Here is a 51,780-nt window from a genome sequence, read left to right on the forward strand (position 1 = left end):
AGGGCAATTATGATTCGTGCAAAGATAATATTTTGCAGTCAAAGGAAGAAAGACTTCTTGAACCACTTCTATGGTTCTATACTTCTGTTTCTGACGTAAGCTGACCCGTACGGTTTTCGGGTTTTAGACGGACATATATACAGTTTACTTTAGGTTAGCATATATATAAGAGCTAACCAAGGTAAACTAAAGTGTTTTTGTCCTGTAGATACTGCACTTTGTGGACTCTTTTCTCCTTTGACTGCAAAAACCTCTTATAGCCTTATCTCCACCTATAACGTCACTTCACACTGCTGTACCATGCAGTCTGCCATGTACCACCCCATCGGGCTTTGATAAGAATTGTGTTGCAAAGGTACCTGTCATGGCGTTCATCCTGCAAGGTCGGTGCCTGTGGTTTGTCCGTGAAATCTCCACGCTCTGATTGTGGCAGAGGTAGTATTTGACGGCAAAACCTTGCATTGATGAGCCATAACACCTTTTGGGGCAACATAATTCTTTAATCAATCCCGATGGTAGTTGGTTCTACATAAGGGAAGAAAATAAAAATTTTATCTTATGGCTAACATTTGCGACACTCAGTACAAGGTGACAGGCTCACGCAAAGCCGTGGCAGACCTTTGGAACACACTCCAAGAGTTGGAGGTGAACAGTAATAATGTGTATCTGTATCTCTTGGCAGAACACTATGGCATTGACTACGAGAAGAAAGGCATCTCGGTGAGAGGACACATCTATTGGGCAGAGTATGAGGAGAACGTGGAAGACGATTATGCCCTCTTGTCCTTTGACACCGAAAGTGCTTGGTCTTCATGCGACTTGTTCTTTGAGGAGGTGAACAAGGCACTTGGCGATGAACTTTCAATCAGTTGGCGAGAGGTTGAGCCAGGTTGCGACATCTTCTATACGCACGATGAGAACGACTTCTTCCCCGAAGAGTGCTACGTCACTGCATACGGAGAACTCTTTGAGGATTGTGAGGGTGCTTACTCCACCTTTGGTGATGCTATCAAGTTGTGGTGTGAGAAGACTGGTGTCTCACAGGACGGAAGAAGCGAACAGAAGATGATTGACTTCATCAATGAATACGAGTATGAGGCAGAGGACACGAATTTCTGCATCAATCCAATCACATTCGGCTAACAAGGAGGAACGGATATGGCAACGATAGACATGGAGCAGTTGGACGGCGTTGTAGGGTGTTTCTGCACCTTGCTTTATCCCCGAAGAGGTCAGACAGAGGGAACGATTGTCGAGGACTTGGGTTGTGAGGTCATTGTCCAGCTCATCAACGGCAAGGAAGTGACGGAGTACAAGGATGATGTTGTCATCTGTGAATAATCAGGAGAGAGTCTGTTGGCTATGTGGCTTGCAGACTCTTTCTTCCTTTGACTGCAAAAACTCTTTTAGGACAATCCTCCAATGAGGTTATGGCTGTTGTAACTGAAATACCTTGGGAGCAAGTTGTGCGGTTTGCTCACTTGCTCCAGTCCTGTTATAGAAGCGATGCTTCGACACCTGTATAGCGATACGTCGCCAAAGTCCCTTCGCCGTTTTAAGCGTCTCTGTACCTTGTTATAGGAATGGTCATTTCGCCTTTTGGTTTTACTCGTCTGTCTTTTGCGACTCTTCCTTGTCGGACACAGAACTTGGTCTTAGCATGATGACAGTGCTATCGCCAATCCTCTGATGTCTGTCCTCTTTTGGCTTGATGCCTCTATTGCTAAGCTGACCCTTAGGCTTGTCGTTCATCGTGCATCAGTGTTCATGCTCCTCACTCTTCTGATGATACAGCTGTAAGGTCGGATTTCCCGCTTCGTTTCTCCAGGCATACAGCCATAGCAGTGCCCCTGTCTGTTGCATACGGATTGCCTCCTTGCTTACAACCTTTGTTCCATTGTTTGGCCCCGTCTTTTTCTGAATTGAGCTATTTGAAAGCCACTTATTTTTACCATGCAAAGGTAGCGTGATGCTGCGAAGGACTTCCTCCTTCTTGTGTGGCCGCTATCGCTGTGACCAATAAAATAGTGCGTAATCTTCCTTTTTCTCCCTTACCGCCAACGACAAAAAGAGTATTGCGAACGATTTTCATGGTGCTTCCCACATGGTGCCACATCCCTGCTTTTGAATGCATGTAAAAATTAAGTTTCACTTTTAAATTCAATTCAAAATGAAAAAGATCGAGAACAACTTCACAGTTTCAGGTTTCGTAGGTAAGGATGCAGAAATCCGTCAGTTCGCAAACGCCAGCGTAGCACGCTTCTCATTGGCAGTAGGCCGTCAGGAGAAGAACGGCGAGGAAACCAACCGCGTATCGGCTTTCATGAATATGGAGGCATGGCGCAAGAACGAGCACACCGAATCATTCGACAAGCTCACCAAGGGCACGTTGCTCACCGTCGAGGGTTTCTTCAAGCCAGAGGAGTGGACAGACAAGGATGGCGTGAAGCACTCCAGAATCATCATGGTTGCGACCAAGTTCTACGAGTGTCCCGACAAGGAGGAGACTCCTGCGGAAGAGCCGGCCAAGCCAGCAACCAAGAAAGGCAAGAAATAGCCTTTCCTCTCCATAACAAGGCGACCTTCGGGTCGCTTTTGTTTTGCTCAGGGACATCAATCTGCTGTTATAGCGTGTGATAATCTTCTCTAATAACAACCATGTGCATTTATTAACCATAACGGCAACGCCGTCTTCCTTTATTCTAACCACTTCGTCCCTCACCATTTGCGAAACGTCACCAAGATGGTTGGCATACAGATATTCCCGGCTGATGGCGACAAAGTCGCTATTAGCCAAGAAAGACAGTATGCCAAGGTCTGAACGCGAGAGGACTGCCATCTATGCCACAAGATGCCGAAGCCGAGGCTTCTGATAATTGTGTCCTTTACTGGCTATCCACTCGCCTTGATATTCAGACCGTCAATCTTGCGACAGCTTCACTACCCACCCACACCTGCTTTACTATTCTTCTTCTCTTTGACTGCAAAATATTTTCTGTTATAAGCGGTGGTTTCGTCCAAGTGCGTTGTATCGCTTCGCCCCACACCTTCAGAACGGCATTACTGTACGGACACCGCACGAATCCCATGTGACAGGCAGCCAACAATGTCACTATCAGAAACTGACACTTCTGATAACTGCCTTTATTGCTGTCTGGCTGTCCCATTATCGGGCTTCGGCAATGTCCGTGTAATGCCATTCTGCCCACCCATACCACCTTTACCACTAATCAACTGTTTTACAATTTCTCTTCTGCTATACAAGAGGCAGTTCTTGTCCACTCAGGCATATTGAATGTGGCAGACATGTCTGCTACGTCCAATCTGCCTCAGTGTCCTGCGGCAAGGACAAGGCACATTTGTCATGCTGACAGGAGTGCCCGATTTGTCCGTTGCGCAACTGTCTCTTCTTGCCTGATATACGTTACTATCTACTTCTAAATTATACTGCTTTGCCCCACGCCTTTGCGAAGCGTTACATGGTCTGTCGTCATACAGACATCCTTGGCTGATGGCAACACGTTGCTATTAGCCAAAGCTGACAGTATGCCGAAGTACCGACGCGAGAGAATTGTCTGTCCGTGCTACAAGCTATCAAGGCTGAAGCTTTGATGACTTGCATCCCGGTCAGCCAACACACTCGCTTTATGTCGGTACAGCAGACCTGCAAACACTTCACTGCCCACCCTTACTGTTTCAATCTTTCTTCTTACCTCTTTATATATAACACATCATTCCTCTTGCAGCCAATATCAATAATCTTCTTCCAATCAGCGCAGTGGTAGGCATATTTCCTGCAAAGTTAGCCGCGTCTGAGACAATCGTCAAATTCTGCTTGAGGTCTTGTGACTGTGAACAATCTTCCTTTTCCTCGGAAAAGAGTATTCTTCACACATAATTTGTCTTTATGTCTTTTCTTGCGGCTTGTGGGAGCAGAAAATATCCCTCCACAGGCTGAAAGGTCTCGAAAGGAGGGAAGAGAAAGAAACGGTTAAGCGAACGCAGAGGGAATTTATTCACTATGCTGAGCGTAAGTTTCTTCAACGTAGTTAAACAAGTCCAGCGACATGGGCGACAAACTTATTTGTATCACTAAAAATAGAAAGGCAATGAAGATTATCATCCTGCATGATGCTGACGCACGCATCGAGTATCTTGACGTAGCCGACCACCTTCTCGGCTCAGACATCGAGGAGTTCCTCACCAGACAGGGCTTCTCAGTGAACAACATCACATGGCTTGTCACATCGGCAGACCATATCCCAGTGGTTTACCACAAGTATGACATCGACTGCAAGACCGGCGAGGCAACCCACACCAAACGAGAGGCAGAACTGCAAGACCTCACTATCCACGGACAACTCCAGGCATTGCAGCACCGGGAGCAGGACGAGCTGAAAGCGGCTCTTCGCAAGTACGGCACGGAGGTGGACGGAGGCTTTGAGGTGCATTTCGAGGGAGAGCAGCCCATCGTGGCAGGTTATCTCTTTGACGAGCCTCGTGACATCGTCATAGACGCAGCACGTTTGGATGCCGACGGAAACTTGTCGCTTCTTGGAGAGGACAAGGAAGTGAGGGATGGACAATACGACATAGAGCCAAGCGACATATTTGGCGGTCAGTTGGACTATGTCACGTCGAGTATAGGTGCATGGATGAAGTAGGAGCATGTATGACCCAGTGCATCGTATATGACGAGACGACCAAGGAGAGCGAGACCTTTTGCTCATTGACCGCAGCCAAGAAGTGGATGCGAGAGCGCATCAAACAGAAGCATGAGGTAAGCGGACAGAAGTACAGAGTCTATTCCGACGGAGAGTTTGTTAATTGCGGCTCTATCAGTCTCACAGGCAGCAACAAGTCTTTTGTCGCCAATACAAGGCAGACGAAGAAAGGATATTAATAACAAGGTAACGGCAAGCCTAACCAACTTGCCACACATATATTGATATGGAAAAGCAAATATTGAGTTTTAATGACTTGCCATCAGCATTGTCATTAGTAATAAACAAGCTGGAGATTTTAGAAGAAAAGTTTTCCACACTAATGACTCAAATTCAGCCCGATAAGGGATTGGAATGGCTTAGTGTTTCCGAATTGAGTGAGTATCTCCCTACCCATCCAGTTGAACACACAATCTATTGTTGGACAAGCAATAAACAAATACCATTCCATAAGAAGGGGAAACGTATCATGTTCCTCAAATCTGAAATTGATGAGTGGATGCAAGATAACAAGAGTAGGTCACGAGCAGAAATTATGAATGAAGCAATAGCTTATGTTCAATCAACAAGAAAAGTCATTTAAATAACAAGGTAACGGCAAGTCTAACCAACTTGCCACTATAACATTTTCACATTATGATTTACACTCACACTATCGGACGCATCGGAGCAAAGGATTGCCGCGTCATCACAGGTACACACGGAACATTCATGGCTGTTGACATCGCAGTGGACGACTACAGTAAGGGCAAGCAAATCACCACTTGGGTAAGGGTGAAGAGCAGCAAGGAGAACCATATCCGTTTGGCTGAATACCTCACCAAGGGTCGTATGGTGCTTGTGGAAGGCACACTGACTTCTTCCATTTGGACAGACCGCAACGGAGAGAACCACATACAGCATAGCATCATAGCTGACTCCATCGCCTTTGTCAATGCAGGGAAGAAGGATGCAACCGACACACCTGCAACAAAGGCACGCAAGGCAGCCAAGGCAGAGGGCGAGGCTCCCGTACCGCCAGCCGATGCACCGCAGGACAAGAGCGAAGACCTTCCCTTCTGAGGGTAGTATCAACTGAGAGTAGTACGTACTAATCGTAGTAAATCCGCTTTTACTATGGTTAGTATGTACTATCAGTAGTAGAATAGTAAAGTAGTATTCACTAATAGTAGTATCATGTTATGACACAGATAATTGCAGTATTAAATCACAAGGGTGGTGTAGGGAAAAGTACGACCGCAGTAAGCCTTGCGGCAGCTCTGCAACTGAGTAAGAAGAACGTCTTGGCTATTGACATGGATGGACAAGCCAACCTCACGGAAGCCTTGGGATTGTCCATCGAGGAAGAACAGACAGTCTATGGCGCAATGTGTGGACAGTACACCTTGCCGTTGGTCAAGTTGCACAACGGCATCACCGTCTCACCCTCATGCCTTGACCTGTCTGCGGCTGAGTTAGAGCTTATCAGCGAGCCGGGACGGGAGCTTATCTTGAAGGGACTTATCACCAAAGCCATCGCCAAAGAGCATTTCGACTACATCATCATCGACTGTCCACCGTCATTGGGCTTGCTGACCTTGAATGCCCTCACCGCAGCCGACTACATCATCATCCCTGTTCAAGCGCAATACCTTGCCATGAGAGGTATGGCAAAGTTGATGGACATCATCCGCATCGTTCAGGAGCGGCTCAACTCCAACCTTAAAGTGGGCGGCATCGTCATCACCCAGTTCGATCGCCGCAAGACGTTGAACCGAAGCGTGAGGGAAATCGTCAATGACAGTTTTCACGAGAAGGTTTTCAAGACCGTCATCCGTGATAATGTGGCTTTGGCAGAAGCACCCATCAACGGCAAGACTATCTTTGAGTATAATCCCAAATCCAATGGTGCCAGTGATTATATGTCTTTGGCAAAAGAAGTGTTAAACTTAAAATAGCATAGCCATGAGCAAGAGCAGTATGTTGAAAGAGGGAATGAAAGGCGGTCTCAACGGACTCCTTTCTTCCACAAAGAAGCCGAGTAAGGAGCAGATAGTCACAGAAACTACACCAGCACCACCTGTGTCTGTTTCTGAGACTACCGAAGTGCCGGTGCATTGCAATTTCCTTATCAACAAGAGCATCCACACGAGGATGAAGTACCTCGCCATCAAGAAAGGGATGTCCTTGCGTGATATTGTCAATGAGGCAATGACAGAATACCTAAAGCGGCATGACACATGAGTGCCGCGCGGTATCATCGCCGAACAGACGATGATACCGCTATCTCTTCTATAAACAGACTTTACTATCCGTAGTATGGTAGTAAAAACTATTCGACTATTATACTATTCGTAGTCGATACTACTTTTAGAAAATACTATCCAACTCATTTTTAGGGCAATAGTTTTCTCTGCTTGTAGGACTGTCTCCATGCTGATAAAAGGCAATGTCGTTCCCTATTACAAGATTTTCTCTTTTTCCCTCATATCAACTATCGTCCTTCCCCATATACAGCTTCGCCCCACGCCATCCCGCCCGTTTCCTCTTTTACATAACAGATTTCTTTTCGCCTGCCTTGCCGCTGCGGATATTGTTTTGCAAAGGTAATGCTGGCGATTGTTCAAACACCAAATCGTCCATTGCATTTGACCGAAAAATCTTCCTCTGCGTGCAGAGCGTATTTTTCGCTCCCGATTTGGCTTTTTGATCGCCATCACTCTTGGAAAGCAAAAAATATCCCTTGGGCAGGCAGGAAAAGCCTCCGAAATAAGGGAAGAAAAAACATAAGAGCAATGGCACACAAGAATGACTATCAAATCCAAAAGCAGTTAGACAAGCCTCAGACTTGGTTCTGCAAATACTATCTCGCACGCATCCGCAATGTGGGTGAGAAGGAGATTGCCGACAGACAATTAGTGTTTGACTTCAAGGACGGAAGAGCCTACGAGGAAGTGGCGCAGCGCACCGCAGAGAATATGCTGACACTCTACGGCAAGGGTTGCGTGAACATCGTCTTCGCCCCCGTTCCAGCATCCACAAGCGAGAGCAACGAACTCCGCTACAAGGCTTTCTGCCACAGGGTGTGTGAATTGACAGGAGCGGAAAACGGCTACGAGCACGTGAGGGTATGCGGAGAGCGTAAGACCATCCACGATAACCGCAAGAACGAGGATGAAGTCCGCAAGGCGAATGTCGTTGAGTTTGATGAGCCGTTCTTCGACAACAAAATGGTGTTGGTCTTTGACGATGTGATAACCAAGGGTCTCAGCTATGCCAAGTATGCCAACCAACTCGAAAGGCTCGGGGCATGTGTTATTGGCGGTATGTTCCTCGCACGCACACATTATAAAGTAAGGTAAAGTATGACAAAGTACGACAAGGCAGTGTCCGTATGCTTCAGCGGACACCGCAGCGTACCTTTCGCCAAGCGGAGGGAGTTGAAGCAATGTCTCAAATCGGAGATAGCCAAGGCGTATGCCGACGGCTACCGGTATTTCTATTGTGGCATGGCAATGGGATTTGACCTGCTGGCGGCAGAAGCCGCCCTTTCGTTGCAATGCGAGTTGAAGGACTTGCAGGTGATAGCCGTTGTGCCGTTCCGTGGTCAGTCTGACCGGTGGAGCAAGGAAGAGCAAGCCAAGTATGATGCCATCCTGCGCATCGTGGATGACGTGGTCGTATTGAGCGAGCAATACTACAATGGCTGCCTTCTGAGGCGCAACGACTATATGGTCAACCGCAGTTCACGTCTCATAGCCTACTTCGATGGCAATCCCAAGGGCGGCACGTTCTACACCGTCAGAGAAGCCAAGAGGCAGGGATTGGACATAGTGAATCTTCATAATAGTGTATAACCCATAAAACAGAAAATGCTTATGGACGATATTGTTGCAATCATCGTTTGCTACTTCGTGTTCGGAGCTTTGGGCAATGTGCTCAGAGCTTTGTTCGGCGGAGAGAGACGAAACGACTTCCGCCGTGACCGCTAAGCGTCTTTAAACCAAGATACGCTGACAGCCATACGTCTGCACCTTACCCCAAAAAGATGCAGCGGATAATTGTGTCCGTAGGCAAGGATATTCAGATTCCTCACCTTAACATTTTGATAAAAATAAATATACTGCTGCCTATATTTCAAGACAGCAGTATAAACCTTACTCTGCAGGTGCCCATTTGCAACGCACAGGAGAGACGATTGCACCCTCTGCTTTCAGCTGCTTCATGGCTGCATCTACCTCTTTGCGGTCGAGACCGCTGAGTTCTGCGATTTTACCTGCGTTGAGAGGCTGACCAGCCTCTTTCATTGTTGCCAATACTTTTTCTTTTGCGTCCATTGTTTTGATGATTTGATGTTTTGTTTATAATCTTGTTATTAACTCTTGTATTTTGTCTTCCCTTATAATCTTCGGTTGTGCCTTACCTGCCAGAACGAGAATTTTCTTCCCGTTTCTGTAGATGTGCAGCTGTCTGCTTCGTACCACTGCTGTCAAGGTCTCATCATCCTGCATGGCTTGCCATATAGGATAATACACACCTTCTGGTTCAAACAACTTCTTCTGAAGGTGTGAGCACATGTTGGTTGTATCTATTGTCATATCGTTACGTCATATCATTAACATGATTCTGCCAGCTTCTTTTGTGAACATTTCAGGGAAACGGCAGATTGTTGCATACACCTGCTTGCTTGTCACAGGCTGACCGTCCTTTCTCAGGTGCAGCCTATGACGATTGATGGCATCGGCAATCTGGTCGGTTGTCATGCCGCCATTTCGCTTTACCATCACATATACTATGGCTTCTTCTATCTTCATCCTTTATTCATCTGTTTTTCAATCCATGCCATCAATACGGCAACAGCATATTCCTGTTCTTCCTTGGTCAGTGCCCTGCCTGCTGAGATGTGATGCCACTTGAAGAAGCATCCCCGGCAACAACAGCCAGTGGCATGTTGAGCCAGGAAAACAGGATGCCCACGCATGGGAGTCTGCTTGCCGTCGTTCGGTATGACAGCCGGAGCAAGTCTTTTTGCCACAAAGTCCTCTGCGTGTTTTCGTATCGTCGGCAATCCCTTTTCCATTACATACTCCCTGTCTTGCTTGGACAGATGGAACCGGCTGCGAAAATCAGACTTTGCCAATCTCTCAAAGAGATTCGTCAGGTCATACTCTTTCTTATCACCAGGAACGCTTTCTTGCGGCTCTTCCTCTTGGAACAACGATGGATATATGTATTTCTGTGACATCATTATCTGTTGCTTCTGATTTCTAATGTTATATCCATATATGACCGCTTGCCGTCTATATAGTCTGCATAGAGTATTTCTTCGCTTCTGCCTTTCAGAATATGGCACTTACCGCACAGCTCACAGTTGTGCAGACATCTCCATTCATTCAGAACGTAATCCAAACGTTCCTCTCGTGTAGATGATTCAATAGAGGGTGTGCTCATAATCAGTGTCTCCCACAGCGTGGTCAATCAGTGCCTGAAACTCTTCTTCCGTATAGTCTTCTTCCCAACCATACGTTACGTCCTTTATGCCCAAAGTAAACCCTAATGCCTCAGAATAGGATATGCCAATTTCAGCTGCAAGGTCTCTTGCCGCTTGAAAAATCTGCTCTTCTTTGCTTAAGGGCAGTTGTTTCGCTTTCTTATGTTTTTTCTTTGGTTTCCCCATTTGAGTATATTCGTTTAATAATCAGCGTTGATGGGCATCTTGAAATTCCTGTATTTCTTTCGGAGTTCCTCATTTTGCGCCTTCATTTCCTCATACATATCATTCAGTGCGTCAGGAAATCCCCATCCACAAGGGCTTGCCCAACGAAGGCATTGCTTGATTCGGGAATCATACTTGTCCCAAAGGTCATAAAGCACGATGTGGCGCAATGTCTTGTCGAAATTACTCTCAACAGAATCATAGAATTGCTCCCACATGTCTCCATAGTCATAAGTGAACTGACAGGCATTCTCCATATAGAACACCATCAATTCTGCGACTGAATCTTCCGAAGGCTTCAGTTTCTTGAAGTCGGACAATGCCTTGCGGCACACTGAGAAGCGTGTCTTTGGCTCTCTGTTTCTGCTCGGATAGAACTCTTCCCGTATGATGTGCTTATACTCTTCCAGCTTCTGGCCCTCATTCGGCTCTGCATAGAAGTCAAGATATTCCTTTGCCTCTTTCCGTGCAGAATAAAGTTCCAATACCATTTTTATTATTTCACTCTTGTCCATGGACATGAGGACAGACTTTAATTTAGATTTTGACATTTCTGCTCTTTTATCTTAAAAACGGGTCAATCGTTGCCAGCAACTCTGATTTCTGCATCACACCGCTCGTCCTCCACAACACTTCGCCGCGTCTGAACAGCATCAATGTGGGCACAGACTGTATGCCATACTGACTTGCAGTCACCCCATACTTGTCCACATCTACCTTGATGATGCGGATTCTGTCACCCAACACTTCCTTCACCTGCTCAAGGATGGGGTGCATCATCTTGCATGGCTGGCACCAGGTGGCGAAGAAATCGACCAAGACAAGTTGGTCACTTGATATAACGTCTTTGAATGTTTCCATTACGATTTTCTGTAAAATTATGCTATTTTCTTTCCTGTTATCTTACAATACTGCCCTGCAAATGTTAAAATCGAGAAGAATTCAATGAAAAACCTTCGTTATTTCAAAGAATATTCGTACCTTTGCAGCGCTCATCTATAGATAGAAGGAGTTTCGAGACCCGGTTGCCTTTGATGCAATTCGGGTCTTGCGTTTTATAGTGGTGTCTGCAATCTCTTTTTCATCTTCTTTTCCAAAGCCTTTAGTCCATACTCTTTGTTAAGATGGTATGCTGTCAACAGATAGAATCCGTTGCTACGTTGTTGTTCCAAGACAATAACATACTTTTCCACTTTATCATAGATGTATGTTTTCTTGACCTTACGCTTTTTGCCGTCCCTCTCTTCTATGGTAAATACATCCAGATTGTCTGGTGTCAATTCTCTCACATGGTGATTTATCCAATGAAGCCTTTGTGAACGAGCCATCTCGAATACTCGCTTTGGATAAGTCGTACCGTCTTCGTTCTCAACCATGATTTCTTCACAGGTAAGATGCTTGAACAATCTTGCCATGTCAATCTCGCCATCTGTCTTTATAGGATAGATGCGCCACCCTCTGAATGAGAATTGACAGTTATCTTCTATATCACGCTTGAATATTGCATGAAGATCATGCTCTCTTTCTCGTTCACTGAGATATGCCAGTTCCAGCAGCTCAGGGTATTTCTTGATAATATTCAAACTGCTCATTGGCTATTTCAGTGCGATAAAAAACAAATTAAACTTCTTTCTAAATTTGGGAGTTGTGGTGTTGAGACTGATATTACTGTGTTTTTTTATCTTTTCAATCAGCTTCATTTTGGCTCTCACCCTTCCTTCAACTTCTCCCTTTTCATATCTAAGGTTGTAGTTGATGGCTCCCATTAGAACATCTGCCAATTGGATGAAGACACTTTCGTGTGAACGTATAAACTGAAACCTGCCAATGGAAGAGTTGTATTCCATTATTTTTCTGAGCCTCTCCAGCTTATCGCTACTGCATGTGTCCTTGATATCCATATATATGTTATATGTATAATCCATGTCCATCTTGTGATGCAGCAATTGGTAGTACATGCGAAAGTAGAAATCATTAAACGTATAGTCTTCTCGTTTCTCGTCAATCTGACTCTTGTCAACAACCACAGCCCTAAATTCCATGTCATTCATAAAGAACCAGTCTATAAGCTCTGCATAGACTTTATACGTGGCCTCGTGGACATTTGTCCATTTCAGCTCATCACTATAGCCGTGCTTCTTCTTAATATCTTTTATGGCATCTTTTGCCATGCGGATTTGTGTGTATGCTATACTTGTACATCCCAAAAGCATGTAGGGATGACCGTCATGCACCATGTGGGTGCTTTCATCACAGTAGATGTTGAATGTCTTATTCATTGTATCTGTTTTTTGTTTATTCTTTATTCCTTTTCTTCAGCGGTCCACTATGAGGTCCACGGTTCAGCGTCACACCATGCTTGTTGAGTATGCGGAACACGGAACTTCGGCTTGTGAAGCCGCTGATGGCAAAGATGTCATCTATGCTGTGCCCCTCGTTGTACATGTTCACGATATTCTTCTCACGCTCCAGTTTCGACAGTGCCCTTTCCGACTTCTTGGGCGGCCGGATATTCTGTTGCAGATGGATGATGTGTGCCGATGCCTTGCGCAGCACGGCACACTCCTCAGAGAGTGACCCGAACATACGGATGACCTGTGAGGGCTTGGTGTCGGGGAAAAGTTCGTCAAACGTATCGATGCGGTCTTGGATGGAGATGATGCGAACCACCTTCACACGGCAGTATTCTATGAATGTAGCCAGTTCACGGGTGCCACGCAGTGCGTTACTGAACCTCGACACCACCAGCTCGTCGCCGCGCTCCAGACTCGATATGAGCTGCTTCCACATCGGGCGCAGCCTCTCGTGTTCGGACAGTTCCTCTATCACCTGAACACAGCCGTATTGCTGCATCCAAGCCTTGTCTTCTGCATACTCTTCGCCATTGGTGGCGATAAAGATGTAACCTACTTTTGCCATACTGTTGTACGCTATTAAATGAAATCAAGTGCAAAGGTACACTATTTTTCCGAGAAACAATCATACTTGAACGAAAAATCATACTTAAACACGATAATTTGCCATTTTCTTTTCACTTGATTTCATTGAAAATCATACTCGCAAGTATGATACACAAATAAGATTAAACTTACTGTCATTCTTGTAAATATATCGCTGAAACGCATTAACTTTGCACCGTCAATTTCAAAATCAGACTCAAAATAATGACAACAATGAAATATGAAACCCAACTTTTCGGAGGACAAACCAACCTCCATTGCATGAAGCAAATATTGCATAATGCAAAATCAAACTCGCATGGCTGTATCAGACTTGCCATTTGTATTGCCACTGCGTTTGCCGTAGTCATGCTGACAGCATGTTCAGACGGAAACGGCACGAAGTCGTTCCATTCGAGCGATGAAGCCATCAGAGAGTATCATGGCTTTCTGACCACTCTTCGACAGAACGGCAAGGTCTCAATTCAGACATTAGTTAAGATTGTCAACGAATGGCGCGTGTTGGACGATTCCGTGACATCGTGCATCTCACGTGACACTGTCAGGAAAGCCCACTCATACCCGTTCACGGTATATCATGAGTTGAACGACTCCATCCACATCGAGCTGTGCCGTATGGCGATGTCTAAGCAACGCACCTTTCACGACCTGCTCTATCTCAGAGAACAGACCTCTTCCCATGTTGGTGATGAGGAACTACAGCAAGCCGTGAAGGAAGCACAGCCATTCTTCGCTTCCTTGGATAGCCTGCCTATATATAATAAAGGTGGTAAACAGGCGGTACTGAAGCGTTACCTGCTGTTCCTGCAAAAATCCGCCAAGCAAGGCATTCACGGCAAGGAAGACCTGCTCGCTTTCATCAAGGAAGAGCATTTGTATTTCAAATCCTTCCTGCAATACCTGCCGGATTTTGCTGACGATGACATCGGTGACATCAGACGAAACACCGAACACTGCTGTCGGGAGATACTCCGTGCCGCCGACCGCAAGGATTTGTCCCACAAGGATGCAATGATATACCTCTCCATGCGCACCAACCACCGTCTGCTGCGCAACGCACAAGCGGCTATCGAGGATCTGAATAGTGGCAGGGTAAAGGACGAGCACACCATGCACGCCTACCTCCTGATGATGATGCAGCCGTTCATGACGATGGATGACCTTTCCGTGAGCGTGCTCTCCGACAAGGACAAGGCAGACCTCTACAAAATAGCCGATGCGCTCCCCAAGGAGATGGACGGTCTGGCCAAGAAACTGCACCTCGACAAGCAACGCCTGTCGGATATGCCCATGCTCATGATGAAGATTTATGTCACAAGATTATAAACACCCCAAACAGAGAATACGATTATGTTAGAACAGTTTTGCGATGATTTCCTTGCCGTCGTGCCTTTGCAGTTGCCAGAACTGCTGGACAAGCGCAAGATGGAGAAGCCTGTCAAGTATGACGATTACGTGCTTCTTACTTTCCAGTTGAACACCCCTTTCACGATAGAGGAGGTGATGGATATGCTCGAAGACGAGATGGAAATGATAATCCTCTATCACCACATTCCAAGCCGTCATACGGAGTTCGGACACAGCTGCTGTGCCTATTCCAACCCTTCTTTCGGACGGATGTTCAAGGTCAACGGCTCCACAGATGAGCGTGGCATGGTCAGCCAGATAAAAGTGACCATCTATGACTCGCTGGAGCACATGTCGGCAGATGTATGCCTCGACCTCAGTCTGCATTGCAAGAACGGGTTCTTCAAATACATGAAGCCCAAGGAGGAAGTCCTGCTCGACTTCATTTGAAAGTTACATTTGCCAGATGACAGTCCTGTTCTACCGCAACAACGCTCCATTCTGTTGTCCACAACAAAGGCCAAAGTCATGCCACAAGCTCCCGACCATCTGATGAAGGAAACGCTTTACATGAAGATTATCCATCTTCTCGACCGTCACCGCACATGGCTGGAGATTGAGAGCATCGCCACTGTCCGCAACCACACGATAGTCAGGAACGGCAGAATGACCGACATCCTCAGCCGTGTGCTTGTGGTCAAGGCCATCCACCATCATTTCCCCTACACGAGAGGGCAAGTGTGGCAGATAGCCGAGTACGACTTGGAACAGGCTATCAAGAGCCTTCGGACAACCGACGGAGCTTTCCGTCAGAGAATAATCAAGGGAGAACTGACACTGGAGGATGTGGAGCGTATCATATCCACTGCCACACACGGTGTCGTCCAGCCCGACCTGAGTCCACTTCCATTATTCACATGCTATACATATTATGACAAGTAAGATACTGTTTCTCATCCTGATGTCAGCGTTCTTCTTTGTGACGATGATTCTGCACAGAAGCCGCAGACAGTTTATGACACGGTTCTATCTGCGCATGACCGCGCTTGTGACAGCAAGGAAGCTCTACCGGTTGATGCTGCTCATCCTGCTGTACGTGTTCCACTTCCTCTACCTCTGTGTACACTATAACGACATAGGCGTAGTGGCTTCCACCATAGCGTTTGCCATATTCTTTGTCTTTATGGATGTGGAGAGGTGGCTACAGCGTCTGCACGAGGAGCGGACACCCTTCTGCATCGCCGCGTTGGCGGCAGTGGTGTTTGTCTTCACTCCTCATCTGTTCACGCTTGCTGTCACCATCTCCTTTGTCCTTCTGGCATCACTGTTCTATCCCTCGCGCATAGTCATATCGCTGTGGAAGAACAAGGCTGACCGCAAGATGCTCCTCGAAGACACAGAAATGCTCATCATATACTACTATTAAGTATCACCTGTATCATGCCGTTCCTTTTGTATAATGGAGCTGGCGACAAACAACAGTATTCACCAAACAGATTATTGAAATGAAGAAACAGAAACATAGAACGAGTTCCGGCAAGATGTCTGAACGGATGTCCCTGTTGGAGTTCTTGAAAGAGAGGTCCGGGATAAGGCTGTCGAAGCTCGAAGCCTACCTTGACCTTGTAGACAAGGCTTCTGTACAGTACATCCCCAAGGATCTGTGCAAGCAGGAGTTCAGCCTGTCCAACGGGCAGTTTGTAATCACCATTACCGAACTGGCAGGATGCTGGCATTGGCACCGCGCCACTGTCCGCACCTTCATCGAGCAGTTGGAGAAGATGAACCAGATTTCCGTCACCCGTCTCACGAAGAGCCAAATCATCACCATCCCGATGTTGGCTGAGACACCTGCCGTTTCTCCGATTGACGCAGCCTTGGATGTGTTCCGCCAGAAGATGTGTACCGCATTGGACGAATGGCGAAGCGGCAAGATGTCCGCATCGGCTTGCGCCTCGGAATGTGAACAACTCTACGAAGATGCAACAGAGGAAGTAGCCATTATCTTGCAGAAAGCCGACAATGGCAATTCAATTGGCAAGGTGCCATGCGGAAGAAACATTCCCGAATCTGTAGGACACGCCTTTTGTATGACTGCACTCACAGCTGTCTGCGAAGCCACCTTCCATCAGGTGCTTTCGCAGGAAACAGATAACGCCCTCGTTACCTCCCTTCTTCCCTTCTTTTACAAAGACCTGGGAGGAGACTGGCTCTCATTCATCGAGGCGGCAAAGGCAATATCAGAATTGGCATTGGATGGCAGCTCACCAGCCTTGCATCAGGAAAGCGCAGCCATCAAGTCACAGTTTCAGTCACTCTGCCGACCGTTCCTTGCCATTGTAGCCAACCAAGAGGGCTCCTGTCCATCAAAAGGCTGTATTAACCTCTAATAATCACCGTACAACGCTTCTTCTTTTCTACTGGCACAGTGTTTACACGTCTGCCATTGCTGTAAAATAATCGGGCTTGCCCGTTGGTCGGAAATGAGGGAATTTGGGTAGCCTAATACCCCTCTTGGTCTCCGACCATCGGGAGGCTGTCCTTACAAGCAGCAAGCTGGAGACAGGAGAGTTGTACACACATAAAAGGAAATAGGTTATGGCAACACCAAAACAGGTTATGGATTTCCGACCATCTAAGGGAATCACCACAGCACAGAGCAACGAGCACCAACGCCGTTGGACGGAAAAGGGTTGGGGATCCGCTGAATCAACAGGCAACTACGACCGCAGCCGTGAGCGGCTCAACTTCGAGGTTCGGGGCGGCAAGGTTTGTCCTATAGACAAGAGCCGAAGCATCCCGGAGCGCATGGCAGACATCCTGCGGAGCCGTGGAATCAAAGACCCCAACGAGGGACTGGCAGAGCCACGCTTCCGCACAGTGGTCAATTTCATCTTCGGAGGCTCACGAGAACGTATGACAGAATTGGCATTCGGTGACCAGAAGGTGAATCTCACTCACGGAGCGGACAATTCGCATCTAACCCGATGCAAGGACATTGAGGAATGGGCAAAGGATGTTTACCGCTTTGTTGCGGACAAATACGGTGAGGAGAACATCGTCGCTTTCATCTTACACTTGGACGAAACCAATCCGCACGTTCACTGCACCCTCTTGCCAATCAAGGACGGCAAGTTTGCATACAAACAGATATTCGCCGGAAAGGACAAGTACGAGTTTTCTGCCAGGATGAAAGCCCTGCACAGCGAATTTGCCGATGTCAACAAGCGTTGGGGCATGGAGCGCGGAACTTCCGTCTCAGAGACGGGAGCACGCCACCGCACCACCGAAGAATACCGCCGCCAGCTGTCAGAACAGTGCACCACCATTGAGCAGTCCGTCGCCACCCATCAGCGGACACTCGCCTCGCTCCAATCGGACATCCGTCTGGCAGAGCGGAGAGTAAAAGGACTCACCTCAATGGTCAACAACCTCTTGCAGGAGAAGGCTGAGAAGGAGGCGGCACTTGCTGAATTGCATCGGCAGATTCTTGCAGGTCACGACAATCCTGATGCTCTCCGTCAGCAAGTCCAAGAGCTGGAGCAGGAACTGTCCGCTATCCAGTCGAAACTGGACGACAAGCAGGAGAAGCTCTCAGAGGCTGACCGCAAGCTCGATGCCCTGCGTGAGGAGATGACCGCCATGAAGGAGCGCACGGAGGAGTTGCGGCAGGAGGCACACAGATATTCCGATACTATCCGACAAGGTGCGGACACCGTTCTCAGAAATGCCCTTCTCGAAAACATGGTCAGCGAGTTCTCCGAACGTGTGGCACGGCTTTCCAATGAGGGCAAGGACGTGTTTGACGGTTCCCTGCTTCAGGCCTTTGCGGAGAATGGAACGGAGGTGATGTACTGTGCCACGCTTCTATTCCTCGGCTACGTCGATGATGCCACCACCTTTGCCGAAGGTCATGGCGGTGGCGGCAGTTCGTCCGACCTCAAATGGGGACGTGACGATGACGAGGATGAACGCGCTTGGGCACGCCGTTGCATGATGAAAGCTGCACGCATGATGCGCCCCTCTTCCGGCAAAAGGAAGAAACGATAAGCGGCACTGTCACGTATCACCTGTTATAGTATTCACCAGATTAAATTGAACAACATGAGAAAAATACTTATTCTATCCCTTGGCTTCGCCCTTTCATTGGGTGCGCAAGCCAAAGACTATCACCGCACGGCGGACACCACCACCGTTGTATGCAGACTTTCGGCAGACGGTATGCTTCGTCCGCTTAAACCTTCCTACATGAAAGGGGCATTGGTAGCTTCGCCATGGACGGACAACTGGTTTGTCCAAGCGGCAGGAGGAACTACGGTCTTCCTCGGCAAACCGCTCGGATGCAACGACCTATTCGGTCGCATGAAACCGGCATTCTCCGTGTCGATCGGCAAATGGTTCACACCTTCCGTCGGCGGTCGTCTGAACTATGGCGGTATGCAGTTCAACGACTGCAACAACTCCTCGCAGGACTACCAGTACCTGCGTGCTGATTTCATGTGGAATGTCCTCGGCAACCTCTACAAGGACGATGTACACACTCTTGCCAGATGGAGTGTCATTCCATACGTGGGCGTGGGTATGCTGCACAACAAGGTGAATGCCCACAAGCCCTTTGCCATTTCCTACGGCATACAGGGGCAGTATCATCTCTCCCCACGCATTGCTGTTACGGCAGAGATAGGCAACATGACCACCATGCAGGATTTTGACGGCTATGGCAAGGCACACCGCCTTGGCGACCATCTGCTGTCCGCATCCCTCGGCCTCTCTGTCCGCATCGGCAAGACTGGCTGGAAGCGAGTGATAGACGCTCGCCCGTACATCGCACAGAACGAATGGCTTTCGGCATACGCCTCATCCCTTTCTGACAGCAACAGCCGCTATCACGCCCAGCACGATCGAGATTGTCAGACTCTGGAGCAGCTGCGCAAGATTCTTGCCATCGAGGGACTTCTGGACAAGTACGGCCACCTCTTTTCTGACGATGCCGCTTCTTCCGTCACAAATGGCTATCCTCGAAACGACTACAGCGGTCTCAACTCGCTGCGTGCAAGAATGAGAGACAAGTATGGTAATGGTCAAAAGACAAAGGTCATGGAGTCCGCCTCTTGTACAGAAGAATATGGCAATGCTGAAGGTGAGCCGGAAGACGATTACCTATCGCTCATCCACTCAGGAAAGGCTTGCATAGGTGCGCCCATCTATTTCTTCTTTGAACTTGGCACTGACAGGTTGCTCAACAGGTCACAGCTCGTCAATCTCGACGAAGTAGCACGCATCGCCAAGAAATATGGCTTGAAAGTTAAGGTCATCGGCGCTGCCGACAGTGCCACAGGCAGTGAAGCCATCAATGATAACCTCAGCCGTTCCCGTGCCAGATTCATTGCAGAGGAACTGATGAAACGTGGTATGGAAAATGGCACCATCTCTCAGATTTTCGATGGCGGCATTGACGATTACTCGCCCAATGAGGCGAACCGCCATACCAGAATCCTGCTGTATCTATAGCCAGACATACAGCTCCGAACAAGAGCACTAAAACTTTTTTTTCATTGATAAATTTTAGAAAGGGAGGGCTTGTCCGTGATGGATAGGCCCTCCCTTAATCATATATGTATTAACGCATATTCTATGCGCATATCTTTTTTTTATCCGTGTTTCTCAGTACTTGACCAGTCAAGCAGGAAGTCATATATACTCATTATCTGTATGCCGTTTTCGTCGCTCCACTGCTTGGTATGTTCTCCCACGATCAGCAGTTTGCGGAAAGAGTCATCTACAAGACGCAACGACCGTTTCTCCTGTTCCATCTTTTCTGCATCGGGCATACGCCACGCCGACTGGATGTAGATCCGCTCGCTCCCTTTGTTGCAGACAAAATCCACTTCCAATGTCACCCTCTGCTGCTTTCCTTCCGTATTCCTCACTCGATGATAGACGTTACCCACATCCACGAGCCATCCTCGCATACGCATCTCATTGTAGATGACGTTCTCCATGATATGTGTCGGCTCGCTCTGACGGAACGACAGAATAGCATTCCTCAGACCTACGTCCTGATAATAATACTTGGACAACGAACCTATGTATTTCCGTCCTTTGATGTCGAACCTTTCGGATTTTTCGATAAGGAAAGCATCCTGCATATATTCCAGATAAGCCGACACTGTCTTGTCGGTTATGCTCTGCACATTGCTTACGGACTTGAACGTATTGGCTATATTCAGTGCATTGACAGGTGCTCCTATACTGGATGCTACGGTCTTCGACAATTCTTCAAATTCAGGTCTCAGTTCTATGTTGTTCCGCTCGTAGATGTCACGTAGATATACCGTGCGATAAAGGCGACGCAGGAAATCAGCCTTCTTCTCATCCCCAACCTGTGTAAGTAGTTGCGGCAAACCTCCGTACAGTCTGTATTCAGCCCAACCGTCTTCTTTCGAACCATCATACACCGTCATGAACTCCTTGAAGGATAGTGGCCACACATGTATCTCGTCACCTCTGCCTCGGAATTCCGTCACCAGGTCAGAGGACAGGAAACGCGAGTTGGAGCCTGTGACATACACATCCGCCCCTTCGGTAACTGACAAGGAAGAGAGCACCTCTACAAAGTCTTCCACCTCCTGCACCTCGTCGATGATGATATAATAAGTCTCATAGTCAATCATCATCTTTTCCACCCAGTCCAACAGGTAGTCCGGGTTCTTGAACTCTCTGTTCTTCCTACTCTCCATGTCGATGACGAGAATATGGTCTTCTCTCACGCCCTCATCCAATAGATGCTGATGAAAGAGTTTCTTCAGAAGGAACGACTTGCCTGAACGTCGCAATCCTGTGATTATCTTTATGAGCCCGTTGTTCTTTGAACGGCTCAACTGTTCTATGTATCTATATCTGTTTACTATCATATTTTACGAAAAACTGTCACTTGTGACACTTTTTCGGAGGCAAAGTTATATATTTTATCCTAAATCAAAGAAAGAAATAAAGAAAAATGCACTAAAAATCAATGATTTTCCTGTTTTGTAGTGTCTATTCCACTTGCCGATGCCCATTTTTCTTTGCAAAGTTACTGCCCGGGCGAATGGTCAAGTACCGCCATGCTAACAGGCAGAGGACTGAACGACAGCTTTCCGCAAATCAAAGATTTGGGTATTTCATTAACTCCTCCGTCTGTTTTCTTGCCTTATCGCCCTCATTCCGCAGTCTTTTGATGCACGAAAAATCAGTTCCCGACAAGAGGAGCCGAAAGGCTTCAAAAGGAGGGAAGAAAAACAAGTTGAACAAATAATTTCTTTGCGTATGGAATTACACAGATTATCAGAAAACGAGCAGGCATTTGTCGAGTGCTTCTCACGGTTCGTAAACGGTCAGATGGGGTCAGCCGCCAAGGTAGGCAATGCCCTTGCAGATGACCATCGCTATCTTATCAACGAAAAGGGCAAGGTGGTGTTTGCCTTCTTGGAACGCCTTGCCAACGACTATCAAAAAGGTCGTTATGACCAGCGTGACGAGTGGGTGTGCCGATTGGCAGCAGAGGCCATCGAACACCTTGTAGAGAACAGAATGTATTACAGAACACTTAACAACGATTGACTATGGCAAGCAGATTGATTACACCCGTATTGGAGGAGATACTGAAATCCTATCCTCTGTATTCACAGGACGGCAAAGGCAAGGATGCCGTTTGTGTGGCAATATTCTTCATCGGACACGTCCGTTGGTTCGTACTTGAAGGACAGCCGGAAGGTAACGACACCACGTTGTTCACCATCGTATGCGGTCTGCATGAAACGGAGTATGGCTATACCTCCGTCAATGAAATGGAGAGCGTAAAGGTGGATGGCTCCAAATATGGAGTGGACGAGATATTTCAAGTGGAGCAGTTGGACGGCTTCAAGCCGGTGAAACTGAAGAGCATTCCAGACGAGGATTTACAAGCATTCCTTCATAATATGGAATGACCCCAAATTAAATCAGCCGCAGGGACATTACTCCTTGCGGCTGACTATTGTTAGTACCTACTATGAGTAGTAAAGCCTACGATTAGTATATACTACGATACTACTCTCATCTTCGGAAAGCGGACTTGGCAACGTGCTCCTCTTGTACCTCTTCCTTCTGGTACTCCTCCATGTCAAGCAGTTGCTCATACGCAGAGCTGATGTTTGCGTCCATAGAATGGTTGTGGCTGAAAGGGAAGGTATGCTTCACAGAGAGTCCTGCATTGGTCACAGTCCCCACATCCAGGCTATCCTTATCCTTGTTATATTGCAGGTTCAGCAAACCACCATTCGGCATTTGGAATATCGGCATTTTTCGCTGCGCCAATTCCGAAAACTCTTCGGCGGTCATCTCCCTCGCCACAGCCTTCACGTCCTCACTGGCACGTCCTATGCCATAGCGAGTGATATGGTCACGCACTTCTTGCTCCGTATGCTTCAGGAACACCTCATACGTACCGCCGACACTCCCGTTATAGACCACTGCAAAGTCCTTGTCCTCTATTAGCAGGTCATCGCCTCTGTTCTGGCACGGCTTCCTGTAGGTCTGCTCCTCGTCCATGCCGTTCCCGTCATAGTATTCCTTGGCAAGCGTCAGCAGTCCTTGATAGTCACCTTTCTCCTTTAGCTTATCCAGTTCCGATGTGTCATCCGTTGATTGGAGATAGGCGATGGAGGCATAATAGACGTTTTCTTTCGATTGTGAAGGCTCTGTCAGGCTTTTGTACTGGGCAAAAGCCTCCTGATAATTGGTGTCAAGGTCTTTGCCGTGGTCGTAAGGAACAGAGAGTTTCACTTCCAGACCGTTACTCGTCGGCACAGCAATCTTTACAGAGTCCTCCTTCTCATGATGCTGGATATATACAGCAGAACCATTATATGCCAAGACTGCATGGTCGCCGTCATCTATGGATAGATAACTTTTCCCTTGCCCGTTTTCCTGCTCAGCCTTTTTCTCCTGGTCTATCTCCATAGCAATCTTGTCGATATGCTGCGTGAGCATTGAGGTAGCTTTTTTCACATCGAGTAGCGTGGTCTTGATGAACTGCGGCGACTCCTTCAGCGAATCCAGCCAAGACTTCAAATAGGCAGCCGAATCTCCTTTCAGATGCTTTGTCATGCCATACCGCTGAGCGGTCAGCGCAGCCGTCAGTTCTGCCACCAGTTCCTCGCGTGCATACTCTGCCGAGCCGAAGGTAGCGGGCTTGATGCGGTCTAACTGTCCCTCCGCACCCGTGGAGTGTCCCATCTCGTGGAAAAGGTTCGAGTAGAAAGACTCCCCATCCTTGAACTGCCTTTTCTCAGGCATCACAATCTCATTCTTGCTGATGGAGAAATAGGCGGAATCACCGAACATCGGTTTGATGGGACATATCCAACGGTTGTCCGCTATCATCCTATCCACGGGTTCAAAGGCAAACTGCTCGTCCTTCTCTACCTTGGGCATCGAGTATTCCTGTTCCAGTTTCTCCCAAAACTCTGGTCTGACCTCCTTCAGGTTGGTCTGCGCCACATTGAAGACATGGTAAGTCTGAAGCTTTGGATATACATTGTACTTTTCGCGCTCTTCCTGAGAGAGCAGTTTGTAGTCCTCCCACTTGATGTGTTCCTTTGTTTCCTTATTGACCACCGTAAACGTGGTGAGCATCACGGGGAAAGAATGCTCACCTTTCAGTACTGACACACGGGGCTTCTGTTCCTCGTCTTTCTTGCCAGTTTTGTTAAACTGCTGTATGCGGTCGAAGGTACAGAAGCGAGGAATCTTGTAACCCTCCTTCTCGCAATGCAGGAGCAACATCATAGCGTTCATGCCATTATATTCTCGTCCGTTCAGGTTTTTCGGCCATTGCAACGCACCTTCAGTAAACCAGGGCTTTTTCCATCCGTCTTTGCCCGACAGCGACTGAATACGCTCAATCATCATATCGGCAAACAGGTCGAGTGCCTTGTCTTCGGCACTCGGACCTTCCTTAGCATAAGGCTTTCCCATAGTCAATTAACCATTATAGGGCTGCGGAACATATTCGCTCATTTCAGACACTCGGCAGGAGAAGTCCAGTTTGTCATTGAAGACACTGACAGACAATGCCCCTTTGATGTTCGCTTTCACGCCTGGTTGCAGCCATGCCTCGCATTTGCCATCGAATAGGAAGAAACTTACCCAGATGTATTCAAATCCGTCCTGTACTTTCTCTGCGCTGAAAGCGGAGAACTGGCAGTACGGCACACCATTCTTGTCCGTCTTGTCCTCAATGCTCTTGCCCACCTTGCCGCGGAACTCCATCACGCCCTTGATGCAGTCCTCTGCCTCGTCAGGCTGGTGGCTGATGCTGCTTGCCGACAGGTTGAAATAAAGGACATCGCCCCATTTTCTTGGTACCAATACACCGGCTACCTCAATGCGTTCGCCGATGTTGCAGCTGCCCACCTCCGTCAGTGTCCCATCTTTGATGACCGACACCTCGATGGTCTTGTTAATCCCGCTCTTCGCTGGAATGACTACGTTCATGGCAAAGCTCACGAATGCCTTGCCCTCCTTGTTCGTGCGGCAGGTCGCAGCCTTGCTGACCGTTCCGCACACTGTTACATTACATTTGATCATTGCTCGATACTATTTGAATTATACATATCCATCGTCCAAGTGAAATGTCTTAGCAATGACAATAATCTCTTTTCAATCATCATATACTAGCGCACGTATCAGTTCATAGACTATCCACGCTGCTATGATAAGTTGGAAGCCGAGATAGATGATGGCCACGGTCTGACCGAAAAGCCATTGGGTAAGCATGAAGTGTCCTGCCACAGCTACCATACCCACCAGCAATGTACACAGATGACTTGCTATCCTTTTCATTTCCTTTGCAGATTTTGTTGTTGACTCTCAGCCTCCATCCCTTGCTCGAAGTTCTGCGAAGCCTGCTGTGTCGCCACGATGCCTGTCACCATTCCCGCAATCTTCGTCCGTTTGCTTTCTTCCGACAGATTGGCATTGCCCAAAATGAGCGACAGGCGGTTCATCTCCGAGGAGGTCAGTTCACGGTCAATCTTCACCGTACCGCTCTCTGCATGAAGCACAGTCTTGCCGTTCTCACCCACAGTAATGGTGCATTGCCTCATGCCTGGAACAAGCGAGGTCAAATCTACGAGCCGGTTGGCTGCCATGGCAGAGATAAGTCCTTTTTGTCGTTCCTCATCATTGCTGTCAATCTGCGCTGCCAACATCATCAGCGACATGAAGGTGGTCATCGCCATGTCGAGTATAGGGTCATTCGTTCCCGAAATGCCCACGCCGCTGTCCTCCGAGGAAAGGATTTTCTTCATCCAGTTCTCCGACGAAACCTTCTGCTCCTGTGGCGCATTGCTCTTGTATTTTGCCAACAGGTCATTGCCGTTATGCAGGGCCTGTAGCTTGATGTTGCCTTTCTGTCCGATTTCTGCCAGATAAGCGGCTGGATCCATATCCCTTTTTGAGCCGTCAGCCGATACACTCTTCACTCCGAAATGCAGATGCTCGCCAGTGGTTCTGGTGCCGGTATTTCCCGACACCCCCAACTTCTGACTGGCATTAACCACGTCACCTACCTTTACTGCTATGTCAGACAGATGCAGGTAGGAGCATTGCACCTTGCTGCCATCCTCACGGCTGTATTCCACGGTGACGGATTTCCCTCCTGCCGTGTTCGCATTATGGTTCACCGCCACCACCTTGCCGCCGTTCTCCGTGGCCAACACCGCCTCATGGTTCGTCTTGATGTCAATGCCCTTGTGCATCTGCTGCTTGGTGGCATCCATCGGATCCTGGCGATTGCCGAAAGGCGAGGTGATGAAGAGAAACTCCTCTCGCTCCACAGGAAAGGAATACCCGGCAGACTGCGGTACATGGGCAGCAGGCATTTCTCTACGAGGATTATTCTCCACCCCGAACGACCGACCTTCTGCCCGCATCTCAGCCATCACCTCACTGTCATACTTGTCCAGTCCGTTGGCTTCAATGATGCGCTGCAGACTTGCAGCATAACCGCCGCCCGTGGCATAGCCGGCACGCTCAATGCCCTTCGTCCATCCCTTGTAGTCGTCAGGCGACAGCGTGAAGCACTGCGCATAACGCTTGTTCTGCTTCAGGAACTGCGAGTGATGCTCATAACTGTCACCCACGCTTTTGTACTTACAGAATTTCTCGTTGGGCCTATCATCCGTATAGACTCCATACTCTCCGCCATTCTTCAACCACGATGCCGTAGCCTTGATGCCAAAGTGGTTGTTGCATTCGCGCGACAGTTGGCTCTGTCCGTTGCTGCTCTCCAGTATGGCTTGCGCCAAGATGACGGAGGCAGGAATCCCATACATCCGCATCTGTTCTTTGGCTTCCTCCGCATATTGTGCGGCATACGCTGCGTTCTTTCCCATAAGCCTATCTCCTTAGACTGGTGTGTTGTTCTGTTTCTTGACTTTCCTGTGCCATCTGCTTTCCTGTCTCTTTTCCAGGTGACACCATCTCCGTAATTCCACGCTTCGATGATGTTGTCTGCTTCGGCATTTCCAACTGGTCACAGATGGCCACCCGTTCACCAGCACGAATGAGCTTCGGCAGATAGGTGTCGAGGGCATGATATGGGAATCCTGCCATTGCCAACGGCTTGCCTTCATCATCCTTGCGCCCATTGCTCTTTGTCAGCGTAATACCCAATATTTTGGATGCCTTCACCGCATCATCCTTGTAGGTCTCATAGAAGTCACCGCAGCGAAACAAAAGAATGGCATCAGGATGCTTCTTCTTCAAGTCAAGATATTGTTGGACAAGGGGAGAGACAGCAGCCTTGACAGCCTTTTCATCCTTCTTTTCTTCTTTCTTTTCCTCTTGTTTCTTCTCTTCCCTTTGTTCAGAGCTTTTATCTTCCTTAAGTACCACTTCCTTCTGTTCATCATGCTTATCGACAATTGCCGTCTCCGCTTGCTTCACCTCCGTCGCTTCTTCCTGCTTCTCTTGTGTACTTTGCTCGACATTGTTGTCTTTCTGCAATACATCAGCAAACAGCGAGGCGGCAAGGTTCTGCTTGTAGGAATCCCTGTCAGGAGCCACCCACAATCGTTGCCATTGTGACGGACTGACACTTCTCGGCTGCAACTTCTTGCCGTCAATAGTGGCTGCACACAGGCATTCGCCCGATTTGGCACGGAATACTGCCACACGCTGGATGCGGTTCAAATCAACCTCCTGCTCATTACCTCCGAAGATGTCCACCTTCAGGTCGGGTTTCGCCTCTGCCATAGCATAATACTTCTGTGCCAGTTCCTCACGCACACGCTCGATGTTGTCCATCGACTGCTTCAAGGTGGTGAAGAAATGATTGAGGTCTCCTTTGTCGGGATAGACGGCAAAGCCCTCCTTACCTTCGGGCTTGATGTACAATGCCCACCGCTCCTTGTCATCCTTTACCAACTGCACATTGTCGAAACCGATGTCACGGCTGTGGGTTACGGCCTCAGAAGCATCCAACGAGGATAGGTCTTCGATAGACCAGTTGCGCAGTCTTGATACCGTGATTTTCTTGTCGGCGAAATAACTGTCGTCGGGACGGAAGCCCAAGGCTCCGTCGGGATTGTAGAAACGCACGTTGTCATAACCCTCTTTCTGCAAGGCATTGGTGAAGCGTTGCTTGTTCATGCCCTTGATCTCGTTGTTCACCTCCAACGATGCACCCTGTGGCAGCACCACATCGGCGGTCTTGCTGGCATCATCACGCACGATGACCACAGTACGCTGCTCCTCGTTGGGATGCTGCTTGATTTCGTCTGCTACGAAGTAGTGGTTGGGCAACTGCACCTGTATCTGCGCCGTCTCTCGCTGATGCTGGTCGGTGGCATACTCCACCTTTTCACCCAGTTCGGCTTTCTTCAACACCTTCAGCGCACCGTTCACCTCACTCTCGATGGCATCAATCAGACAAGGGTCTTCCTTCAGTTCCCTCGTCCAATAGTCCACCATGCTAAGGCTGTCCTTTGACAGACGGGCAGGCAGTCCCAGTTCGAGCATCTTCACGCCCGAAGCTATCTCAGTGATGAGTCGTTCCTTCTTCACGGCATCCTCCGACGGGGCTTTGCCGTTCTTCATGACCATGCCCTCACGTGCCAACCGCTGCTGATGACCGGTGGCAGACACCAACTGACGCATCATCTCCTGTACATAGTCATTGTAGTGCTCGAAGTCACGCTGCCGTGGCAGGTAGATGACATCCTTCTCGGTGTCGTAGTGCGCCACACCCGTGCCGTCCTGACGTACATTCACGAGGTTGTCCTTCATCTTCTGAAGGAATCCGTTGACGCACCCATGCAGCTGCTTGTCCTCCTTGTCGCCATAACCTCTATCCTCCACCGTGCCATCCTTCTTCAATGCCGTAGTGTAGGCTGTTTCGTTAGCCATAGGCAGTAGCGTCTGGTCGATATTGAACAGCACACGGATCTCACGGTTTTTCACTCCCTTGTACTGCTGTTTGTCCTGTTCCGACAGTTCTGCGTATGCCTCCTTGGTGATGACATCGTCGGGATTGTTGCGGTTGACGTACTTATTCCAATTGTAATACAGGAACGGCACACCTTTCTCATGCTCCCTCACGCTCTCACCCCGTGCCTTCGCTTCGGAGAACTGCGTAAACAGATTGCTCTTGCAACCCTTGGCATCGGAGTCAAGGGCAAGGACAAGGGCATTGAACGGACTGACCGAAAAGCCCTTGGGATAGAGCTTCGGATAGAGTTTGCCGCTTGCATTCAACCAATGTCCCTTGGCATCCACCGCACTCGTCAGTGCCTCAGTGAGCAGCGACACCTGCTTCTCCGCCGTCCGCTTCTCAAATTCTGATTTCTCTTTCATGCTTTTATCTTTTTGTTTATCTCAATCACATTCTATAATTGGCTTACCAAGCCACCGTTCCCGACAATTTTGTTGTCGGGCTTCACTGTATTCCCCTCGGTCGCACCACGCTCTCCCGTGCCTGCTCTTCGTACTGCATTGCTGCCATCTGTCGCATCTGGTCGTTCTTGGCAAGTATGGCGTTAGCCAATGTATTCAGCGGCAATGCCCCCGACTGATGCGCCCCAATCACACTGTCAGGCAGTTGAATGGTACAAGGCACATGGTCAATGTTGGCAACGAGACACCGCCCTTGCAGCATCGGGTTGCTGATACGAGGATTGAGTGGTTCATCAGGATATTGGCGGTACTGAATGCGAGATGCAGCAGGACTAACTGTAGGTGCAATGCCTTCCTGCTGTTTCCTGCCCAGCACCTCATGTCCCGCTTTGTTGAGCAGATTGGCACCTCCCATACCCATCAACAGCATCTTCAGTATAGGATTCTTCACGAACATTCCAGCCACGATAGAGGCCAAAGGAAGGAGGCTATTGTCCATATTCAGCGATTTTGTCTTGCCAGTGAACAGTCCCACCAGTACATCGGGCAGCATCGCCAACACATAACCAAGGTTCTTGCCGATGTCTGAAAAGCCGTTCAGTCCAAAACTCTGCAACAGCCCGTCCCATCCATTTTCGTTTGTTTGTAAGGCTGTTTCCTCCTGCTGGACTACAGATGGTGTTGCCTCTTCAGTCGATGAATCAGGAGTTTCTTTCGGTTCTGCCTTCTTCTCCTTCTCAGCCTCTGCATCCAGTCTCGCCTTAACCTCCAGATACTCGTCTTCCTGTCCAGGCGCAACTATCAAGGGCACATCCTTGTACTTGCCTGTACGTTTGGTTGCTTCGTTTCTCTGAGGGTCAAGGAACGTACCTTTGTTCCAAGGAAAAGAGGTCTGCTCGGTTTGTTTCGTCCAATCCATAAAAGTGATATTGCTCGTGGGAATCTTGTTCTTGAAATGGCTGTTGGTAGCCTTGATATAGCTGTTCTCGTGGTTCTTGATGACTTTTGCCTGTTTGCGGAATGAGGCGAAGACGTTGGTGCCCGTACCGAAAACTCCCTTGCTGATACACTCCTCGACACAGACCTCTTGGCTGCTACCTTTCTTGCTTAGGTGCTCCATGCCGACATTCATCACCATATCGATACCGACAAACTTGGCGAAGGTTGCCCATGAGCCAATCCCTCCCATGGCCACGACATCGGCACCCGCTCCGGCTGCCCATCCCGCTGCCTTCTCTGTTCGAGAGGGCTTATAGGCTGCCTCTCCTTTGGCTTCTATCTCTGCGGCAAGGGGTGACTTGTTCAGTTCGTAGGGCAGACCGAACAGACTGCTTTGTGCCGCCTTGCGGATGATATAGTCGGCAGAAGATGTTGGCATACGGTCTTTCACCATTTTTTCTATCATCAGCTGCTCCATGCGGTGATCGATATAGGCGTATGCCAAATCACAACCGAGTTGTTTAGAGAGTGCATCGTACCGCTCTCGTCCTATCTCCGTCACCACCGCCTTGCGCCATTCCTCAGCCATCACGGCAAGGTCACGCTGCATATCCTTGTTGCCGACAATAGCCTCCTTGCACATCGCCAGATAGTCTTCGGTGGTCTTGCTGTTCCACTTGCCTGTAATCTTCAGCGTGGCGTATGGGTCATCACCAGGCATATTGGCAGTGGCCAATGAGCGTAGGATGCCAGCCGTACTGTTGGAGTAGGCTCGCATCTCGTCTGCCTGTCTGTTGGACAAGTCCCGTTGCACCCTGCCCATCACGGGGGCAAGGTGACACCCGAAGTAGTCGCCCATCAGACGCTCTATCTCTGCGAATCGCTGACTGTTCTTAACTGCCATATACCTTGTTTATATATTATACTGCTGTAATATCTGTTCCTTTGTCTGCTCGATGGCATTGTGATATATCTCCATCTGCTTAGGATAGTGTTCCTCCAACCATGCATCCTTGTCCACTTGGCAGTGGATGAACTGCACGGCCATACGTTCCTCAATCTCCACGGAGGGTTCCCCCTCTTCCTTACCATTGAACCATGCCTTTGTCCACCATCTCACGCCAGCCCGGTCGGGATAGACGCTCACTATCCTCGGAATGTCGAAGCTCTGGATATCCACGTCCAAGTCGGCAAGAGGGTCGATGATGCCGTCATGCGTCAGGGCTTGCTCTTGGAGTTTTTTTTTAACACCTCGTCCATCGTGGAGAGATATACCTGATGTCGCATGGCAAGATAGTTGAGAAAGTCGGCAATGAGCAGGTTCTGCACCTTAGTCGCCAAAGGCATACAGCGGTTGCCGATGCCCAAGGGATTAGCCATGCTCGGCATGGTCTCGTAGAAATAATGCTTGCTCGCTCCCAACGAGAAGATGTTTCTCAACGACTGCTCCGTATGTTCGGGCAGAGAGTATGCTCCTTGTTGAAGGTCCTCGAAGTAGGAGGGAAGGAAGCGGAGCATCAATGCCTCTATCTCCTGACGGTCGGTGTCGTAGGGTGAAGGGATGTTCATGTCCAGTTCATTGATGCCCATTTGGGAATTGTGCTCCAATGCCTTGATATTGCCGTAGAGCATGGTGAGGAACTCCAACGGATTGATTTCCTCTCCGTCAAACCTCACCTCCATGTGCAGCAGGTCGCCACTGATGGCGATGGTCTGACCGGCCTTGACGCTTTGGGAGAAGTTGGCGAAGACATTGGAGAGATGCCTGTAAGTCACTTCGTATTTGCCGTAGCGGATGGTCTGGTAGATGCCATGCTCCGCGTCCGACCCAATGGCAGAGACGGTTCCCGTTGCCACCGCCGACAGCAGGTAATGGTTCACTGAGAAGTCTATGCCGTGATGGAAGAATGTTTCTCCCGTCACGGGATTTTTCTGCTCTCCGTAACCCAAGGACATCTGCACGTCCTGCTTTATAGGCTCCTCAAACGGCATACAGTAGCCGCTCGATGAGCGCAGTATCATTTCTTCTGTATATCTCATATCACTGTATATTGGTTATCGTTTCATCCCTCTGCTTTGGGTCTCTGCTTCTTTCATGTTCTGCCCATGTGAAGACGTACCGCCTCTGTTAGGCAGAGTTTGCGCCACCTTAGAATTGTTCCCGATGATCATCGCTCCAAGCAGGGCACCCGCAATCTTGCTCATCCAACCAAAGCGTCCGAATACCATGAAGGCGGCAGCCACCAGTCCGACGATGCTCATACCCGACACGTTGCCCTTGCCGATATTGCCAAAGAGATTGCCTATCATGTCGCATCCTACGCCTCCGAACATATTCCTAAAGAAATCACTGATGCCGCTGAACTGGGTGTCCATCTTTCCGGCTACAGTGTTCACCGCATCAACGGCTTCACCAGCCTTGCCCGTCAGACGTTGCACATCGTTGGCGGTTTGTGCCACCGCTTCCGTGGCATTCTCGCCGATGACAGCATCACCTACGATGCGTGCCACGCTCTTGTCTGTGGTCAGCTTCTCCCATGTCACATAGCCTGCGGCACTACCCACTGCGGCCGTCTGCATAGCCTTGCCGGCTCCCATAAGGGTGCGTTGCGGGTGGAGTGCCGCACTGCCTAAGGTCTTTCCAGTTACTCCGATGACATGGCCAGTACCTCGTGCCGCCTTGCCACCATATTTCAATAATGAACTCCAAAATCCCATATCTTATCGTTTTTTAATCACGGTTTGACTTCGTCTTCTTCTGTCACGACTCGGCATAGCTCGAACAAGTTCGGCTCTGCTCTCGCTGCTCCATCAGTTTACGTTCTTGCCCACCTGCTTCCACCGCCTCTTGGCAGCCGCTGCTATCTCGGCTTTGTTCGCTTTGGTGGGTCTTGCCCCTTCGTCTATCTCCATCCAAACATCGCCCATGGTGGTGTATTTCACCGCCCTCGTCAGTCGCTTCAACTGCTTGTTCATCTTCTTCAGTTTGGGTCGGATGCCGAAGACTATCTCCACACGCTCCTTCTCGGTCATCTTGTTGCCCGACAGGCATACCGTGCGTATGTCATTAACTATCTCGATGCTGTTCATAATCAGCTCGCGGTATATCTTGTTGCGCTTGGCTGACAGGGCTACGGCAAGTCCGTTGGCAGGATGGGCATCCAACTGCGCCACCAATCCACCCATATTGTCCACCAACTGACCTATCTCGTGATAGAAACCATATATCTGTGCGGCATAGCTGACGATGGAACGGAAGGAGTCCAGATAGTTGTTGAACTCCCGCTGCAGGTCGGTAGTGGCTTCCACTTCCTCCTTGGTCCAGATATGGCCGGTGGATTGTAGCAGCATCACTTTCTCCTGATTCTTCAGTTCTTTCTCCGCCTTGTTGGTGTACATCAGAATCATCCCCGCAAGAGTCGGGTCGTTCTGCGCCCGCACTCCTGCAAAAGATGATATAAACATAAAAATGGCAATTGATATGAAATACTTCATGACTGATTCCTTTATCGTTAATCACTGATGGTCATACGTCCTGCTCTGCGCCATCTGCTAAGGGCTTGGGTGGCTATCTCTCCATTGCTTCGGTCTATCATCCCTGCCGTCACGCCGTTCCACACATCGGTCATGGTGTAATATCGTATAGACAGATAAAGACGATGCAGCTTCTTGCTGAAGGCACTCAGCTTGTCGTTCAGTGCCCACAGCGTCTTGCTCCTTTCCGCACCAGTCAGCATGTTCTCTTTGCCTCCTTTGGCGACTGCATCTTTCAGCAGTGTGAAGACGGACACCAATTCCGTGGCGGTCTCCATATACAGGTTGTTCATCGAGAGGGTGGCAACGATGCCTTGCGGATTATTGTTGATGGCCTTGCGCATCTTACACAAGGTGATGAATATCTTCACTCCATCGTCGTACAGATAGGTACAGGCTTTGAGGGAAGAGGCATAACCACTGGCGGTTTTCAGATAACTGTTGTACTTCTTCTCCCATTCGTGTATCTTGGTGAACTCTGCGGCGATGGTATTCTGCAACAGGGCAGTCTTGGTCTGACCTTTGATTTCCTTCTCTATCTCACCGTTGATGGCTTCGTTGCCCTCTGCTAATGCCATCCATTCCAAAGGGTTGGCAGTCACAATCTGTGCATGGGCTGACGGCACGCTCAGTACCAATGCCACGACAATGAACCAAATCTTATCTATTCGTAATCTCATATACGCCCTTTCTTCGTTTGTTCGTTTCTACTCTTGTTCGTATCACACTCACCACGTCATAGCTGTTGCTGATGCCGGTCATTTCCAGTTTCGGTGTCGTTCTATCCATCGACAACACGGTCACGCTTTTCAGTCCGCATAACTGTTGTATCAATGTCTGATGCTCGGCAAAGTCCACCACTCGGTACAACTCCATGTAGTTCACGCTCCGCTGAAACACTCCGTGCTCACAGATGAGTTGCTCGCTCCCGATATGGTAGCGGATACTCCTCAGATAGATGAATCGGTAGAGTAAACAGAGGGAGAACAGGAGGCTGAAGACAAGCAACAGGGTACTATATGCACAACCGGGCAATCCTCCGATTAGGAGCATTGCCACGCACAACAGCAACAGAGGCAGTTCGTTGATGAAAAACTGTCCGATGCTGGGGCACAAGGTGATGATGCTATTATCTTCTTGTCTCATACGCTTCTATGATATGTGTTCTTTTCTTCTTTTTCCCTTTGTTTCTCTGCCTTGCCGGCTGCGATAAACTCGGCATAGTCGAAGGTATCTGGTTCGCCCTTGGCAATCAGTTCTGCTGATTTCTTGTTGAGCAGCGCATCGTTCCAGTCCTTGTAGCAACCCAATGGATGATAGGCTTGCACATGCTCGTGACGGAAGCCCATCTCTGCTGCCACCTTCCTGAAGTTTGCAACAAACTGCCGCCCTGCATCGTCCTTGTCAAAACCCAAATAGTGCCGTGCGTTGGGAGTAACGGACAGAAGTCCTCGCATCTGTCCCTCGGTGGGTGTGCCGCCCGTAGATACATACACCATCTTTACAGGATTTATCTGATACTCTGCCATGGCATCGTAGGCACTCTCAAACCATACAATTTCGCTTGCTTTATCCAACGGCTCGCCCGTGAGGTTGGCAATCCACAGTCCTTCACTGCTGTTGCTTCCTTCTGCCTTGCCCTTGTAACCGCCGCTACCGTCCATCTTCGGTCGTCCTCGTTCCTCAAAGCCCACAGTCTTGTCGGGTGTCTTGGGCAGTACAAGCGGAAAGGCAAGGTTGGCAAAGGTAAGTCCATCCGTCCGATGCTTAGTAGCCAGACAGAAATGCCGATGAAAAGCATACTGCGTATAGAGGTCGATGCCTCGGAACTTAAAATAGGGATAAAACCTTTTCTGCGTTTCCCTGTCCTGCGGATTGAACTTGTGGATGTCGTAGTCATTCAGGTTGAATGGCTTTCCGTCCTTTCTTGGTTCTGTAATCTTCGATGGTCTGTCCTCTATGGGTTGGTTGAGCAGTCGGTTGCAGACGAGGTTGACGAGTCGGTCAGGAGACATTCCCACCTTGTTCTCTGAAAACATTTCTGGATGCTCCTTGATGAACGAAATGACATTATACACCTTCTGCTGCGGTGGTTGGAAGCAACATTTCCCATTCTGCGTGACAATGAACTTATCACCACGCACCCGTCTGCCCTCACTGTCAGTACGCACATACGACGGATAACGCAAGCCATCTCTCTTGTTCAGATGATACCCTGCGTCCACCAGTACTTCCTGTATGCTCAACCTGTCCAGAAAGTCATCGTATGTCAGTTCACTACTCATTATAAATTATAAATTGTAAATTATACATTGTTAATATCCTCTCCTTATCTCCGTGGCAACATGATTTGCTTCTGCCTCAAAGTACCTTGCCGCAATCTCCTGTGGCGAATCCACTCCCGGTTTGAAGTAAGGACGTGGACCGCCATGATGCTCTGCATAGAACTCCGGGGCTGGATGGTGATGATGGTGGCTTATGTCATGCGCCACCTCTGCTGTAACGACTGCTCCTGCCGTCAGAGCCGCCAATATCTTCGTGCCCAGTCCGGCGTTGGTTTCGGGGCGTGTCTTCATATCCACTTCACTGAAAACCTTGGAGAAGAGTTTCATGCGATGGTAGTCATCCACCGCCAAGAACTTGTCGTAGTCCTTCTGCTTGATTTCGTGCGTGATGGCTTCTCCATTGATAATGGCGGTCATGCGATACTTATCTTCGCCTTTCTTATCTCCCTCCATCGGAGGCACTTTCTCCACCATGATGTCACCGACTTTCACTTCACGCCCATGCGCTCCCTCACGATACCAACCCTTGTTCTCATTAATCAAGGCAAGGTCTTCACCTCTCACCATGGCATCGCCTTGCAACACGTCACGTCTGACAGTCTCGTCCTCTTCCAACGGAAGCAACCGTTCCTCGTCTTGTTGCTGACGCTGCTGCAACTCCTGTTCAAGTTCGGGATGCAGATGCAGGTCGATGCGCTCCTTGCTATTCAGTGTGTCCATCAGGATTTTGTCAGCAAAGTCGTCCTTGATGATGCCATTCAGCAGTTCCAAGCGTTGAACGACGGGCACTTCCTTGATGGAGTTGGAGGTGAGTTTCTTCAGTTCCTCATCTGTCAGGTCATACACCATGTCGGCATTGACGCTGTTCGACTGAATGGTCAGCGTCTTCGCATTCTCATCAATGATGATGCCATGCGATGCCAGACACTCCTGCCACTTCTCATTGGTGAAATAGACAGGCGAGGTAATCAGTTCCTTATAAGGCTTGGCTGGCTCCGTGCTTCTCGTGCGGCTGATGGAAGGCATTATGATTCCCTCCAAATCTTTCAGCACATCCTGTTGCTGAGGGCTATAACTCTGTTGCTGTCCCTTATAATAGAACCCATAACCGCCGCTCTGCAATTCGCCAGGCTTCATTCTGCCGTCCCAACGTTCAGGCACAATCGGGGCTTCGGGGAAGAACAATCGTCCTCCAACTCTGCGAAGATGGAATCCCTCCTGACTGCGTGGTGTCCAACCTAAAAAGGGTGGTGGCATATCGATGCGCCCCATCCGTCCATACTCGCCGATACCAACACGATAGCCGTGCAGCCCCATAGCTACACGACCGTTGGCATTGCGTGCATGAACGAAGTTCTTGGGCATATAGAAGTCGTTGCCCACAATGCCCGTAAAGGTATTGTAGGCTAACTTGTTGGCATGATTCGTACCCCAGTCGGTCAGAGCCAACATCTGCTTCTCGGTGATGTTATAGGTAAGCAGCGGACTGTCATGCCCTTGCACCACAAGCTGATAGCCGCTGCCATTACTCACCACATGAGCCTGCATACCATTGCGCATGAGCAAGTCACGCATCTCTGGTTGCAGGTCCATCTGTTGGGGATTCGTATTCTTTCTTATCGCCATACTTATTCTTCACTCTTCATTCTTCACTCTTCATTTATCATGCTTCACCGTTCTCTATTGCCTTCTCCAGTTCCTCATCTTTGTGATGGACAAACTGCTCCGCACTCTCTTCACAAATGCAGAGTCCGTTGTTCAGACAATAGCTCTCATATTCTTCCTGCCATTCAGCAGAATGATGGTTGACATACTCCAACCAACCGTACTCGCCGCTCTGTATCTTCTCGACGAGCACATCCTCTGGATAATATTTATTTGATGCCATATACTTATTATATTATGTGTAGATTATTTGTGCATGGAAAAAGAGGCGCGGTTGCGCTCTCCATTCTTCTTCTGCTCATTCCAAAGTTCTTCCGTGTATTCCTCTTCAGGCACATAGTCAAGATTACCGTCATCGCCCATTACCCAACAGCCATAGCACCCGAAGGTGTATTTGTCCCACTCTCGCTTGGTGTTCTCCTTCCACTTCTGACTGTCGCCTTGATTAATCCTTATGCCGGTCTTATCGTTCAGGTCAATACCCACCGTCACCTGTTCGTCCTCCATGATGAGCGTGAGCGGCTCACCCTTCTGCATCACGGTCAGTTCTGCCGAACTCAGTTTCAGTTCATCCTTCAGCACCTCCAAGTTGCGCCCGATGACAGGCGTAGGTACCGACATCACCTGATTGGTCTCCGTGTCAATCTGCACGAAAGCCTTGCTGCTCCTGCCATCAGCATCCTTAACATCGGCAAGGATAGCCTTTCCAGCCAGCAAGTCCTCCTGCTGTTCCTGAGTAAAAGCCTCCAATGGTGATTTCTCCAACTGCGGATAGAAGACCACATCCACCTTGCCGTCCTCCATACGGACCAACGCAAATCGGGTGCGGCTCTTCAATGTCTCGCCCTCATCATTATTCACCTGAATGGGCAGCAACGGTGAACGTCGTCCCTGACCAATATCTTCCAACGCCCACATGGGCAGGTCTTCAATCTTCTCTTGTGTGAGACCAAAACGAGCCAGTGTCTGATAAGGCACCTCGCTCTCTTCAAATCGTACTTGCTTCATACTTTAACTTTGAATTTGAAATTAAACTCATGCAAAGTTATATACCTATTCAGAGACAAGCAGAATTGCATAAGATAATGCGTGTTATTTTTGACGATTATTATTATTTGAGTTTGATTTCTGCTCAAAAATCAAACTCGATTGCTATATTATGTTACAATCTTCTTGTCTTCCCTTTGTTCTTTATGCCAGTCAAAGAATTGCTTGTTACTTTTGCACCATGAAACGATTTCTACTCATCACAATAGCAGCAATATTCTGTTCATCAGCAACAGTATGCGCTCAGTTCAATACCGTCACACAGACTAAGGTACACCGCAAGGCTGTGCCAAAAACGACGCAGTCCGCAACATCCGAACAACTGCCTCCGTGCTCGCCGCATCAGCGGCGAGACTCTCTTGCCTTTGCCCCATTACAAACCCAAACGGAGCAGACCGACCGCCACACGGCACTTGTCAGTCCACTCCGTCATATCTCTGTCACCAGCCCTTTCGGCTACCGCAGAGACCCATTTACAAAAAGAAAAGCCCTACACAACGGGCTTGATTTGAAGGCAAATTACGAACCCACATACGCCATGATGCACGGCGAGGTCATCAAGGTAGGCAAGGACAAACGTTCAGGCCTCTATGTCACCCTCCGTCACGGCGACTTCACCGTCAGCTATTGCCACCTCTCCCAAACTCTCGTCACCAAAGGCACCCACGTCCGTCCCGGCATCATCATCGCGCTGACAGGCAACAGTGGTCGCAGTACTGGTCCCCACCTGCACCTCACACTCAAAGACACAAAAAAAGGACGAGCCATCGACCCGTCCATTCTTCTCAATCTTATCAAGCATCCACTCTAATAGAACGCCTTGTCTTTTGTCGTTCACATCACCCCTTCCGCATTGCAATAATGTCTTAAATATCTAATCCTCAACAATTTCTATTCTTGAAAAACAAGTGTTTTATTCACGAATATAATATGATTTCGTGAAAGATGTCATAAGATGATACTAATATCTATGCTATTTGTCAATAAAGAACCCGTTTCTATGCAGATATTCTGAAACGGTTAGTGTTCCAATCCCTATCTGCTCACACAACAAAGGAAGTTTCTTGAACAACTTACCGTCATTCTGCTGCCTTGTTTCCTCCGTCATTACTTGCATCTCTTCCAGATGGATAGCGTCCGAGTGTCGTACATTCAGTGCATAAATGATAATCTTAGCATCACCTGTTTTAAGGTATTCTTCCTTTTGCTCTATGTATTCTTCTTCAGTCAGTTCCTGCTTCTTCAGTCTTACACAGAAATTGTTGTCTATCATGTTGCTGAATCTCTCTGGGGCACATGGAAATAGATCCTTTGTCGGAATGACCAATTTCTTGTCTTTGAGGAAAGGCATCTTTTCAACTGCAATTCCTTTGGAGGTGCGTTTTGATTCATCCAGAATCACATCAAGTAGCATCAAATCCTTGCGGGAGAACGCCTCTTCCAGGAATGAGTACAACTGTCCGTCCTTATCCAAGGGAAGATAATTCTTGGCAATCATCACCAATGAGCATGTATCAACAACTATCGCCATAACTCCCTCTCAAAATTTGCTGGTTTGACATTGAGTCTCGAACAGAAAGTGGTCTCGTTGACCACTCCATTGAAATAGGCATATTGCATGGTTTTCAAGAATAGCGGAGAAATGATGGGCTTTGGTGTTCGCCCGCCTCTCTTCTCAGAGTTTTTCAACTTTTCCTGTTCCTCTCTTCTTCTGTATTCCTCTGCCAATTCACTCTTGACATTGCTGTAGCTCGAATAGCTGATTTTCCTGTCGATATACATCCTTGTATATAAGGCAAGACGGCTAATGTGCGTCCGTGCACTGATAGCCTTGAAGAGGTCAATGCAGTAGTCGTTACGGGAATCTACACATGCTATGTTAGCAAGTGTTTCTGCTTCTTGTCCCATAATGAACTGATATGCAAAATCATTGCACCATCTTTCGACATCACTGTATGAAGTCTGTGCCGAGATGTCCATCATGTCCACCGACTCCACTTCTTCAATCCCCAATAGACAATGCCCCAATTCATGCGCCAGAGTGAATATTTCTCGCTTGTAATGCTTATGATGCTTAAGCACTATCACATTGGGCTTAAGGTAAAAACCGTCAATGTTGGTTTTCTCTTTCTTGTTCCATGTCTCTATGTATTCAAAGACAAAAATGCCATGATCGGCGATTTTTTCTATCATCTTCACAAGAAACTGCCTATGATTGACAGTTTCCCCGGGATAAAAAAAATCTCTTGCACGTACGGCTACTGTCTTAGGGTCATCTTGTAGGGTGTAGTGTTCTATGTCAAACTTCACATCCAGTTGCGACAGTTTGTTGTATGCATCCAAAGCGTTTTTCAGACTCTCGAATCGGTTTACAGTACGGATCGACTCCAAGTTCAGCTCTGTTCCGAATGAGGTCTTGCGGAAGAAGATACTGCTGCTTGCATTGGTTGACAACTTAGAATAGTCTTGAAAGAAACTGACTTCTTTGTCGAATATCTCACCTATACGCTTCAACACCCCCAAATCAATAGAATCTCCACTGATGTCTGCGGCTCCTGTTATCCGTTTCCTGCCTTTGTTCAGAAGAGACAACAAGTCATCCACCGACATCTTGTATAATGCCAGCAGGTATTCTAAACGTTTCTTGTTAATCTCTACTTTCATATCAGCCTCGATTGAACTATTGTTGTTTTGATGCAAATGCTTAGGCACAATTTTGCGTTGCAAAATTACACATTTTCACTTAAATGGGCGAATTTTCATGCTGAATATCACTGGAATTTATGTTTATTTTGCTAAATCGCTACATTTTGCCACCAAAAAGACACAAAAATAGGACGAATCATCGACCCGTCCTTTTGTTTTTAGCCTTTTTCGTTCTAACCACAGCCTGCAATGTTATTCATCAACTGGTTCATCACTCGCATGTCTCATTTCGTAAACTGTCCATAAGGCTAACACACATTCAATGGCTATCACGGTAATGGCCGCAGTCATGCCCCACCAGTGGGCAATAAGCATAAAGATGCCAGCCTCAATGCACAACGCAAAGAGGATGGTAACAATAAGTGATAATATTCTATTCATTCTACGGTAACTGATTTAGCAAGGTTTCTTGGCTGGTCAACATTCCTATCCTTGTTGATGGCGATGTAATAGGCCAGCAACTGCAATGGGACGGAAACAACGAGAGGTGTAAGGCATTCGGGTACGTCGGGCACTTCAAGGCAATGGTCGGCGATGTCCTTCATTGCGTCATTGCCCTTGGTAATGATGGCGACAACCGTACCGCCACGCGCCTTCACCTGCCTTACATTACTGATTATCTTGTCATACAGCGAGTCCGTTGGAGCAATGACCACCGTGGGCATCTCGCTATCTACAAGTGCAATCGGTCCATGCTTCATTTCCGCAGCAGGATAACCCTCCGCATGGATATAGGATATTTCTTTCAGCTTCAACGCACCTTCAAGGGCGGTGGGGTAGTTGTACCCACGACCGAGATAAAGGAAGTTGCGGGCATAGGTGTATATCTTCGACAAGTTCTTGATTTTGTCAGCAAGTCCCAACACATCTTTTATATATAGGGGCATGTTCTTCAACTCCCGGACAATCCTCTCTACGGTTGCATCATCCACAGTACCACGCATCTGTCCCACGCAGAGGGCAAGCAGCATCAGCACCGTTACCTGTCCTGTAAAAGCCTTGGTAGAAGCCACACCTATCTCAGGTCCTACATGGATGTATGTCCCGGAATCCGTATTTCTTGGGATAGAGGCACCCACGACGTTGCAGATGCCATACACAAAAGCCCCCTTGCTCCGTGCCAACTGTATGGCGGCAACGGTTCCGAGCGGTCATACTTCCTTTGTAACTCCATACACTTCTCAAAGGAGAAGTCGGATGCCTCAAAAAGAGGCTGGATAAGGTGGGCGCATTCGTTCAGCAGTCCCTTGACGATGTGGATGTTCATCTCGTGGCAGTTTCGGCAAATTGCACTGTTGCAGTTGATATACCGATGACTGTTGATGAAGTCATCCACATAGCGGTCATACCGCTTGCCATTCAAAATCACATCCTGAAGATAGAGTTCTCTCGCTTCTAAGAGTAACTCAAACAATTCTTCTGCTACATCCTGTTCGGTAGCGAAGTGGGTCAGGTGTTGCTTCTCTTCAAAAAAAGAGAAGACTTTTTAATTTGTTTTTGCATACTAAATTACTTATTTATAAGTTTATGACGACTGAAATATAAAAATTACACAACATGGTTCAGTATTAGGTTATAATTCTTGTAAAGTTACATTCCTCCTCCCAACGCATGGTAAAGTTTAATTATACTTTGTATGCGTTCAAAACGAGTTTGTAACTGTTGCACTTCCGCTTCGAGAAGAGACTGTTTGGCGGTCAGCACTTCCAGATAGGTGGTATTGGAATGACGCATCAGCGATTCTGTCTTTCGCACAGCGTCGCATAATGTTTCAACCTGCCGAGCATTGATTTCAATTTGCGATTTTGCCGTCTGCCATGCGGTCAGAGCATCGTTCACTTCCTTTCCTGCGTTCAGTAATGATTGCCGGAACAACAGTTTGGCTTCTTCCTGACGGCTTTTGGCTATCTTCAAGTTGGCGATGTTTACGCCCCGGTTGAATAACGGCTGTGTCAGGGAACCGATGGCATTAAGTAACCATTGTCCGGGATTTACGATTACGCCACCGCCGTTATTAGTCCATCCAAGAATTCCCGAGAGGGTAATATTGGGATAGAAGGCGGCACGGGCCGCATTGGTGGCGTAGAATGCTTGCGCCAGTTCCATTTCAGCCTGACGCACGTCGGGACGGTTGGAAAGCAGTTGCAAAGGGACTCCGATCGAGACAGTATCGGGGAAAGCAGCCTCGGCCAGATCACTTCGTCCAATCGAGTGTGACGGCATGGCAAGTATCGCAGACAGGGCGTTTTCTGTTTCGGAAATACTCTTGCGTATGGATAACAGGGATGCTTCGAGTCGCATCACGTTCGCCTTTGCCTGCAATACGCCAGCCTCGTTTGATTTCCCCACTTTTTTCAACGCTTCAAGAGTGCGTACGGTAGTCCGCCAGTTCTCCAAAGTCCGGTTACTTATTGTCATTTGTGCGTCAAGCATGGCAAGGGTGTAGTAACTGTCTGCAATAGTGGCGACAAGCTGTGTCTGTACGGCCTGCCGGTAGGCACGGCTTCCTTGTAATGCGGCGGCTGCGCCACGCTTTGCCGCCGTAAGTTTGCCGAAGATGTCCAGTTCCCAGCTTGCCGACGCTCCCACATTATATGTCTTTGCCGTTGCTCCGTCATGTTTATTGGCATTACCTTCGGCAGTCAGTCCCAGTGATGGAAGATATGATAGTCTGGCAGTCATCAGGACGGCTTCTGCCGCTTCCACGCGTAACCGTGCCACATTGAGGTCTGCGTTCCGTTCAAGTCCGGTTTCAATCAAGGACTGGAGTTTCGGGTCGGTAAACATTTCCCGCCACGACAGGGACGCGATGGTCATTGTATCAATGTCCGCCGGCATGTCCCGATACAGATTCTCCGTTGAGAGGTCAGGGCGATGATACCGGCTGTATGTGCCACAGCCGGCAAGCATCCATCCCGACAATATGATATATATTACTGTCTTCTTCATTTAATTATGCTTAACACGTTCTTGGATATATTGGAATACAATAAACAATGACGGCACAAGGAACAACAGAGCCAAAGTACCTACAATCATTCCACCGATTACACCTGTGGCAAGCGAACGGCTGCCGTTGGCACCCACTCCGTGCGCCATCATCAGCGGGACAAGACCGAACACCATGGACAACACAGTCATCAATATGGGGCGCAGGCGGACTTTTGCCGCACTGTATGCCGCCTGTGCCAGCGTCATGCCTTCCGACCGCCGTTTACCGGCGTATTCGGTAAGCAGGATCGCTGTCTTGGCAAGCAGGCCTATAATCATGATAAGTCCGGTCTGCATGTAGATGTTGTTCTCCAGACCGAAGAGCCACGCAAACAGGAAACTGCCCATCAGTCCGCAAGGCACCGACAACAGAACCGCGAAGGGTATGAACACGCTCTCATACAAGGCGCACAGAATCAGATAGACCAGAACCATGCAGAGCAGGAATATAAGCGTGGCATTGTTGGTCGTCTTGCTTTCCTCACGCGAAATGCCGCCAAACTCGTATGTGTAATTTGACGGAAGCACTTCACGTGCCGTCTCGCCGATGGCTTCGAGCACCTGCCCCGAACTGTAGCCCTGAGCCGGAGACCCGCTAATCGAGATGGCGTTGAACAGGTTGAAACGGGTGAGGTCTGACGGGCCGTTGGTCTTGGTCAGGCGCACGAACCGGCTCAAAGGCGACATGCCGCCATCGGTGGCACGCACATACATGTGGTGCAGGGATTCCGCATTCACACGATATTCCGCCGGAGCCTGCATGGTCACATGGTAGAGCTTGGAGAACCGGTTGAAGTCGGAAACATATTGTCCGGTATAATAGCCCGACAATGTGGAAAGCACATCTGCGGGCGACACACCCGACTGTTCGCATTTGGCGGCATCGATATCCACCCAGTATTGCGGATAATCCGTGGCAAAGGAGGAATAGACTTCGCCGATTTCGGGTCGCTGCGACAAGGCTTCGACAAACTTGTCTGCCTCTTCCTTGAAGGCGGCGATGTTTCCGCCCGCCTTGTCCTGCAAATAAAGCTCGAAACCGTTTCCCATGCCGTACCCGGCAATCATCGGAGGCGACATGGCGAACACCGTGGCATCGGGAATATCCGAAGTGGCGGCATAAATCTTTCCGATGACATCATTGACCGACTGCCCCTCTCCCTTACGCTGCTCCCAGTCTTTGAGTGTCACGAAATACATCGCCTGCGAGGGACCGGAACCGCTGAAAGAGAAACCGGCGACCGCACCGCTGTATTCAATCTCGCCGATGCTGTCGAGACGGCTGTTGATACGCTCCATCACCTTACTTGTCTGAGCCATGGATGTGCCGGGCTTCGTGTTCATGCTCACCATGACCGTCCCGGTGTCCTCTTCGGGAATAAGTCCCGTCTTTGTGACATTGACCAGCAGCACCAGCAACCCGAAAGAAATGCCTATGATGCTCCACAACAGCCATCGGCGATGGATAATGAACATCACTCCACGTACATAGCGTCGGCTCAGACGGTCGAAGACGGCATTGAACGCTTTACGGAAACGGGCTGCAAAATTGTTCTTGGTGTTGCCCTGCTCATCGATATAGGGTTTCAGCAGCAGCGCGCAAAGTGCCGGTGAGAGTGTGAAGGCATTGACTGCCGAGATTCCCACGGCAACAGCCATCGTGATACCGAACTGCGTGTAGAACGCTCCCGAAGTCCCGCCCATCATGGCAACGGGGAAAAACACTGCCATAAAGATGATGGTAGAGGTCAGGATAGCCGACGAAACGCCTTTCATGGCATCATCAGCCGCGAGAACCGCAGACTGATAGCCCTCGTCGAACTTCGCCTGCACCGCTTCCACCACCACAATGGCATCATCGACCACAGTTCCGATGGCAAGCACAAGCGCGAACAGGGTGAGCAGGTTGACGGAGAAGCCGATCATGGACATCACGGCGAACGTACCGATAATGGAGACGAAAATGGATATCGTAGGAATAAGCGTGGACTTAATATCTTGCAAAAATACATATACCACCACGATAACCAGAAGTATCGCTTCAATAAGTGTCCGGATAACAGAATTGATGGAAGCATACAGGAACTTGTTGGTATCGGTAAGCACCACGAATTCCGTCCCTTCGGGCAAGTCCCGGCTGAGGTCGTCAAGCACTTCGTGAATCTCCTTGATGGTGCTTGAAGCATTGGACCCGGCTTTCTGGTTGATGAGCATCATGGCTGCCGGATGCCCGTTCACTTCGGAGGAATAGTTGTAGTATTCATCGCCCAGTTCCACATCGGCAACCTCCTTCAGCCGAAGCACATTGCCGCCCGGCAGTGACTTGATGACCAACTCACCGAACTCTTCCGCGCCGGACAAGCGTCCGCGGTATTTCATCGTGTATTCATTGGCGGTAGGATGATTGGCACCGAAGGAGCCGGTGGCGGCCTCGATGTTCTGTCGTGCGAGTACGGTGGATATGTCATCGGGGATAAGCCCGTATTGCGCCATCTTGTCGGGACGCAGCCAAAGTCGCATGCTGTAGTTGGAACCGAACATCTTTGCCTTTCCCACGCCGCTGATACGTTTCAGCCTCGGCTCGACATTGATTTTCACGTAATTGTTCAGGAAGGTCTGGTCGAAGCGGTCATCGGGCGAATAGAGCGCGAAAGTCATCAGTTCGGCATTCTGCTGCTTTTCAGTGGTGACACCGGTCTTGGTGGCTTCCGCCGGAAGCTGGCTCAGCGCGCCGTTCACGCGGTTCTGCACGTTTACCGCCGCCATGTCCGCGTTGGTTCCCTGCTTGAAATAGATGTCGATGGAAGCATCGCCCGTATTCGATGCCGTGGAAGTCATATAGGTCATGTCTTCCACGCCGTTGATGGCTTCTTCCAGAGGGGTTATCACTGCCTTCTGCACAGTTTCAGCGTTTGCTCCAGGATAAGTTGCGGATACGTTGATGGTCGGAGGTGCGATGTCGGGGTATTGTTCCACCGGCAAGGAAAACATGGAAATCATGCCCAACAGTACAATCACCACCGAGATAACGCCCGAAAACACCGGGCGGTCTATAAAAAATCGCAGGTTCATTTCGTTTCGTTTTTAGGGGTTATGCTCATGCCTTCTCTCACCAGTCCCACGCCTTCGGCGACAATGGTGTCACCGACCGAAAGACCTTCTTTTACGATAAACCGGTTGCCGTCGTTCAGGCGGTCCACCGTGAGATAGGCGGCTTCCGCCTGTCCGTTTTTCAGACGGTAAGCGATAATCTTGTCCTGCAGTTCCACGGTGGCGGTCATGGGAATGGTTACGGCCTCCGTTTTCGGGTTTTGAAGGATGACATTGCCGATGCTGCCACTCAACAGTTCGCGGTCGGGATTGGGGAACAGGGCTTTGATTTGTACCGTTCCGGTAACAGGATCCACCACGCCGCTTACGGTTTCAATACGTCCTTTCGCCTTGTACAGGCTGCCGTCGTTGAGTTGCAGGCCCACTTCCGGCATCCCGGCTATCATGCTGTCAATCGAGCCATAGCGAGCCAAATATCGCCGTAGCATATTCTCCGAAATGGAGAAATAGGCATACATCTCCGCATTGTCGGACACGACCGTGAAAGGCTGTGCCATATTGGGACCGACAAGCGCACCGATGCGATAGGGCAATGTGCCTACTACTCCGTTGCTCGGGCTTTTGATTTCCGTATAGGAGAGATTGTTGCGTGCATCCGATTCTTGTGCCTTTGCCTGTTCGAGTTCAGCACACGCCACTGCCAGTTGGTTCCGGGCGAGAGAAAGCTCGTAGTCGGATATGACCTTCTCGTCAAACAATGCCTGCTTGCCCCGCAGCTCGATTCTTGCCGTTTCCACTTTTGCCTGTGCCGCGCTGACATTGGCCTGCGCCGTGCGTAATGCCGCCCGATAGGGCACTTGGTCAATTACAGCCAATACTTGACCGGTCTTCACCCGTTCACCCTCTTTCACTTTCAGACGGATAATGCGCCCGGATATTTGCGGCAGGATGTCCACATCCTGCCGTCCGCGTATGGCGGCGGAATAGGACTCGGAGATTTCCACCGGACTTGCCGCGACCTTTATGACCCGATAACTCTGCACCGCATCCTGCTTGCCGTCCGCCTGCCTGCATCCGGTCGGCAGGAACAGCATGAGAGCAAATGCGGCGAAATTCGTGATAATGAATTGCTTGTTCATATTTTCTTCTTGTTTTGTATTAATTCATAATAGGTTTGGTGTGTCACCACTGACGGATGGTATTCCACTCTTTTTCGAGAATGGCATAAACACAGGTATCTTCATATTTTGGGGAGCCGTCAGGATTGTTTACGAATGTCACAAACTCTTTGAAACATCCTTCGCGGCGCATACCAAGACGTTCGCATAAGCGTTTGGAGCGGATATTGTCATCTTCCACAAATCCATAGATACGCCGTGCGCCCGCCTCTCGGAAAAGATAATCCAACAATCCGGCTGCCGCTTCACAAGCGAATCCTTTGCCTTCAAAACGTTTGTTGAAATGCCACCCCACATTATAAGTGTCTTCATTCTCACGCAAAGCGAACAATGCTCGATATCTTTATCGTTCCATTCCAGTATTGTTTCACCCAATAGAGAAAATTTTATCATTTGAATATTGATATTGTTTATTTCTTTTCGGAGCTCGTCTATTTTTTTATTGCCAAGTTCTAATGCTTCTATCTCCTGCCATTCATAGAGGCTATTATATGCCATACATCCGATAAGAATGGAGATAAGTATATATCCCAACTGTATTGCCTTATAGAAATTTCCTGACCGCTCCATTATTTTGATGACATTGATTTTTGGAACATGAATAAAAGTTTATCTTTTTCGTTCATGCGGATATTATCAGAATAACCGCCTTTTGTTATTTGATACCCGCATGGCTTAACCATAAAAATGCCTAAGCCCTTAGTGTATGAACTTACTTCTGATGCATAGTCTTTACTTGTATTTAATGGAACTTTCCCTTTAATATGACACCACTCATTATTGCAACTGATGTCTTCAATCTCAGACATCATTTTTTGCAAATCTGTAATAGCTTTGGAACTTGCCGCTTGGGGTATCTGCAACTCAAAATAGAGCATCGGTTCGAGAATGTCCACACCTGACTGTTGCAAGGCCAGCCTGAAGACATAAGGGGTCAGCTGTCTGAAATCAGCAGGTGTACTTACCGGGCTATAATACTCGGCTTGAGTAAAAGTTACTTTCAGATCAGTCACTTCCCATCCATGTAACCCGGATTGGCAAGACATACGAATCCCTTCAAAAACGGCATTTTGAAAAGAATGGTTCAGATAACCATAGGAGATGTCACTTTCGATTTGCAACCCTGTCCCTAACGGTAAGGGTTCAAGAGTCAGCCCTATTGTGGCCCAATAAGGGTTGGGCGGCACTTCGATCTGAATAATCTTATTGACCTTTTTTACAGGTCGTTCTTTGTATATAGTCTTGATCTCATCAAAATGGACCTTTACGGAAAATCGTTCTTCCAGCAATGTCTGTATGATTTCCTTTTGGGTTAAACCATATAACGAGATTTCCAATTCATCACTATATGAGTTTATGGAAAAGGACAAAGACGGGTCTTCAATCCACAATGTATTCAGAGCGGATATCACCTTGCTTCTCTCTTCGGGCCTGTCTGGCCGGACGGAGGATTTGAGAGCGGGATGCTGATGCGATAATCCTTGAATCAAACAAGGTTTAGCACCTAAATAATCTCCGATTCGAAAATCTTCTATATCTTCTACAATCGCGATATCATTGGCACCCACTTCATCAACATTTATCTCTCTGCCCTGATAAATAGTCTTTAGATTTTTAATCTTGATGAATTTTTCCGAATCGTTGATTCTTACAACGTCTCGAAGTCTCAGACTTCCGTCAATTATTTTAAGAAAACTTCTTTTATGCCCTTTGGGGTCATGCTCTATCTTATAGAGATAAGCTGAAAGTCTGTTTGAGACTGATGCCGGAGGAAGTATAAAAGAAGTGATGGCGTCCAACAACTCATTGATACCGATATTGAACATTGCTGATCCATGTAGCACCGGATAGACTTTGGCTTTTGCCACAAGAGCGATTATCGTATTCCAATAATCAGCCGGTGAAATTTCGCTATCCGCCAAATATCGTTCTAATATATCGTCGTCATGGTTGCATACAAATTCTTTGTATTCTTCCTTTATATATGTTTGGGAGCAAACCGGATAAACCGATCCATCGACAACAGTTTGCATAAACAGGACATCTTGCGACAGATTTGTTTTTATATCCATATACAAACGCTCCAAATTCACACCGGCACGGTCAATCTTATTGATAAATATAATTGTCGGGATTTGCAGCTTTTGTAAAGTACTGAACAGCAACTTTGTCTGCGCTTGTATGCCTTCCTTTGCGGATAAGATGAGGACTGCTCCATCAAGCATTTTGAATGTCCGCTCCACTTCCGCAATAAAATCCATGTGTCCCGGAGTGTCAATGATATTGCATTTCACTCCATTCCAGATAATAGATGTCGTAGAAGCCCGAACAGTAATTCCTCTACGTTTCTCTATATCCATAGAGTCTGTTATGGTGTCACCATTATCCACACGGCCGCACTTTTCCGTTGCTCCACTGGCAAACAGCAGATTCTCGGTTACGGAAGTTTTTCCTGCATCAATGTGAGCAAGAATTCCTAAATTTATAATATTCATTTGGATTAAGCAATAATATACTACAATAGATGCATTGTCGAAACGCACCTTTTAATACCTCCTCGTAGCATGTGAGAACTACAGGATTACTAACTCGTATTAATATGTATATTATTACTGCCGCATAACGATTACAAAATTACACAAAAAAAATATATCTAACAAAAGTGGGAGGATTTTTTAACTTTTTGTAACTATTCAGCGAAAGGGCATGGCGGGGTATCAAGCCTCAAATAAGGCTTGA

General features: G+C 48.4%; 58 protein-coding genes and 4 pseudogenes. 21 read left to right on the forward strand and 41 right to left on the reverse strand.

Going from position 1 to position 51,780, the window contains the following annotated elements; genetic code table 11:
• Positions 1 to 558: 558 nt before the first annotated feature.
• Both KTQ90_RS03920 and KTQ90_RS03925 read left to right on the forward strand, forming a co-directional pair.
• The gene (locus KTQ90_RS03920) at positions 559 to 1,143 is read left to right on the forward strand and encodes a hypothetical protein (protein ID WP_005816332.1); all 585 of its coding nucleotides are present in this window, start codon (positions 559 to 561) and stop codon (positions 1,141 to 1,143) included.
• A 15-nt stretch (positions 1,144 to 1,158) separates the two neighbouring features.
• Positions 1,159 to 1,341 carry a hypothetical protein gene (locus KTQ90_RS03925; RefSeq protein WP_004319908.1) on the forward strand — a complete coding sequence of 61 codons (183 nt, stop codon included), beginning with the start codon at positions 1,159 to 1,161 and terminating at the stop codon, positions 1,339 to 1,341.
• A gap of 264 nt (positions 1,342 to 1,605) precedes the next feature.
• Here KTQ90_RS03925 and KTQ90_RS03930 read toward each other — a convergent pair whose 3' ends face one another.
• Positions 1,606 to 1,752: a hypothetical protein gene (locus tag KTQ90_RS03930; protein ID WP_007837486.1), complete on the reverse strand. Its 147-nt coding sequence runs from the start codon at positions 1,750 to 1,752 to the stop codon at positions 1,606 to 1,608.
• 418 nt (positions 1,753 to 2,170) lie between these two features.
• Here KTQ90_RS03930 and KTQ90_RS03935 point away from each other — a divergent pair, with 418 nt between their 5' ends.
• Positions 2,171 to 2,557 carry a single-stranded DNA-binding protein gene (locus KTQ90_RS03935; RefSeq protein ID WP_004319910.1) on the forward strand — a complete coding sequence of 129 codons (387 nt, stop codon included), beginning with the start codon at positions 2,171 to 2,173 and terminating at the stop codon, positions 2,555 to 2,557.
• Between the two features lie 355 nt (positions 2,558 to 2,912).
• Here KTQ90_RS03935 and KTQ90_RS03940 read toward each other — a convergent pair whose 3' ends face one another.
• The gene (locus tag KTQ90_RS03940) at positions 2,913 to 3,227 is read right to left on the reverse strand and encodes a hypothetical protein (protein ID WP_224204806.1); all 315 of its coding nucleotides are present in this window, start codon (positions 3,225 to 3,227) and stop codon (positions 2,913 to 2,915) included.
• An 882-nt stretch (positions 3,228 to 4,109) separates the two neighbouring features.
• On the opposite strand from KTQ90_RS03940, the gene KTQ90_RS03945 reads away from it, so the two are divergent.
• The 6 genes from KTQ90_RS03945 (at position 4,110) to KTQ90_RS03970 (ending at position 6,947) form a co-directional block, all read left to right on the forward strand.
• The gene (locus KTQ90_RS03945; RefSeq protein ID WP_005816324.1) at positions 4,110 to 4,664 is read left to right on the forward strand and encodes a hypothetical protein; all 555 of its coding nucleotides are present in this window, start codon (positions 4,110 to 4,112) and stop codon (positions 4,662 to 4,664) included.
• Complete coding sequence (locus KTQ90_RS03950; protein WP_007837480.1) at positions 4,652 to 4,903, forward strand: hypothetical protein; 252 nt, start codon at positions 4,652 to 4,654, stop codon at positions 4,901 to 4,903. Before KTQ90_RS03945 ends, KTQ90_RS03950 begins: the two co-directional genes overlap by 13 nt.
• A gap of 47 nt (positions 4,904 to 4,950) precedes the next feature.
• Positions 4,951 to 5,307, forward strand: a complete 357-nt coding sequence (locus KTQ90_RS03955) for a helix-turn-helix domain-containing protein (RefSeq protein ID WP_007837478.1) — start codon at positions 4,951 to 4,953, stop codon at positions 5,305 to 5,307.
• A gap of 53 nt (positions 5,308 to 5,360) precedes the next feature.
• The gene (locus tag KTQ90_RS03960; protein ID WP_005816321.1) at positions 5,361 to 5,786 is read left to right on the forward strand and encodes a single-stranded DNA-binding protein; all 426 of its coding nucleotides are present in this window, start codon (positions 5,361 to 5,363) and stop codon (positions 5,784 to 5,786) included.
• A 119-nt stretch (positions 5,787 to 5,905) separates the two neighbouring features.
• Positions 5,906 to 6,661, forward strand: a complete 756-nt coding sequence (locus KTQ90_RS03965) for a ParA family protein (RefSeq protein ID WP_005816319.1) — start codon at positions 5,906 to 5,908, stop codon at positions 6,659 to 6,661.
• 7 nt (positions 6,662 to 6,668) lie between these two features.
• Complete coding sequence (locus KTQ90_RS03970) at positions 6,669 to 6,947, forward strand: plasmid partition protein ParG (RefSeq protein ID WP_005816317.1); 279 nt, start codon at positions 6,669 to 6,671, stop codon at positions 6,945 to 6,947.
• Between the two features lie 306 nt (positions 6,948 to 7,253).
• Here the strand turns inward: KTQ90_RS03970 and KTQ90_RS03975 are convergent, their stop codons facing one another.
• The gene (locus tag KTQ90_RS03975; protein ID WP_225494525.1) at positions 7,254 to 7,505 is read right to left on the reverse strand and encodes a hypothetical protein; all 252 of its coding nucleotides are present in this window, start codon (positions 7,503 to 7,505) and stop codon (positions 7,254 to 7,256) included.
• Between KTQ90_RS03975 and KTQ90_RS03980 the strand changes: the two genes are divergently transcribed.
• Both KTQ90_RS03980 and KTQ90_RS03985 read left to right on the forward strand, forming a co-directional pair.
• Positions 7,499 to 8,065 (forward strand): ribonucleotide-diphosphate reductase subunit alpha, encoded by a 567-nt coding sequence (locus tag KTQ90_RS03980; protein ID WP_217317294.1) that lies wholly within the window; start codon positions 7,499 to 7,501, stop codon positions 8,063 to 8,065. The two genes, KTQ90_RS03975 and KTQ90_RS03980, sit on opposite strands and share 7 nt — an antisense overlap.
• 3 nt (positions 8,066 to 8,068) lie before the next feature.
• Entirely contained in the window at positions 8,069 to 8,560 is a 492-nt protein-coding gene (locus tag KTQ90_RS03985; protein WP_005816313.1) for an SLOG family protein, read from the forward strand.
• 300 nt (positions 8,561 to 8,860) lie between these two features.
• Here KTQ90_RS03985 and KTQ90_RS03990 read toward each other — a convergent pair whose 3' ends face one another.
• The 10 genes from KTQ90_RS03990 to KTQ90_RS04035 form a co-directional block, all read right to left on the reverse strand.
• Complete coding sequence (locus KTQ90_RS03990; protein ID WP_005816310.1) at positions 8,861 to 9,040, reverse strand: transcriptional regulator; 180 nt, start codon at positions 9,038 to 9,040, stop codon at positions 8,861 to 8,863.
• A gap of 24 nt (positions 9,041 to 9,064) precedes the next feature.
• Positions 9,065 to 9,301 carry a hypothetical protein gene (locus KTQ90_RS03995; protein ID WP_005816304.1) on the reverse strand — a complete coding sequence of 79 codons (237 nt, stop codon included), beginning with the start codon at positions 9,299 to 9,301 and terminating at the stop codon, positions 9,065 to 9,067.
• A gap of 9 nt (positions 9,302 to 9,310) precedes the next feature.
• The gene (locus KTQ90_RS04000) at positions 9,311 to 9,517 is read right to left on the reverse strand and encodes a hypothetical protein (protein ID WP_005816302.1); all 207 of its coding nucleotides are present in this window, start codon (positions 9,515 to 9,517) and stop codon (positions 9,311 to 9,313) included.
• Positions 9,514 to 9,951, reverse strand: coding sequence for a DUF4186 domain-containing protein (locus KTQ90_RS04005; protein ID WP_005816300.1), 438 nt, complete (start codon positions 9,949 to 9,951; stop codon positions 9,514 to 9,516). Before KTQ90_RS04005 ends, KTQ90_RS04000 begins: the two co-directional genes overlap by 4 nt.
• Positions 9,952 to 10,134: 183 nt before the next feature.
• A complete protein-coding gene (locus tag KTQ90_RS04010; protein ID WP_005816298.1) occupies positions 10,135 to 10,380 on the reverse strand; it encodes a hypothetical protein in 246 nt (81 codons plus the stop codon).
• 14 nt (positions 10,381 to 10,394) lie between these two features.
• A complete protein-coding gene (locus KTQ90_RS04015) occupies positions 10,395 to 10,970 on the reverse strand; it encodes a DUF6155 family protein (protein WP_007837469.1) in 576 nt (191 codons plus the stop codon).
• Positions 10,971 to 10,980: 10 nt separating this feature from the next.
• A complete protein-coding gene (trxA, locus tag KTQ90_RS04020) occupies positions 10,981 to 11,280 on the reverse strand; it encodes a thioredoxin (protein WP_005816294.1) in 300 nt (99 codons plus the stop codon).
• 194 nt (positions 11,281 to 11,474) lie between these two features.
• Positions 11,475 to 12,011: a hypothetical protein gene (locus tag KTQ90_RS04025; RefSeq protein ID WP_005816292.1), complete on the reverse strand. Its 537-nt coding sequence runs from the start codon at positions 12,009 to 12,011 to the stop codon at positions 11,475 to 11,477.
• Positions 12,012 to 12,014: 3 nt separating this feature from the next.
• Complete coding sequence (locus KTQ90_RS04030) at positions 12,015 to 12,698, reverse strand: DUF3800 domain-containing protein (protein ID WP_005816290.1); 684 nt, start codon at positions 12,696 to 12,698, stop codon at positions 12,015 to 12,017.
• A gap of 16 nt (positions 12,699 to 12,714) precedes the next feature.
• Positions 12,715 to 13,338: a recombinase family protein gene (locus KTQ90_RS04035; RefSeq protein ID WP_005816288.1), complete on the reverse strand. Its 624-nt coding sequence runs from the start codon at positions 13,336 to 13,338 to the stop codon at positions 12,715 to 12,717.
• A 254-nt stretch (positions 13,339 to 13,592) separates the two neighbouring features.
• Between KTQ90_RS04035 and KTQ90_RS04040 the strand changes: the two genes are divergently transcribed.
• The 7 genes from KTQ90_RS04040 to KTQ90_RS04070 all read left to right on the forward strand — a co-directional run bounded on the left by KTQ90_RS04040 (position 13,593) and on the right by KTQ90_RS04070 (position 20,237).
• Entirely contained in the window at positions 13,593 to 14,705 is a 1,113-nt protein-coding gene (locus KTQ90_RS04040; protein ID WP_005816286.1) for a hypothetical protein, read from the forward strand.
• A 24-nt stretch (positions 14,706 to 14,729) separates the two neighbouring features.
• Positions 14,730 to 15,176, forward strand: coding sequence for a hypothetical protein (locus KTQ90_RS04045; RefSeq protein ID WP_004319947.1), 447 nt, complete (start codon positions 14,730 to 14,732; stop codon positions 15,174 to 15,176).
• Between the two features lie 78 nt (positions 15,177 to 15,254).
• A complete protein-coding gene (locus tag KTQ90_RS04050) occupies positions 15,255 to 15,668 on the forward strand; it encodes a hypothetical protein (protein WP_005816283.1) in 414 nt (137 codons plus the stop codon).
• Positions 15,658 to 16,152 carry a hypothetical protein gene (locus tag KTQ90_RS04055; protein ID WP_005816282.1) on the forward strand — a complete coding sequence of 165 codons (495 nt, stop codon included), beginning with the start codon at positions 15,658 to 15,660 and terminating at the stop codon, positions 16,150 to 16,152. Before KTQ90_RS04050 ends, KTQ90_RS04055 begins: the two co-directional genes overlap by 11 nt.
• A 79-nt stretch (positions 16,153 to 16,231) precedes the next feature.
• Positions 16,232 to 17,116 carry a hypothetical protein gene (locus tag KTQ90_RS04060; RefSeq protein WP_005816280.1) on the forward strand — a complete coding sequence of 295 codons (885 nt, stop codon included), beginning with the start codon at positions 16,232 to 16,234 and terminating at the stop codon, positions 17,114 to 17,116.
• Positions 17,117 to 17,324: 208 nt separating this feature from the next.
• Positions 17,325 to 18,776, forward strand: a complete 1,452-nt coding sequence (gene mobV / locus KTQ90_RS04065) for a MobV family relaxase (RefSeq protein WP_005816278.1) — start codon at positions 17,325 to 17,327, stop codon at positions 18,774 to 18,776.
• Positions 18,777 to 18,830: 54 nt separating this feature from the next.
• Positions 18,831 to 20,237 carry an OmpA family protein gene (locus KTQ90_RS04070; protein WP_005816276.1) on the forward strand — a complete coding sequence of 469 codons (1,407 nt, stop codon included), beginning with the start codon at positions 18,831 to 18,833 and terminating at the stop codon, positions 20,235 to 20,237.
• Between the two features lie 140 nt (positions 20,238 to 20,377).
• Here KTQ90_RS04070 and KTQ90_RS04075 read toward each other — a convergent pair whose 3' ends face one another.
• The gene (locus tag KTQ90_RS04075; protein ID WP_005816273.1) at positions 20,378 to 21,640 is read right to left on the reverse strand and encodes an ATP-binding protein; all 1,263 of its coding nucleotides are present in this window, start codon (positions 21,638 to 21,640) and stop codon (positions 20,378 to 20,380) included.
• Between the two features lie 394 nt (positions 21,641 to 22,034).
• Between KTQ90_RS04075 and KTQ90_RS04080 the strand changes: the two genes are divergently transcribed.
• Positions 22,035 to 22,328: a hypothetical protein gene (locus tag KTQ90_RS04080; protein WP_005816271.1), complete on the forward strand. Its 294-nt coding sequence runs from the start codon at positions 22,035 to 22,037 to the stop codon at positions 22,326 to 22,328.
• Positions 22,329 to 22,330: 2 nt separating this feature from the next.
• Positions 22,331 to 22,696, forward strand: coding sequence for a DUF2958 domain-containing protein (locus KTQ90_RS04085; RefSeq protein WP_005816269.1), 366 nt, complete (start codon positions 22,331 to 22,333; stop codon positions 22,694 to 22,696).
• Positions 22,697 to 22,802: 106 nt separating this feature from the next.
• Here the strand turns inward: KTQ90_RS04085 and KTQ90_RS04090 are convergent, their stop codons facing one another.
• The 16 genes from KTQ90_RS04090 to KTQ90_RS04165 all read right to left on the reverse strand — a co-directional run bounded on the left by KTQ90_RS04090 (position 22,803) and on the right by KTQ90_RS04165 (position 39,076).
• Positions 22,803 to 24,725 (reverse strand): zincin-like metallopeptidase domain-containing protein, encoded by a 1,923-nt coding sequence (locus KTQ90_RS04090; protein ID WP_005816267.1) that lies wholly within the window; start codon positions 24,723 to 24,725, stop codon positions 22,803 to 22,805.
• A 6-nt stretch (positions 24,726 to 24,731) separates the two neighbouring features.
• Positions 24,732 to 25,337, reverse strand: a complete 606-nt coding sequence (locus KTQ90_RS04095; protein ID WP_005816265.1) for a hypothetical protein — start codon at positions 25,335 to 25,337, stop codon at positions 24,732 to 24,734.
• A gap of 72 nt (positions 25,338 to 25,409) precedes the next feature.
• Positions 25,410 to 25,592 (reverse strand): hypothetical protein, encoded by a 183-nt coding sequence (locus KTQ90_RS04100; protein ID WP_005816263.1) that lies wholly within the window; start codon positions 25,590 to 25,592, stop codon positions 25,410 to 25,412.
• Entirely contained in the window at positions 25,589 to 27,145 is a 1,557-nt protein-coding gene (locus KTQ90_RS04105) for a glucosaminidase domain-containing protein (RefSeq protein ID WP_217317295.1), read from the reverse strand. The genes KTQ90_RS04100 and KTQ90_RS04105 overlap by 4 nt, the downstream gene beginning before the upstream one ends.
• 4 nt (positions 27,146 to 27,149) lie before the next feature.
• Entirely contained in the window at positions 27,150 to 29,606 is a 2,457-nt protein-coding gene (locus KTQ90_RS04110) for a MutS N-terminal domain-containing protein (RefSeq protein WP_005816257.1), read from the reverse strand.
• 82 nt (positions 29,607 to 29,688) lie between these two features.
• Positions 29,689 to 31,488, reverse strand: coding sequence for a hypothetical protein (locus tag KTQ90_RS04115; protein WP_005816255.1), 1,800 nt, complete (start codon positions 31,486 to 31,488; stop codon positions 29,689 to 29,691).
• A 9-nt stretch (positions 31,489 to 31,497) separates the two neighbouring features.
• Positions 31,498 to 31,770 carry a hypothetical protein gene (locus KTQ90_RS04120; protein WP_007897422.1) on the reverse strand — a complete coding sequence of 91 codons (273 nt, stop codon included), beginning with the start codon at positions 31,768 to 31,770 and terminating at the stop codon, positions 31,498 to 31,500.
• A 32-nt stretch (positions 31,771 to 31,802) separates the two neighbouring features.
• The gene (locus KTQ90_RS04125; RefSeq protein WP_005816253.1) at positions 31,803 to 32,624 is read right to left on the reverse strand and encodes a M23 family metallopeptidase; all 822 of its coding nucleotides are present in this window, start codon (positions 32,622 to 32,624) and stop codon (positions 31,803 to 31,805) included.
• Positions 32,625 to 32,639: 15 nt separating this feature from the next.
• Positions 32,640 to 33,302: a hypothetical protein gene (locus KTQ90_RS04130; RefSeq protein ID WP_005816251.1), complete on the reverse strand. Its 663-nt coding sequence runs from the start codon at positions 33,300 to 33,302 to the stop codon at positions 32,640 to 32,642.
• A gap of 93 nt (positions 33,303 to 33,395) precedes the next feature.
• Positions 33,396 to 34,079 carry a hypothetical protein gene (locus KTQ90_RS04135; RefSeq protein ID WP_005816248.1) on the reverse strand — a complete coding sequence of 228 codons (684 nt, stop codon included), beginning with the start codon at positions 34,077 to 34,079 and terminating at the stop codon, positions 33,396 to 33,398.
• Between the two features lie 17 nt (positions 34,080 to 34,096).
• Positions 34,097 to 34,798: a hypothetical protein gene (locus KTQ90_RS04140; protein WP_005816246.1), complete on the reverse strand. Its 702-nt coding sequence runs from the start codon at positions 34,796 to 34,798 to the stop codon at positions 34,097 to 34,099.
• The gene (locus KTQ90_RS04145; RefSeq protein ID WP_005816244.1) at positions 34,779 to 35,264 is read right to left on the reverse strand and encodes a PH domain-containing protein; all 486 of its coding nucleotides are present in this window, start codon (positions 35,262 to 35,264) and stop codon (positions 34,779 to 34,781) included. The genes KTQ90_RS04140 and KTQ90_RS04145 overlap by 20 nt, the downstream gene beginning before the upstream one ends.
• On the reverse strand, positions 35,261 to 36,403 hold the full coding sequence (locus tag KTQ90_RS04150) for a toprim domain-containing protein (protein ID WP_005816242.1): 1,143 nt from the start codon (positions 36,401 to 36,403) through the stop codon (positions 35,261 to 35,263). The genes KTQ90_RS04145 and KTQ90_RS04150 overlap by 4 nt, the downstream gene beginning before the upstream one ends.
• A gap of 30 nt (positions 36,404 to 36,433) precedes the next feature.
• Complete coding sequence (locus KTQ90_RS04155) at positions 36,434 to 38,029, reverse strand: hypothetical protein (RefSeq protein ID WP_005816239.1); 1,596 nt, start codon at positions 38,027 to 38,029, stop codon at positions 36,434 to 36,436.
• Between the two features lie 37 nt (positions 38,030 to 38,066).
• The gene (locus KTQ90_RS04160; protein WP_005816237.1) at positions 38,067 to 38,291 is read right to left on the reverse strand and encodes a hypothetical protein; all 225 of its coding nucleotides are present in this window, start codon (positions 38,289 to 38,291) and stop codon (positions 38,067 to 38,069) included.
• 23 nt (positions 38,292 to 38,314) lie between these two features.
• Positions 38,315 to 39,076, reverse strand: a complete 762-nt coding sequence (locus KTQ90_RS04165) for a DUF4099 domain-containing protein (protein WP_005816235.1) — start codon at positions 39,074 to 39,076, stop codon at positions 38,315 to 38,317.
• Positions 39,077 to 39,296: 220 nt separating this feature from the next.
• Between KTQ90_RS04165 and KTQ90_RS04170 the strand changes: the two genes are divergently transcribed.
• Positions 39,297 to 39,926, forward strand: a complete 630-nt coding sequence (locus KTQ90_RS04170) for a M23 family metallopeptidase (RefSeq protein ID WP_007837448.1) — start codon at positions 39,297 to 39,299, stop codon at positions 39,924 to 39,926.
• A 162-nt stretch (positions 39,927 to 40,088) separates the two neighbouring features.
• Here the strand turns inward: KTQ90_RS04170 and KTQ90_RS04175 are convergent, their stop codons facing one another.
• The 11 genes and pseudogenes from KTQ90_RS04175 to tet(Q) form a co-directional block, all read right to left on the reverse strand.
• Positions 40,089 to 40,646, reverse strand: a complete 558-nt coding sequence (locus KTQ90_RS04175) for a DUF4411 family protein (RefSeq protein ID WP_005816230.1) — start codon at positions 40,644 to 40,646, stop codon at positions 40,089 to 40,091.
• Positions 40,637 to 41,779: an ImmA/IrrE family metallo-endopeptidase gene (locus KTQ90_RS04180; RefSeq protein ID WP_007897423.1), complete on the reverse strand. Its 1,143-nt coding sequence runs from the start codon at positions 41,777 to 41,779 to the stop codon at positions 40,637 to 40,639. The genes KTQ90_RS04175 and KTQ90_RS04180 overlap by 10 nt, the downstream gene beginning before the upstream one ends.
• Before the next feature lie 234 nt (positions 41,780 to 42,013).
• A complete protein-coding gene (locus KTQ90_RS04185; RefSeq protein ID WP_005816226.1) occupies positions 42,014 to 42,202 on the reverse strand; it encodes a hypothetical protein in 189 nt (62 codons plus the stop codon).
• Positions 42,199 to 42,963, reverse strand: a pseudogene (locus KTQ90_RS04190) (SIS domain-containing protein); the annotation flags it as partial. The pseudogene KTQ90_RS04190 and the gene KTQ90_RS04185, both read right to left, overlap by 4 nt.
• A pseudogene (locus tag KTQ90_RS13660) lies at positions 42,960 to 43,274 on the reverse strand (hypothetical protein); the annotation flags it as partial. The pseudogenes KTQ90_RS13660 and KTQ90_RS04190, both read right to left, overlap by 4 nt.
• Positions 43,275 to 43,411: 137 nt before the next feature.
• Positions 43,412 to 44,770 carry an efflux transporter outer membrane subunit gene (locus KTQ90_RS04195; protein ID WP_005816221.1) on the reverse strand — a complete coding sequence of 453 codons (1,359 nt, stop codon included), beginning with the start codon at positions 44,768 to 44,770 and terminating at the stop codon, positions 43,412 to 43,414.
• Positions 44,771 to 47,884, reverse strand: coding sequence for an efflux RND transporter permease subunit (locus KTQ90_RS04200; RefSeq protein ID WP_217317296.1), 3,114 nt, complete (start codon positions 47,882 to 47,884; stop codon positions 44,771 to 44,773).
• Positions 47,881 to 49,002 carry an efflux RND transporter periplasmic adaptor subunit gene (locus KTQ90_RS04205; RefSeq protein ID WP_005816213.1) on the reverse strand — a complete coding sequence of 374 codons (1,122 nt, stop codon included), beginning with the start codon at positions 49,000 to 49,002 and terminating at the stop codon, positions 47,881 to 47,883. Before KTQ90_RS04205 ends, KTQ90_RS04200 begins: the two co-directional genes overlap by 4 nt.
• A 43-nt stretch (positions 49,003 to 49,045) precedes the next feature.
• Positions 49,046 to 49,372, reverse strand: a pseudogene (locus tag KTQ90_RS13665) (GNAT family N-acetyltransferase); the annotation flags it as partial.
• Positions 49,372 to 49,611, reverse strand: a pseudogene (locus KTQ90_RS13670) (hypothetical protein); the annotation flags it as partial. The pseudogenes KTQ90_RS13670 and KTQ90_RS13665, both read right to left, overlap by 1 nt.
• The gene (gene tet(Q) / locus KTQ90_RS04215; protein ID WP_217317297.1) at positions 49,611 to 51,536 is read right to left on the reverse strand and encodes a tetracycline resistance ribosomal protection protein Tet(Q); all 1,926 of its coding nucleotides are present in this window, start codon (positions 51,534 to 51,536) and stop codon (positions 49,611 to 49,613) included. The gene tet(Q) and the pseudogene KTQ90_RS13670, both read right to left, overlap by 1 nt.
• Between the last annotated feature and the right edge of the window lie 244 nt (positions 51,537 to 51,780).

Source organism: Leyella stercorea (assembly GCF_019052365.1).
In the GTDB taxonomy this organism is placed as follows: domain Bacteria; phylum Bacteroidota; class Bacteroidia; order Bacteroidales; family Bacteroidaceae; genus Prevotella.

Excerpts from the sequence above, each read along its gene's own strand:
- KTQ90_RS03920 (WP_005816332.1), top strand. The coding sequence starts at position 559 with ATGGCTAACATTTGCGACACTCAGTACAAGGTGACAGGCTCACGCAAA.
- KTQ90_RS03925 (WP_004319908.1), top strand. The coding sequence starts at position 1,159 with ATGGCAACGATAGACATGGAGCAGTTGGACGGCGTTGTAGGGTGTTTC.
- KTQ90_RS03930 (WP_007837486.1), bottom strand. The coding sequence starts at position 1,752 with ATGAACGACAAGCCTAAGGGTCAGCTTAGCAATAGAGGCATCAAGCCA.
- KTQ90_RS03935 (WP_004319910.1), top strand. The coding sequence starts at position 2,171 with ATGAAAAAGATCGAGAACAACTTCACAGTTTCAGGTTTCGTAGGTAAG.
- KTQ90_RS03945 (WP_005816324.1), top strand. The coding sequence starts at position 4,110 with ATGAAGATTATCATCCTGCATGATGCTGACGCACGCATCGAGTATCTT.
- KTQ90_RS03950 (WP_007837480.1), top strand. The coding sequence starts at position 4,652 with ATGGATGAAGTAGGAGCATGTATGACCCAGTGCATCGTATATGACGAG.
- KTQ90_RS03955 (WP_007837478.1), top strand. The coding sequence starts at position 4,951 with ATGGAAAAGCAAATATTGAGTTTTAATGACTTGCCATCAGCATTGTCA.
- KTQ90_RS03960 (WP_005816321.1), top strand. The coding sequence starts at position 5,361 with ATGATTTACACTCACACTATCGGACGCATCGGAGCAAAGGATTGCCGC.
- KTQ90_RS03965 (WP_005816319.1), top strand. The coding sequence starts at position 5,906 with ATGACACAGATAATTGCAGTATTAAATCACAAGGGTGGTGTAGGGAAA.
- KTQ90_RS03970 (WP_005816317.1), top strand. The coding sequence starts at position 6,669 with ATGAGCAAGAGCAGTATGTTGAAAGAGGGAATGAAAGGCGGTCTCAAC.
- KTQ90_RS03980 (WP_217317294.1), top strand. The coding sequence starts at position 7,499 with ATGGCACACAAGAATGACTATCAAATCCAAAAGCAGTTAGACAAGCCT.
- KTQ90_RS03985 (WP_005816313.1), top strand. The coding sequence starts at position 8,069 with ATGACAAAGTACGACAAGGCAGTGTCCGTATGCTTCAGCGGACACCGC.
- KTQ90_RS03990 (WP_005816310.1), bottom strand. The coding sequence starts at position 9,040 with ATGGACGCAAAAGAAAAAGTATTGGCAACAATGAAAGAGGCTGGTCAG.
- KTQ90_RS03995 (WP_005816304.1), bottom strand. The coding sequence starts at position 9,301 with ATGACAATAGATACAACCAACATGTGCTCACACCTTCAGAAGAAGTTG.
- KTQ90_RS04000 (WP_005816302.1), bottom strand. The coding sequence starts at position 9,517 with ATGAAGATAGAAGAAGCCATAGTATATGTGATGGTAAAGCGAAATGGC.
- KTQ90_RS04005 (WP_005816300.1), bottom strand. The coding sequence starts at position 9,951 with ATGATGTCACAGAAATACATATATCCATCGTTGTTCCAAGAGGAAGAG.
- KTQ90_RS04010 (WP_005816298.1), bottom strand. The coding sequence starts at position 10,380 with ATGGGGAAACCAAAGAAAAAACATAAGAAAGCGAAACAACTGCCCTTA.
- KTQ90_RS04015 (WP_007837469.1), bottom strand. The coding sequence starts at position 10,970 with ATGTCAAAATCTAAATTAAAGTCTGTCCTCATGTCCATGGACAAGAGT.
- trxA (WP_005816294.1), bottom strand. The coding sequence starts at position 11,280 with ATGGAAACATTCAAAGACGTTATATCAAGTGACCAACTTGTCTTGGTC.
- KTQ90_RS04025 (WP_005816292.1), bottom strand. The coding sequence starts at position 12,011 with ATGAGCAGTTTGAATATTATCAAGAAATACCCTGAGCTGCTGGAACTG.
- KTQ90_RS04030 (WP_005816290.1), bottom strand. The coding sequence starts at position 12,698 with ATGAATAAGACATTCAACATCTACTGTGATGAAAGCACCCACATGGTG.
- KTQ90_RS04035 (WP_005816288.1), bottom strand. The coding sequence starts at position 13,338 with ATGGCAAAAGTAGGTTACATCTTTATCGCCACCAATGGCGAAGAGTAT.
- KTQ90_RS04040 (WP_005816286.1), top strand. The coding sequence starts at position 13,593 with ATGAAATATGAAACCCAACTTTTCGGAGGACAAACCAACCTCCATTGC.
- KTQ90_RS04045 (WP_004319947.1), top strand. The coding sequence starts at position 14,730 with ATGTTAGAACAGTTTTGCGATGATTTCCTTGCCGTCGTGCCTTTGCAG.
- KTQ90_RS04050 (WP_005816283.1), top strand. The coding sequence starts at position 15,255 with ATGCCACAAGCTCCCGACCATCTGATGAAGGAAACGCTTTACATGAAG.
- KTQ90_RS04055 (WP_005816282.1), top strand. The coding sequence starts at position 15,658 with ATGACAAGTAAGATACTGTTTCTCATCCTGATGTCAGCGTTCTTCTTT.
- KTQ90_RS04060 (WP_005816280.1), top strand. The coding sequence starts at position 16,232 with ATGAAGAAACAGAAACATAGAACGAGTTCCGGCAAGATGTCTGAACGG.
- mobV (WP_005816278.1), top strand. The coding sequence starts at position 17,325 with ATGGCAACACCAAAACAGGTTATGGATTTCCGACCATCTAAGGGAATC.
- KTQ90_RS04070 (WP_005816276.1), top strand. The coding sequence starts at position 18,831 with ATGAGAAAAATACTTATTCTATCCCTTGGCTTCGCCCTTTCATTGGGT.
- KTQ90_RS04075 (WP_005816273.1), bottom strand. The coding sequence starts at position 21,640 with ATGATAGTAAACAGATATAGATACATAGAACAGTTGAGCCGTTCAAAG.
- KTQ90_RS04080 (WP_005816271.1), top strand. The coding sequence starts at position 22,035 with ATGGAATTACACAGATTATCAGAAAACGAGCAGGCATTTGTCGAGTGC.
- KTQ90_RS04085 (WP_005816269.1), top strand. The coding sequence starts at position 22,331 with ATGGCAAGCAGATTGATTACACCCGTATTGGAGGAGATACTGAAATCC.
- KTQ90_RS04090 (WP_005816267.1), bottom strand. The coding sequence starts at position 24,725 with ATGGGAAAGCCTTATGCTAAGGAAGGTCCGAGTGCCGAAGACAAGGCA.
- KTQ90_RS04095 (WP_005816265.1), bottom strand. The coding sequence starts at position 25,337 with ATGATCAAATGTAATGTAACAGTGTGCGGAACGGTCAGCAAGGCTGCG.
- KTQ90_RS04100 (WP_005816263.1), bottom strand. The coding sequence starts at position 25,592 with ATGAAAAGGATAGCAAGTCATCTGTGTACATTGCTGGTGGGTATGGTA.
- KTQ90_RS04105 (WP_217317295.1), bottom strand. The coding sequence starts at position 27,145 with ATGGGAAAGAACGCAGCGTATGCCGCACAATATGCGGAGGAAGCCAAA.
- KTQ90_RS04110 (WP_005816257.1), bottom strand. The coding sequence starts at position 29,606 with ATGAAAGAGAAATCAGAATTTGAGAAGCGGACGGCGGAGAAGCAGGTG.
- KTQ90_RS04115 (WP_005816255.1), bottom strand. The coding sequence starts at position 31,488 with ATGGCAGTTAAGAACAGTCAGCGATTCGCAGAGATAGAGCGTCTGATG.
- KTQ90_RS04125 (WP_005816253.1), bottom strand. The coding sequence starts at position 32,624 with ATGAGATATACAGAAGAAATGATACTGCGCTCATCGAGCGGCTACTGT.
- KTQ90_RS04130 (WP_005816251.1), bottom strand. The coding sequence starts at position 33,302 with ATGGGATTTTGGAGTTCATTATTGAAATATGGTGGCAAGGCGGCACGA.
- KTQ90_RS04135 (WP_005816248.1), bottom strand. The coding sequence starts at position 34,079 with ATGAAGTATTTCATATCAATTGCCATTTTTATGTTTATATCATCTTTT.
- KTQ90_RS04140 (WP_005816246.1), bottom strand. The coding sequence starts at position 34,798 with ATGAGATTACGAATAGATAAGATTTGGTTCATTGTCGTGGCATTGGTA.
- KTQ90_RS04145 (WP_005816244.1), bottom strand. The coding sequence starts at position 35,264 with ATGAGACAAGAAGATAATAGCATCATCACCTTGTGCCCCAGCATCGGA.
- KTQ90_RS04150 (WP_005816242.1), bottom strand. The coding sequence starts at position 36,403 with ATGAGTAGTGAACTGACATACGATGACTTTCTGGACAGGTTGAGCATA.
- KTQ90_RS04155 (WP_005816239.1), bottom strand. The coding sequence starts at position 38,029 with ATGGCGATAAGAAAGAATACGAATCCCCAACAGATGGACCTGCAACCA.
- KTQ90_RS04160 (WP_005816237.1), bottom strand. The coding sequence starts at position 38,291 with ATGGCATCAAATAAATATTATCCAGAGGATGTGCTCGTCGAGAAGATA.
- KTQ90_RS04165 (WP_005816235.1), bottom strand. The coding sequence starts at position 39,076 with ATGAAGCAAGTACGATTTGAAGAGAGCGAGGTGCCTTATCAGACACTG.
- KTQ90_RS04170 (WP_007837448.1), top strand. The coding sequence starts at position 39,297 with ATGAAACGATTTCTACTCATCACAATAGCAGCAATATTCTGTTCATCA.
- KTQ90_RS04175 (WP_005816230.1), bottom strand. The coding sequence starts at position 40,646 with ATGGCGATAGTTGTTGATACATGCTCATTGGTGATGATTGCCAAGAAT.
- KTQ90_RS04180 (WP_007897423.1), bottom strand. The coding sequence starts at position 41,779 with ATGAAAGTAGAGATTAACAAGAAACGTTTAGAATACCTGCTGGCATTA.
- KTQ90_RS04185 (WP_005816226.1), bottom strand. The coding sequence starts at position 42,202 with ATGAATAGAATATTATCACTTATTGTTACCATCCTCTTTGCGTTGTGC.
- KTQ90_RS04195 (WP_005816221.1), bottom strand. The coding sequence starts at position 44,770 with ATGAAGAAGACAGTAATATATATCATATTGTCGGGATGGATGCTTGCC.
- KTQ90_RS04200 (WP_217317296.1), bottom strand. The coding sequence starts at position 47,884 with ATGAACCTGCGATTTTTTATAGACCGCCCGGTGTTTTCGGGCGTTATC.
- KTQ90_RS04205 (WP_005816213.1), bottom strand. The coding sequence starts at position 49,002 with ATGAACAAGCAATTCATTATCACGAATTTCGCCGCATTTGCTCTCATG.